At 71.8% G+C, this 57,671-nt stretch carries 44 protein-coding genes and 1 pseudogene (1 of these 45 cut by a window edge); 25 read left to right on the plus strand and 20 right to left on the minus strand.

Features of this window, described 5'->3' with window-relative positions; genetic code table 11:
* Window positions 1–754, minus strand: a 754-nt coding sequence (locus ACZ63J_RS38760; RefSeq protein WP_465439847.1) for a hypothetical protein, incomplete at its 3' end; no start/stop codon positions are given.
* Window positions 755–765: 11 nt separating this feature from the next.
* Window positions 766–1,461, minus strand: a complete 696-nt coding sequence (locus ACZ63J_RS38765) for an RNA polymerase sigma factor (RefSeq protein ID WP_465407612.1) — start codon at window positions 1,459–1,461, stop codon at window positions 766–768.
* 193 nt (window positions 1,462–1,654) lie between these two features.
* Between ACZ63J_RS38765 and ACZ63J_RS38770 the strand changes: the two genes are divergently transcribed.
* The 3 genes from ACZ63J_RS38770 (at window position 1,655) to ACZ63J_RS38780 (ending at window position 6,197) form a co-directional block, all read left to right on the plus strand.
* A complete protein-coding gene (locus ACZ63J_RS38770; RefSeq protein WP_465407614.1) occupies window positions 1,655–2,536 on the plus strand; it encodes an alpha/beta fold hydrolase in 882 nt (293 codons plus the stop codon).
* Window positions 2,537–2,637: 101 nt separating this feature from the next.
* Complete coding sequence (locus ACZ63J_RS38775) at window positions 2,638–3,321, plus strand: alpha/beta fold hydrolase (RefSeq protein WP_465407616.1); 684 nt, start codon at window positions 2,638–2,640, stop codon at window positions 3,319–3,321.
* A 122-nt stretch (window positions 3,322–3,443) separates the two neighbouring features.
* Window positions 3,444–6,197, plus strand: coding sequence for a helix-turn-helix transcriptional regulator (locus tag ACZ63J_RS38780; RefSeq protein WP_465407618.1), 2,754 nt, complete (start codon window positions 3,444–3,446; stop codon window positions 6,195–6,197).
* A 10-nt stretch (window positions 6,198–6,207) separates the two neighbouring features.
* Here ACZ63J_RS38780 and ACZ63J_RS38785 read toward each other — a convergent pair whose 3' ends face one another.
* Window positions 6,208–6,630: a tautomerase family protein gene (locus tag ACZ63J_RS38785; RefSeq protein WP_465407620.1), complete on the minus strand. Its 423-nt coding sequence runs from the start codon at window positions 6,628–6,630 to the stop codon at window positions 6,208–6,210.
* A gap of 1,331 nt (window positions 6,631–7,961) precedes the next feature.
* Here ACZ63J_RS38785 and ACZ63J_RS38790 point away from each other — a divergent pair.
* From ACZ63J_RS38790 to ACZ63J_RS38805, 4 genes are read left to right on the plus strand one after another with little or no spacing between them, the layout of a single operon-like run.
* Window positions 7,962–8,312: a VOC family protein gene (locus ACZ63J_RS38790; RefSeq protein ID WP_465407622.1), complete on the plus strand. Its 351-nt coding sequence runs from the start codon at window positions 7,962–7,964 to the stop codon at window positions 8,310–8,312.
* Entirely contained in the window at window positions 8,297–8,947 is a 651-nt protein-coding gene (locus tag ACZ63J_RS38795; RefSeq protein ID WP_465439849.1) for an alpha/beta hydrolase, read from the plus strand. Before ACZ63J_RS38790 ends, ACZ63J_RS38795 begins: the two co-directional genes overlap by 16 nt.
* Window positions 8,944–9,804 (plus strand): alpha/beta fold hydrolase, encoded by an 861-nt coding sequence (locus ACZ63J_RS38800; protein WP_465407625.1) that lies wholly within the window; start codon window positions 8,944–8,946, stop codon window positions 9,802–9,804. Before ACZ63J_RS38795 ends, ACZ63J_RS38800 begins: the two co-directional genes overlap by 4 nt.
* Entirely contained in the window at window positions 9,788–10,687 is a 900-nt protein-coding gene (locus ACZ63J_RS38805) for an MBL fold metallo-hydrolase (protein ID WP_465407627.1), read from the plus strand. The genes ACZ63J_RS38800 and ACZ63J_RS38805 overlap by 17 nt, the downstream gene beginning before the upstream one ends.
* Window positions 10,688–10,797: 110 nt before the next feature.
* Here the strand turns inward: ACZ63J_RS38805 and ACZ63J_RS38810 are convergent, their stop codons facing one another.
* The 4 genes from ACZ63J_RS38810 to ACZ63J_RS38825 form a co-directional block, all read right to left on the minus strand.
* Window positions 10,798–11,091 (minus strand): pyridoxamine 5'-phosphate oxidase family protein, encoded by a 294-nt coding sequence (locus ACZ63J_RS38810; RefSeq protein WP_465407629.1) that lies wholly within the window; start codon window positions 11,089–11,091, stop codon window positions 10,798–10,800.
* A gap of 40 nt (window positions 11,092–11,131) precedes the next feature.
* On the minus strand, window positions 11,132–12,268 hold the full coding sequence (locus ACZ63J_RS38815; protein ID WP_465407631.1) for a glutathione-independent formaldehyde dehydrogenase: 1,137 nt from the start codon (window positions 12,266–12,268) through the stop codon (window positions 11,132–11,134).
* 56 nt (window positions 12,269–12,324) lie between these two features.
* Window positions 12,325–12,534, minus strand: a complete 210-nt coding sequence (locus tag ACZ63J_RS38820) for a DUF2795 domain-containing protein (RefSeq protein WP_465407633.1) — start codon at window positions 12,532–12,534, stop codon at window positions 12,325–12,327.
* Window positions 12,535–12,642: 108 nt separating this feature from the next.
* Window positions 12,643–12,879: a hypothetical protein gene (locus ACZ63J_RS38825; protein ID WP_465439851.1), complete on the minus strand. Its 237-nt coding sequence runs from the start codon at window positions 12,877–12,879 to the stop codon at window positions 12,643–12,645.
* 187 nt (window positions 12,880–13,066) lie between these two features.
* Between ACZ63J_RS38825 and ACZ63J_RS38830 the strand changes: the two genes are divergently transcribed.
* Window positions 13,067–15,052, plus strand: a complete 1,986-nt coding sequence (locus tag ACZ63J_RS38830; protein ID WP_465407637.1) for a SpoIIE family protein phosphatase — start codon at window positions 13,067–13,069, stop codon at window positions 15,050–15,052.
* A gap of 46 nt (window positions 15,053–15,098) precedes the next feature.
* On the opposite strand, the gene ACZ63J_RS38835 is transcribed toward ACZ63J_RS38830, so the two are convergent.
* Together ACZ63J_RS38835 and ACZ63J_RS38840 are read right to left on the minus strand one after the other, a co-directional pair.
* Complete coding sequence (locus ACZ63J_RS38835; protein WP_465407639.1) at window positions 15,099–15,428, minus strand: STAS domain-containing protein; 330 nt, start codon at window positions 15,426–15,428, stop codon at window positions 15,099–15,101.
* Window positions 15,429–15,563: 135 nt separating this feature from the next.
* Window positions 15,564–16,847, minus strand: coding sequence for a helix-turn-helix domain-containing protein (locus ACZ63J_RS38840; RefSeq protein ID WP_465407641.1), 1,284 nt, complete (start codon window positions 16,845–16,847; stop codon window positions 15,564–15,566).
* Window positions 16,848–17,054: 207 nt separating this feature from the next.
* Between ACZ63J_RS38840 and ACZ63J_RS38845 the strand changes: the two genes are divergently transcribed.
* From ACZ63J_RS38845 to ACZ63J_RS38855, 3 genes are all read left to right on the plus strand, one after another.
* Window positions 17,055–17,744: an ATP-binding protein gene (locus ACZ63J_RS38845; RefSeq protein WP_465439853.1), complete on the plus strand. Its 690-nt coding sequence runs from the start codon at window positions 17,055–17,057 to the stop codon at window positions 17,742–17,744.
* Between the two features lie 29 nt (window positions 17,745–17,773).
* On the plus strand, window positions 17,774–18,133 hold the full coding sequence (locus tag ACZ63J_RS38850; protein ID WP_465407645.1) for an STAS domain-containing protein: 360 nt from the start codon (window positions 17,774–17,776) through the stop codon (window positions 18,131–18,133).
* 182 nt (window positions 18,134–18,315) lie between these two features.
* Complete coding sequence (locus ACZ63J_RS38855) at window positions 18,316–18,657, plus strand: STAS domain-containing protein (RefSeq protein ID WP_465407647.1); 342 nt, start codon at window positions 18,316–18,318, stop codon at window positions 18,655–18,657.
* 33 nt (window positions 18,658–18,690) lie between these two features.
* Here ACZ63J_RS38855 and ACZ63J_RS38860 read toward each other — a convergent pair whose 3' ends face one another.
* Window positions 18,691–19,707, minus strand: a complete 1,017-nt coding sequence (locus ACZ63J_RS38860; protein WP_465407648.1) for a YncE family protein — start codon at window positions 19,705–19,707, stop codon at window positions 18,691–18,693.
* Window positions 19,708–19,811: 104 nt separating this feature from the next.
* On the opposite strand from ACZ63J_RS38860, the gene ACZ63J_RS38865 reads away from it, so the two are divergent.
* The 4 genes from ACZ63J_RS38865 to ACZ63J_RS38880 all read left to right on the plus strand — a co-directional run bounded on the left by ACZ63J_RS38865 (window position 19,812) and on the right by ACZ63J_RS38880 (window position 22,186).
* Window positions 19,812–20,156 (plus strand): hypothetical protein, encoded by a 345-nt coding sequence (locus ACZ63J_RS38865; protein ID WP_465407650.1) that lies wholly within the window; start codon window positions 19,812–19,814, stop codon window positions 20,154–20,156.
* Between the two features lie 121 nt (window positions 20,157–20,277).
* The gene (locus ACZ63J_RS38870) at window positions 20,278–21,024 is read left to right on the plus strand and encodes a class I SAM-dependent DNA methyltransferase (protein WP_465407722.1); all 747 of its coding nucleotides are present in this window, start codon (window positions 20,278–20,280) and stop codon (window positions 21,022–21,024) included.
* A gap of 17 nt (window positions 21,025–21,041) precedes the next feature.
* The gene (locus ACZ63J_RS38875) at window positions 21,042–21,446 is read left to right on the plus strand and encodes a hypothetical protein (protein ID WP_465407652.1); all 405 of its coding nucleotides are present in this window, start codon (window positions 21,042–21,044) and stop codon (window positions 21,444–21,446) included.
* Window positions 21,443–22,186, plus strand: a complete 744-nt coding sequence (locus ACZ63J_RS38880; protein WP_465407654.1) for a hypothetical protein — start codon at window positions 21,443–21,445, stop codon at window positions 22,184–22,186. The genes ACZ63J_RS38875 and ACZ63J_RS38880 overlap by 4 nt, the downstream gene beginning before the upstream one ends.
* 276 nt (window positions 22,187–22,462) lie before the next feature.
* Here ACZ63J_RS38880 and ACZ63J_RS38885 read toward each other — a convergent pair whose 3' ends face one another.
* From ACZ63J_RS38885 to ACZ63J_RS38905, 5 genes and pseudogenes are all read right to left on the minus strand, one after another.
* A complete protein-coding gene (locus ACZ63J_RS38885; RefSeq protein ID WP_465407655.1) occupies window positions 22,463–22,978 on the minus strand; it encodes an MBL fold metallo-hydrolase in 516 nt (171 codons plus the stop codon).
* A gap of 19 nt (window positions 22,979–22,997) precedes the next feature.
* A pseudogene (locus ACZ63J_RS38890) lies at window positions 22,998–23,858 on the minus strand (fumarylacetoacetate hydrolase family protein).
* Window positions 23,855–24,232, minus strand: a complete 378-nt coding sequence (locus tag ACZ63J_RS38895; RefSeq protein WP_465407657.1) for a limonene-1,2-epoxide hydrolase family protein — start codon at window positions 24,230–24,232, stop codon at window positions 23,855–23,857. The pseudogene ACZ63J_RS38890 and the gene ACZ63J_RS38895 overlap by 4 nt, the downstream one beginning before the upstream one ends.
* Entirely contained in the window at window positions 24,229–25,518 is a 1,290-nt protein-coding gene (locus ACZ63J_RS38900; RefSeq protein ID WP_465407658.1) for an amidohydrolase family protein, read from the minus strand. Before ACZ63J_RS38900 ends, ACZ63J_RS38895 begins: the two co-directional genes overlap by 4 nt.
* Window positions 25,515–26,693 carry a trans-sulfuration enzyme family protein gene (locus tag ACZ63J_RS38905; protein ID WP_465407660.1) on the minus strand — a complete coding sequence of 393 codons (1,179 nt, stop codon included), beginning with the start codon at window positions 26,691–26,693 and terminating at the stop codon, window positions 25,515–25,517. The genes ACZ63J_RS38900 and ACZ63J_RS38905 overlap by 4 nt, the downstream gene beginning before the upstream one ends.
* Before the next feature lie 121 nt (window positions 26,694–26,814).
* Here ACZ63J_RS38905 and ACZ63J_RS38910 point away from each other — a divergent pair, with 121 nt between their 5' ends.
* The gene (locus ACZ63J_RS38910) at window positions 26,815–27,255 is read left to right on the plus strand and encodes an Lrp/AsnC family transcriptional regulator (protein ID WP_465407662.1); all 441 of its coding nucleotides are present in this window, start codon (window positions 26,815–26,817) and stop codon (window positions 27,253–27,255) included.
* Between the two features lie 379 nt (window positions 27,256–27,634).
* Here ACZ63J_RS38910 and ACZ63J_RS38915 read toward each other — a convergent pair whose 3' ends face one another.
* Window positions 27,635–27,988 carry a hypothetical protein gene (locus ACZ63J_RS38915; RefSeq protein ID WP_465407664.1) on the minus strand — a complete coding sequence of 118 codons (354 nt, stop codon included), beginning with the start codon at window positions 27,986–27,988 and terminating at the stop codon, window positions 27,635–27,637.
* Window positions 27,989–28,262: 274 nt separating this feature from the next.
* Between ACZ63J_RS38915 and ACZ63J_RS38920 the strand changes: the two genes are divergently transcribed.
* Both ACZ63J_RS38920 and ACZ63J_RS38925 read left to right on the plus strand, forming a co-directional pair.
* Window positions 28,263–30,980 carry an nSTAND1 domain-containing NTPase gene (locus tag ACZ63J_RS38920; RefSeq protein ID WP_465407665.1) on the plus strand — a complete coding sequence of 906 codons (2,718 nt, stop codon included), beginning with the start codon at window positions 28,263–28,265 and terminating at the stop codon, window positions 30,978–30,980.
* A gap of 489 nt (window positions 30,981–31,469) precedes the next feature.
* Window positions 31,470–33,167 (plus strand): M14 family zinc carboxypeptidase, encoded by a 1,698-nt coding sequence (locus ACZ63J_RS38925; protein ID WP_465407666.1) that lies wholly within the window; start codon window positions 31,470–31,472, stop codon window positions 33,165–33,167.
* A 415-nt stretch (window positions 33,168–33,582) separates the two neighbouring features.
* Here the strand turns inward: ACZ63J_RS38925 and ACZ63J_RS38930 are convergent, their stop codons facing one another.
* The 3 genes from ACZ63J_RS38930 to ACZ63J_RS38940 form a co-directional block, all read right to left on the minus strand.
* Complete coding sequence (locus tag ACZ63J_RS38930; protein ID WP_465407667.1) at window positions 33,583–34,359, minus strand: hypothetical protein; 777 nt, start codon at window positions 34,357–34,359, stop codon at window positions 33,583–33,585.
* A gap of 68 nt (window positions 34,360–34,427) precedes the next feature.
* A complete protein-coding gene (locus tag ACZ63J_RS38935) occupies window positions 34,428–37,811 on the minus strand; it encodes a protein kinase domain-containing protein (RefSeq protein WP_465407668.1) in 3,384 nt (1,127 codons plus the stop codon).
* A gap of 5 nt (window positions 37,812–37,816) precedes the next feature.
* The gene (locus tag ACZ63J_RS38940; RefSeq protein WP_465407670.1) at window positions 37,817–38,572 is read right to left on the minus strand and encodes an FHA domain-containing protein; all 756 of its coding nucleotides are present in this window, start codon (window positions 38,570–38,572) and stop codon (window positions 37,817–37,819) included.
* Between the two features lie 63 nt (window positions 38,573–38,635).
* Between ACZ63J_RS38940 and ACZ63J_RS38945 the strand changes: the two genes are divergently transcribed.
* The gene (locus ACZ63J_RS38945; RefSeq protein WP_465407672.1) at window positions 38,636–40,438 is read left to right on the plus strand and encodes a YncE family protein; all 1,803 of its coding nucleotides are present in this window, start codon (window positions 38,636–38,638) and stop codon (window positions 40,436–40,438) included.
* A gap of 24 nt (window positions 40,439–40,462) precedes the next feature.
* Window positions 40,463–41,488, plus strand: a complete 1,026-nt coding sequence (locus ACZ63J_RS38950; RefSeq protein WP_465407673.1) for a hypothetical protein — start codon at window positions 40,463–40,465, stop codon at window positions 41,486–41,488.
* Window positions 41,489–41,811: 323 nt separating this feature from the next.
* On the opposite strand, the gene ACZ63J_RS38955 is transcribed toward ACZ63J_RS38950, so the two are convergent.
* Window positions 41,812–42,786 carry an ArsR/SmtB family transcription factor gene (locus ACZ63J_RS38955; RefSeq protein ID WP_465407675.1) on the minus strand — a complete coding sequence of 325 codons (975 nt, stop codon included), beginning with the start codon at window positions 42,784–42,786 and terminating at the stop codon, window positions 41,812–41,814.
* A gap of 274 nt (window positions 42,787–43,060) precedes the next feature.
* Between ACZ63J_RS38955 and ACZ63J_RS38960 the strand changes: the two genes are divergently transcribed.
* The 5 genes from ACZ63J_RS38960 to ACZ63J_RS38980 all read left to right on the plus strand — a co-directional run.
* Entirely contained in the window at window positions 43,061–44,059 is a 999-nt protein-coding gene (locus ACZ63J_RS38960; protein ID WP_465407676.1) for a hypothetical protein, read from the plus strand.
* A 145-nt stretch (window positions 44,060–44,204) separates the two neighbouring features.
* A complete protein-coding gene (locus tag ACZ63J_RS38965; RefSeq protein ID WP_465407678.1) occupies window positions 44,205–47,840 on the plus strand; it encodes an nSTAND1 domain-containing NTPase in 3,636 nt (1,211 codons plus the stop codon).
* Window positions 47,841–48,230: 390 nt separating this feature from the next.
* Window positions 48,231–57,119 (plus strand): RHS repeat-associated core domain-containing protein, encoded by an 8,889-nt coding sequence (locus tag ACZ63J_RS38970; RefSeq protein ID WP_465407680.1) that lies wholly within the window; start codon window positions 48,231–48,233, stop codon window positions 57,117–57,119.
* Window positions 57,103–57,573 carry an SMI1/KNR4 family protein gene (locus tag ACZ63J_RS38975; RefSeq protein WP_465407682.1) on the plus strand — a complete coding sequence of 157 codons (471 nt, stop codon included), beginning with the start codon at window positions 57,103–57,105 and terminating at the stop codon, window positions 57,571–57,573. The genes ACZ63J_RS38970 and ACZ63J_RS38975 overlap by 17 nt, the downstream gene beginning before the upstream one ends.
* A 29-nt stretch (window positions 57,574–57,602) precedes the next feature.
* A protein-coding gene (locus ACZ63J_RS38980) for a ricin-type beta-trefoil lectin domain protein (RefSeq protein ID WP_465407684.1) crosses the window boundary here: on the plus strand, window positions 57,603–57,671 show its 5' end (the start). 4,410 nt of this gene lie beyond the right edge of the window; the window shows 69 of its 4,479 coding nt (coding positions 1–69); its start codon is at window positions 57,603–57,605; its stop codon lies off the right edge, out of view.

The following is a 57,671-nucleotide window of genomic DNA, read 5'->3' on the forward strand; positions in this document are numbered from 1 at the left end:
GAGACAAGACACCTTGTTTTTGTTGGTGTACCAAATCCTGGGGGTGTGCGGTTGCACCGCCCGCGGTGACGAGCGTGGCGGCGGCGCCTTCGTCCCCCCCGCCGCCGTCGTCGGTCGTCGTGTCGTCCACCTGGACGGCGGCCACCACTGCCCGGCGCTGGTCGACGAGGGACTTGAGGAGGGCCACGGTGGTTCCGGTGGTGACGTCGGCTGCGGTGGTCAGGCACAGCAGCACGGTGCGTGCCTGGTCGACGAGCCGGTCCGCCTCCGACGGGAGCCACCACTGCGCGAGCACGACGCCGTCGGCTTCGAAGGACACCGTCAGGGTTCCGTCCGCGAGTGTCGCGGTGAGACCCGGGGGCACGGGGAGCGGGTCGAGGCTGCCGGTTTGCATGCCTGCCCGCAGGTACAGGTCCAGGCTGCCCAGCCGCCAGCCGTCCTCGGTGGCGGCCAGCAGGGCGGCCTCGCACGTCGGGTTGACCATGCAGACCAGCAGGCCCGTTTCGGGAAACGCGAATCCGCCGGATCGCCAGCTCGGCGAAAGCGCGAACCGCGGCAACTGCTCCACCGCTTCCCACCGGGAGGCTTGGCATCCGGCGTGGTGCAGCGTGGCTTCCGCGACCCTGTTGTGCTCGGTGATCACCAGTGCCGGGCGCCGCCATCCCAGGGGCCGGTCGCACGTTTGGCAGTCGACGATCCACAGGTTCGCCGTCAGCTCGGCCAGCAGCTCGTCACCGAGCCGCTCTCTGATCATTTCGTCGACTTTCACCCGTCGTGCTTGGCGAAGCCCCCGAGCCACCGTGCACCACCTCCGGTGCCATCGAAGCACAGAAGCCGACAGCATGTGCTGGTCATGATTCTCGTGGGACGCCGTCGGCGACCTGCTCGAGCCCGGGTCGCCCGGCTCCGCCTGGCTGCGCTGTCGTGCTCGCGGTCGGCGGCGGCGAACAGGGCGGAGGCCAGCTTGGCCCGGCCCTGGTGCAGCTGGCTGCGAACGGTGCCGGCCGGTAGTTCGCACAGCGCGGCGATCTGGCCGTAGCCGGTCACGCCGCTGAAGTACCTCAGGAGGACGACGAGTCGCAGGGGAGGGGAGAGCTCGTCGAGCGCCGTCCAGATCCAGTCACGTGGCGCGTGGGTTTCGGCGTGCTGCCCGGGAACCGGCTGGCCCGGCGGCGGCAGCACGCTCTCGGACAACGGCACCTCGCCGGCACTGTCGCAACTGCATCCGGCAGGTGTTGCGCACGACGGCGCGCAGCCACGCACCCGTCGCGGTGGATCTCGGACGTCGCCGATGCGGCACTGAGCCGTGACGGCGGAATCCTGCAATGCGTCGTCGACGTCGGGGCCGTGCCCCAGGATCGCCAGGGGCTGCGCGCATCGCCGCGTGGTGTCGCTGAAGCAGTATGCCCAGCGCGCGACGTCGCCGGCCCGGGCGCGCCGTGTCAGCTCGCGGTCGTTCACTCGTCGTCCCCTCGGCTCGGGCGGCACGCCGGCAATCGGAACAGCTATTAGCCGGATGCCGTGGCCGCGGAATCCGTCAAACGACCTGGCGCGGGTCGTGGTCACCTCACCTGTTCCGATGAGAGAACCCCGCGCCGTTCGGTGCGAACATGCGCGTATCGGTCGATTTCCCGCCGGGGCTGCGAGGTCGCTCATGCCACCAAGCTCACGAGACGAGGGCGAGGTCGAATCCGGACGGGCCCGCTGGGCGTACACGTGCGCCGGGGCGGGCGGGCGCACGCTCGTCCTCCTGCACGGATGGCCGCAAACCTCGCACGCCTGGCGGCGGGTGGTGCCGCTGCTCGACGGCTTCCGAGTCATCAGCTTCGACCTGCCCGGAGTCGGCCGATCCTCGAACTTCGGCTGCCCGCTCGACAAGGCGTCCATCGCCCAGTCCCTCCGCGGCGCCCTGGCGAAGCTCGGGATCGGCTCGCCCGTGGTCGTCGGCCACGACATCGGCGCCATGGTCGCGTACGCGCTGGCGAGGCGACACCCGGCCACGTTGGCGGGACTAATCGTCCTCGACACGCCGTTGCCGGGTATCGCGGGCTGGGACGACACCATGGCGTCTTCGGCGTACTGGCACGTCAAGTTCCACCAAGACCTCGACGACGGTGTGGGCATCGCCGAGACGCTGGTCTGCGGGCGGCAGGCAGAGTACTTCCGAAGCTACCTCGACCGCTTCGCCGCGCACTCTGAAGCGATTGCCGACGAGGACGTCGCGATCTACGCCCGGGGCTACGACCCGGCCCCGCGGCTCGCCGCCGGGTTCCGGATGTTTCGCGCGTTCCCGGTCGACGTTCTCGCGAACCGGTCGCTCACTGCCCCGATGGCGCCGCCGATCCGGCTGGCCTTCGCGGAGTTCTCCCACGCGACCCTTCTGGAGGAGGTCGCCGACGGCATCCGCCGGACCGGCGCACCGGAGGTGAGCACCGCGGTGGTGCCCGACAGCGGCCACTGGGTGGCCGAAGAACAGCCGTTCGCCGTGGCCGGGGCCATCCGCGCGTTCGCGCGTTCGCTGCCCGGGCCCGCCTGAGCGCGCGACGGCATCACCTGAACAGGTGAGGGACCTCGCCGTCGGGGCGGGCAATGCTGGAAGTGCCCCGCAGTCGATCGGATCCGCGAAGGAGAGAACTCATGTCCGACAAGCCCGGCATCGTGTTCGCCCACGGCCTGTGGGCCGATGGCTCGTGCTTCGCCAAGCTCATTCCGTCGCTCCAGGCCGAAGGCCACGAGGTCTTCGCTTCGCAGCACGGGCTCGACTCGCTCGAAGGTGACGTCGCCTGTGTCACGCGCGCGATCAACCACGTCGCCGGCCCGGTCGTGCTCGTCGGCCACTCCTACGGCGGCACCTTGATCACCAAAGCGGGCGTGCACGACCGGGTGGGCGCCTTGGTCTACATCTGCGCGCTCTCCCCGGACGACGACGAGACTTCCCAGCAACAGCAGGACAAGTTCGACCGCACGCCGGTGTTCGAGCACATCGAGGTCGTCGACGGCCGCATCTACCTCAAGGAGTCGGGTATCGGCCACTTCTGCGGCGACCTGCCGGCGGCCGAGCAGCAGCTCGTGCTGGCGACCGGCGCCGTGCCGGTCCCCGATCTGTTCGACCAGCAGGTGCCCGGCACCGCCTGGCGCACCAAGCCGAGCTGGGCGATCGTGGGCAACCAGGACCGGACGGTGAACCCGGAGCTGGAGCGGGCGGGCGCCGATCGGATGGGCGCGAAGACCTTCGCCCTCGACAGCAGCCACGTCCCGATGCTCTCGCAGCCGGGAGCCGTCCTTGACGTCATCCGCGAGGCCGCGAAGACGCTCGAGTAGCGTGCCGGAGCCGGCGCCATTCGGGTCGACTCCGCCGCCACGACCGGTCCTCGCGTGAGAGCATCAGTGCCGTCATGACGGCTGGCATGGCCGGTGGAGTGCCCAGGCAGAAGGTGGTTCGCGTGCATCCGGTACCGCTGCGCGGCCGAAGCGAGCCCGCGGCGCACGTCCTGGCCGCGGTACGCAGTGCGTGCCGCTACGGAGCGGGCAGCCTCTTCGTGGTGAGCGGGCCGCCTGGCATCGGCAAGACGGCCTTTCTCGGCGAGATGCACCGTCAGGCGGCCCGCATGCGAGCCGCCGTGGCCTCGGGCGGCTGCGATCCGATGGGACAGGTCAGCCCCGGCGCGCCGGTGATCTCCCTGCTGCGCGCCGGGCCGAGGCCGCTGGTCGCGGCCGACGAGTACGAACGGGTCCTCGAGCTGGCCGACCGGCCGCTTCTGCTGGCCGAACGGATCGCGGCCGGCTTCGAGCACGCCGCGGCCGAGGGGCCTCTGCTCGTTTCGCTGGACGACTGGCAGTGGGCGGACCAGGTCAGCCGGTTCCTCGTCCGGACGCTGCTCGGCCGGTTGATCGGGCTGCCCGTCGTGTGGCTGTTCGCCAGCCGCGAGGACGACGCGCTGAACGAACTGCCGATCGCGGCCGAGCCGACCCTCGTCGAGCACATCCGGCTGCCGCCCCTCACGCTCTCCGACTTGGCTGCCGTCGCCCAGGACCGGCTCGGGCGCGTTCCGGACGAGCGCACACGGGAGTACCTGGCCGCTTCCGCCGGCAATCCGCTGCTGGCCGCGCAACTCCTCGACGACGTGGTGCGTGCGGAGGCGCTGGGACAGCGCGACACGGTCGCATTGCGCTTCGGCGCCGCCATCGCCCGGCGCTTCGCCGAGCTGAGTCCCGAGGCACGCGACCTCGTGGGCTTGGTGGCGGTGGCCGGGAGGCCCCTGACCCTGCAGCAGGCCGCCGAACTGCTCCCGGACCGGGCAGGACCGGGCCGGGGCGCCGAGAGCGAAGCCTGCGGCTGCGGGCTGGTCCTGGCCGAAGGCGCGACCCTCGCACCGCCTCACGACCTCGTCCGCGAGGCGATCCTCGCGGCGATGCCGGGCCAGGACGTGCGCGCCCTGCACCGGCAGTTCGCCGAGTACCACCTGAAACCGGACGGCGACCTCCTGGCCGCCGCGGCCCACGCCCGCCGGGCCGCGACGACTGGCGACGTCACCAGCGCGGTGATCCTCAGCTCCGCGGCCGAACGCCTGAGTGCCGTCAGCCCCGAGGACGCGGGTGACCTGGCCACGCTCGCTTTCCGGACGGTCCGCCCCGACCAGGATCAGTGGCTGGGGGTGGGGCGCCGCTGCCTGGCGGTGCTGTGCCGAACACAGCGGGCGAGCGAGGCGCTCGAAGTGGCCGACCTGATGCTGGCCCGCATCGACGAGCGCGACGTCGCCGGAGAGCTGGAGGCCCAGGCCGCCCAGGCGATGTGGCTCAGCGGAAACCTCGGCTCGCTGGTCTCGCGCGTCGAGCGGGTCATCGCCGTCGACGACTCGCTCGCTCCCACCGTTGACGCGCGGCTGCGCGCTGCCCGGGCGCTGGCCTACAGCCGATTGCTGCCCGGCGGGGCCGCCGCACGGGAAGCCTCGGACGCACTCGAGCGCGGCCGCGCCAGCGGTGATCCCGAAGCGGTGGCCATCGCCCTGCACGCGTGCGGCGAAGCGGCTCGCAACGAGGGCCGTCACGAAGACGCGCTCCGCTGCTTCCGCGAGCTCCGCCTGCTGACCGGGCCCCGGTACCTGGCCGAAGAGATCACCACACTCCAGTTCCTCGACCGCTACGACCACGCCGAGACCCTGCTCGACGAGGTTCGGTCGGGCAGTGGCGGCATGACCAAGCAGGTGCTGCCGGCGCTGCACTGCGCGCAGATCTGGCAGGACTTCAACCTCGGCCGCGCCGACGACGCCGAAACGGGCGCCCGCGCGCTGCTGGAGCTCGGCCGGCAGCTGGGCAGCAATCTGCACGCCCTGGACGCGTTGATCGTGCAGATGTGCGTGGCGTTGTTCCGTGGCGACACCCGGATCGCCGCCACCCGCCTGGAAACCGCCGAACGCCTGGGTGGGGCCGACAGCGAGGTGTGCCGCCCGGGCCTGTCCGTGGTGCGCGGCTGGCTCGCCGCGAGCCAGGGCGACCTCGGCTCCGCGCTCGAGCACCTCGGGCCGGTAGCCTCCGGAGCCGCGCACGCGAGCAGCTACTGGCCGTTGTGGCCGTGCTGGATGGCCCTGTTCTTCGAGCTGGGCACCGAGGCCGGAGACGCGGACTTCGCCGAAACCATCGTCCAGGTGGCCGAGCTGGCCGCCTCGCGCAACCCCGGTGTCCCCAGCTTCGAAGGCCTCGCCCTCAACCTCCGAGGGCGCAGCAAACGCGACCTGCTCATGATCACCGAGGCCGCGCAGGTGCTCACCTACAGCCCACGTCCGCTGCTGCGTGCGTACGGAGCGAACTGCCTTGGCCGAGCCCTGCTCGCGCACGGTGACCGCGAAGCGGGACTGCGCCAGCTCGACCTCGCGTGGGACGGCTATCACGGCGTCGACGCCCGGGTGTACCGCGACGACGTGCGGCGTGTCATGCGTGAGGCCGGTGTCCACCGGTCCAAGTGGACAGCCGCGACCCGGCGGCCCGACACCGGCTGGGCCGCTTTGACCAATGCGGAACGACGCGTGGCGGAGCTGATCGCCGACGGGTACACCAACAAGTCCGCCGCCGCGAAACTGGGAGTGTCGATCAACACCGTCGGGTCGCACCTGCGTCAGGTGTTCGGCAAGCTCGGGATCCAGTCGCGGGTACAGCTGGCCAACGCGCTGCGCGCCGAGAGCGCCGGGGCCGGCCGGTAGGCGGCGAACCTCAGGACTTGCCGAGCAGGGTGCGAACGTGGGCGACGATCTCGTCGTTGGTGAAGGAGTGCCCGGCGATGCCCCAGCCGCCCGGCACCGCCTCGGTCAGCAGCACCCACGTCCGGTCGGCGAGGCCGGGATCGCCCGCCGCGGCGGCGACCTGCGCGGTGAGGTCCTTGACCAGCCCCAGCTGCTGCTCGCGGTCGAGCGCGCCGGCGTTGGTGACGACCTGGACCCGGACGTGCCGCGTGGTCCCACCGGCGGTGGCGTGGCTGCCGGCGGGCAGTTCGTGCACGAACCCGGCGGTGTTGTCGAGGAAGAAGGGGATGTTCGGGACCTTCTCCCAGCGCATGACGGTCTCGGCGACCCGCTGGGCGAGCCGTTCCTTGTCGGCGATGAGACCTTCGGGAACGTAGACGTCGATCATCGGCATGGCGGGTTCTCCTTCTGGGTCGGTGTTTGAAGATCGGTGGCGCGGGCGCACCGGGTGATGCCGCACGCCGCGGCGGGTCAACGGCTCGGCCGCACACCATGGCCTCGGCTGCCGTGTCGAGGTCGGACGCCTCGATCAGGTGGTACGCGCCCACGGCACGATGCCGCCACCGGCCAGGACGGCCTGGCCGAACTCCTCGCCGAAGACGACGTGGTCCTTTCTCAGCGTTTCCCGAACTTCGGGTGGGCGGCGAACTGTGCGTCATCGGTGTGGATGAGCAGCATGTACCTCGCCATTCGGGGGTCCTCGCTTCCAGGTGGTCCAGGTTCCGCCGCCCGCAGCGTGCCCGCTCCGGCACGGCCGCCGATACCACGTGTTCAGGTGATGTCCCCGGCGATCGGCCCGGACGGCAGACCGTCGGCCCCGAGGGCGTGGCCATCGAGCCGGGGAGGGAAGTCGCGATGCGCGAGCGCGATGCCGGCTACGCCTCGGCGCCGAACCTCCGCATCCCCGCGGCCGACGGCGTCGAGTACGCCTACCGCTGCAGCATCTCGACCGGTTCCCCGACGCTGAGGTGATGCCGCCGGCCGCCCACCGGGACCTGGGCTTCGACCGGGGAGCGATCTTCGTGTCGCTGATCTACTGCCAGCGGCTCGACTACCACCTGGCCCGGTTCGACGACACCGAAGCCGGACCCGTCACGCCCGACGACGAGTTGACGCGACAGTGGATCTGTTGTCCCCGTCGGTGTTCGTGGGTCGCGAGGTGCGCGACCCGCGGCCTTGGAAGTCCGGCTGGCTGCGCACGCTCGCCCACCTGGGGCTGCCGGGCCGGAGACCGGAAATTCACCGAAGGGGTGCTCACGCTCGCCGATGTGCCGCGCGGAATCCGGCTGTCTCCGGCGTGGCCGGCGCCGCGTTGCCGGAACGCGGTGCCGAAGTCCTCGCCGGCGGTCCCCGGCCGATGCTGCGTGCGGGAGCGTACGAGGACCTCGGCGCCGTGCTGATGCGCCGAGTGCCGTCGCGAAAGCGCGGAACTGCTCGACCGCGCCTGGGAGATCTACCACGACGCCGGCGCCACCTGGCCGTTGGAGGCGCTGCAGGACACCAGGCGGGCCTGCGCCGTGCGCGGTGACTCGCGGTGGAACCGGCTGGGCCGCGCTGACGCAGGCCGAGCGCAGGGCGAGGCCGCTGTCGGGGAGCTGGGCGTTTCTGTGAACACGATCGGGACGCACGTTTGGTGCGGTGTTCGGCGAGCTCGGCGTGCGGTCGCGGGTGCCTCACCTGTTTGTGTGGTGTCCCCGTCGCGGCGGCCGTGGTCTGCTTCGCGCCATGACGAGCCGCCTTCGGGGCATCACCGCGGACTGCATCAGCGTGCCGCCGGTCGCCCGGTTCCGGGCGAGCACTGTCGGCGGCGAGGTCGTCGGGGAAGACCGCGTCGCCCTGAGCACGGACGCGCTGCGGCCGGCGTTCTGTTCGACGCCGCAGGGCAAGTACAACCGCAACCGGCTGCGGTTCGACCTGATCACGCCCGACTTCGAGGTCGAGGCCGCACGTCTGCTGTCACTCGGCGCGCTGAGGCCGGCCGACGACGGCCTGCGGACGACCTTCGCCGACGTCGAGGGCAACGAGTTCGACCTGACCCCTCTGAGGGAAGGGGACGCCGGGTGGCGACGCAGCTGATCGTCCTGCCCGGTGGCGGGTACGAAGACCACGCCGCACACGAGGCCGAGCCGATCGTCGAGTGGCTCAGCGGCTTCGGCCTGGGCGCGAGCGTATTCCGCTATCCGCTGAACGTCCGGCATCCGGCGCCACTGGACGCCCTGCGCGCCGAGATCCGCCGCCAGCGCGCCGACGGCGCGGAGCGCATCGGGCTCGTCGGGTTCTCGGCGGGCGGGCACCTGGCCGGGCTGGCCGCGCTCGCACCCGGCGCCACGCCTGAGGAATCCGTCCAGTTCGCCCTGCTCGGCTACGCCATCACGTCGATGGAGACGGAGACCTACCGGCCGTCCCGCCTGATCCTGCTGGGCGAGGACGCGAGCCCGCAACTGCGGCGGTCGACGTCACTGGACGCCTTGGTCACACCCGGGGCGCCGCCGTTCTTCCTCTGGCACGCCGCGGAAGACCCGTACGTCCTTCCCGAGCACACCTACCGGCTCGCCACGGCCTTGGCGGCCGCCGACATTCCCCACGAGGTGCACGTGTTCGCGCACGGCCCGCACAGCCTCGGGCTCGCCCGCGGTGCCGGCGAGGCCGCGACCTGGACTGCGCACGCGCGGACGTGGCTCCACGAACAGGCAAAAGAGGTGATCCGATGAGCTACACCGAGGCAGCGACCGAGAAAGTCACTGCCGCCAACGGCATCGAGTACGCCCACCGCGAGGTCGGCGACGGCGGAGTGCCACTGGTCCTGCTGATCCACTTCCGCGGCAACCTCGACAACTGGGACCCGGCCCTGGTGGACGCCCTGGCCGGCGGCCGGCGTGTCATCGCGTTCGACAACGCCGGCGTCGGCGCGTCGAGCGGCAGCACCCCCGCCACGGCCGCGCAGATGGCGCAGGACGCCATCGCCTTCGTCGAGGCGTTGGACCTCGAGCTGGTCGACGTGCTGGGTTTCTCGCTGGGATCCTTTGTCGCCCAGGAGATCGCGCTGATCCGGCCGGCGCTCGTCCGGCGGATCGTCCTCGCTTCGGCCGCACCGCGGGGCGCGCCCGGCATGCACGGCTGGGCGACGTGGGTCATCGACGCGGTGGGCGGGCGTGAACTGAACCCGGGCGGGGTCCTCGATGTCTTCTACACCGGTTCCGCCGAGAGCCGGGGCGCGGGCGAAAAGGCGTTGAACCGCATGTTTTCCCGCGCGGACCCGGACACCCCGACGACGTGGCAGACGCGACAGGCGCAGTACGACGCCGTCTGTGCGTGGGGCATCCCCGACTACTCTCGGCTGGAACGGGTCACCGCGATCGAAGTTCCGGTGTTCGTCGCCAACGGCGACAGCGACCCGATGATCCTCCCGCGTTATTCGCATCTGCTCACGGGACTGATCCCGCGGGCCGAACTCAAGATCTACCGCGACGCGGCACATGGCTTCCTGTTCCAGCACCACCAGGAGTTCGCCGCAGATGTGACGCGATTCCTCGACCAGGACGGAGCAACCCATGTCGCTCAGCTGTGACGTGTTCGTGTCCGACCCCCTGCCGATGGCCGTCCCCGGGCTACTGCCCAACGGCGAATCGTACTTCTTCCAGCCCTCGGCGAGCACCCTGATCGAGGGACAGGCCGACGCCGTGCTCGTCGACCCGCCGATGGGCGCCGACCAGGCGAGGGCGGTGGGGGACTGGGTCGAAGCGAAGGGCAAACGGCTGACACACGTCTTCGCGACCCACGGCCACGGCGACCATTGGTTCACCTCCGGGCTGCTCGCCGAGCGCTTCGGCGCCCAGGTGGTGGCCTCCGCCGGCACGATCCCGCAGATGCACGGCAGCGTGGCCGCCCGCGAGGTGCTCTGGGACCGGCTGTGGCCGGGCCTGATCCCGCCCGCCTCGGTCACCGCCGTGCCGGCTGAGCACATCACGCTCGAGGGGCACGACCTCGGCATCATCGAGGTGGGGCACGCCGACAGCGACGACTGCGCCGTGCTGCACGTGCCCGACCTCGGCCTCGTGGTGGCTGGAGACGTGCTCTACAACGGCGTGCACCTGTACCTCGGCGAAGCGCTCGGCGATGGTCTCGATGCGTGGCGCAAGGCGATCGACGCCGTCGCTGTGCTGACGCCGAGCCGGATCGTCGCGGGCCACCAGGACAAGAGTCTCGACGACAACGCGGCCCGGATCGTCGCCGAGACCCGTCAGTACCTCGACGACGCCGAGGCCGAACTGGCGACCAACGACACCCCGGCCGCGTTCTTCACCGCGATGCTGAAGCGCCATCCGGGCTACCGCTTCGGTACGACCATGGTGTGGGTCGGCGCGCGTTCGCTCTACCTCGCCCGCGCCGGCGGTGACCCCGTGCAGAACATCGTCGCCGCATGGACGGCACCCGGGTCGGACCCGGCATGACCGATCTGCTCGACCTGGTGCTCGAAGCGCGGCGGACTCCGCGGCCGGAAGGAGGCGAAAACCCTGCACGTCAATCGCTCCTGGTTACCGTTCGGCGCGTGTTTCGGTCATCAGTCGGCGACGCCGTTGCTCTGGTCGATGAAGGTCTGCCGCTCCGGGGTCACCCGCAGGATGACGCGTTCGGACTTGATCTGCTCGGGCGGGTAGTCCTCGCCGGTGTACTTGCGGGCGAGCTCGTCGACTTGGCGGCGGGCCCGCTCGCCGTCTTCCACGTGGACCCAGATCATCTGCGTCTGCAGCCGTCCGCTGGGCAGCACCGTGGTGACGGCGGCGAAGTTCTTGCCGGTGGCGAGTTCTTCGGTCTCCGGCATCAGTTTCGGGCCGTCCGAGGTACGAGCAGGCACGGCAACTCCTCACGATCGTGTTTCGGCGAAAGAGAATCGGTCACGGGCGCAGCAGGACCTTGGTCCAACCGTCGTCGCGGCGGTCGAACTTCTCGTAGCCTTCGGCGGCCTGCTCCAGCGTCAGCTCGTGCGACACCAGGAACGACGGGTTGGCCTTCCCGGTGATGATCAGGTCGCGCAGCTGCCGGTTGTAGCGCTTGACCGGCGCCTGCCCGGTGCCCATGTGCTGGCCCTTCATGAAGAAGCTGCCGTAGTTCCAGCCGATCCGGCCCTCCTTCGCCGGGGCGGTCGCCGCACCCGGGTCTTCGGGCAGGTAGACGCCGACCACGCCGATCCCGCCGGTCGAGCGGACGACCTTGACCAGGTTGTCCAGCACCAGCTCCGGGTGTTCTTCGCCCGAGTGGTCGTGCGCCTGGTAGCCGACCGCTTCGACGCCGCAGTCGACGCCCGCGCCGCCGGTGGCCGCGAGGATCTGCTCGACCGGGTCGGCTTCGGACAGGTCGATCGGGACGGTGCCGATCTTCTCGGCCATCGCGAGCCGGTCGTGTTCCTTGTCCACGACGTAGACCTCGGACGCGCCGCGGATCACCGCGCTGTGCGCAGCCAGCAGCCCGACCGGTCCCGCGCCGAACACCGCGACCCGGTCACCGGGCTGCATGCCGGCCAGTTCGGTGCCGTGCCAGCCGGTGGGGAAGATGTCCGACAGCATCGTGAAGTCGTTTTCGTGCTCGGTGCCGGCCGGCAGGTCGAGCAGGTTGAAGTCCGCGTACGGCACGCGCAGGTACTCCGCCTGGCCGCCGTCGTAGGGCCCCATGTTCGCGTAACCGTAGGCCGCGCCGTCCATTCCCTCGATCGGGTTCACCCGTTCGCAGAACGACGTCCAGCCGGCGCCGCAGTTGCGGCAGGTGCCGCAGGCGATGTTGAACGGCACCGACACCCGGTCGCCGACCTTGATCCGCGTCACGCCGGCCCCGACCTCGGCGACGATGCCCATGTTCTCGTGCCCGAGGATCTTGCCCTCTTCGACGTTGGTGCGACCTTCGTACATGTGCAGGTCGGAGCCGCAGATGTTCGTCGTCGTGATGCGCACGACCGCATCGGTCGGCTGCTCGATCTTCGGGTCCGGGACCTCGCGGACTTCGACTTCGCGCGGGCCCTGGTAGACCACTGCCTTCATACCGGTCCTCCTTCTCGGGTTCCGATCGGCTACCCGGGAAGGAGGCGGATACACGTTCAAGCGCCGCCGCGCCGCTGCGGGTGCGGGTCGACGTCGGCGCCGAGCAGCACACGGACGGCGTCGGGGTCGGCGTATTCCTGCTCGGGCAGCTTCCCGAGGTGGCCGAGGACGTCCTCGCCCGCTCCTCGGGCAGCGGCACTGCGAAGCAGTTCTCGCCTGCCGCACGGGTATTCGACCTCGGTCAGGTAGTCGCGGACGTCGTGCACGGTTCGCTCCTTCCGTTGTCGGGCTTCCGCTTGGGTTACCCGGGGGCGAACGGTCCACACGAGCATCCGGCCGCTTGGGCCTCCCCCGGCCGCTGAACTGGGCATTGTTCAGGGATTCGGCTCCTGAGACCACTGCAGCGCGGCGTGCCACGCGGCGATCAGCGCTTCGTCGTCGCGATAGCTGGGCGCGGTGCCGGTGGGCAGCCACACGCACTCGGTCACCTGGCCGCGGTCGACCCGCGTCAGGGCGACCCCAGCGTAAGACAGCTCCTCGTGGCCGTTCTCGGTCGGAAACTCGACCGCTCGGGTGCACACCTGTACGCGCACGTGTCGGCTACCCGCCATCGAACCCCCCATGATCGTGCTGTCGTGCGCCGGCCATGGTCCGTAACACCAAAGGCCCGCTGAGGGTGAGTTCAGACCCCCGAGCCAGGGGAGGCCGTGGCGTCGAGCTCGGCACGCCGGAGTGAGGTGTGGAGGGCGCGCTGACGTGGTAATACGGAAGTCCGGCCCACGTCCCCGCGGGAGAAGCATGAGTTCCGGCCCGAAGGAAAACCACGACGTCTCGGCGCAGGTCGGCGAGGCCGCCGTGGTGCAGCGGGTCTTCGACGCGCTGCACCTGCTCGTGGTGGCGACCGAGGGCCCGGACCACCGGATCGTGGCGGCGACCGGGGCGTACCGCGCGTTCACCGGACGGTCGGACATGATCGGAACCCCACTGCGCGAGGTGTTCCCCGAAGCGCTCGGGCAGCAGGTCTTCCCGATCTTCGACCAGGTCGTCGAGACCGGGGAACCGGTGTTCCTGCGGGACTTCCGGGCCTGGATGGAGCGGCCGGGCACCGGCGAGCGGCTGGAGTTCGTCGCCGATGCCGCGATCCATCCCCGGCGCGATCCGGCGGGCCGCGTCGTCGGAACCACGGCGGAGGTCACGAACGTGACCGGGCAGCGGGCGGACCGGCGGGCCGCTCAGCAGCGCGTGGACGACGCCGAACGGCGTTACGAGCGTGCCCAGGACCTGATCGACGCGCTGCAGCGCGAGCTGCTTCCCGACGGGCTGCCGGTGCTGCCCCGGGTGCAGATCGCGGCCAGCTACCTGCTGGCCGACAGCGACACCGCGGCGGGTGGCGACTGGTTCGACGCGCTGCCGCTGCCGGACGGCCGGGTGGCGCTGGTCGTCGGGGACGTGGTCGGGCACGGGGTCGCGGCGTCGGCCACGATGGGCCAGCTGCGGATCGTCCTGCACGAGCGGCTCGCGGTCACCGCGGACATCGCCGCCGCGCTGGCCGCCGTCGACGCCGCCGCGGACCGGATCCGGGGCGCCCGGGCGGCCACCGTGTGCGTGGTGCTGCTCGATCCGGCCACCGGCGTCTTCGAGTACTGCACGGCCGGACACCCACCGCCCTTGGTGGTGACCGAGGCCGGCGAGGCTCGCTACCTGGCACCGACGGGCGCGGGCCCGGTCGGGGTCGGCGGCGCGTTCACCCCGCAGTCGGTGGCGACCGGCCGGATCACCGAAGGCGAGCTGGTGCTGCTCTACACCGACGGAATCGTCGAACGGCCCGGTCGTGAACTGGCGAAGAGCACGGTGGAACTGGCCCAGGCCGCCGGTGACATCGCCGCCGGCCGCGCCCTGCCCGGGGACACCGATTCGCCGGCCGAGCGGCTGTGCACCCAGACCCTCGAGCTGCTCACCCGCGTCACCGGCCACAGCGACGACATCACCCTGCTGGCCGGCCGGTTGACCGAAGCGCCGGCGCCGTTGAGCGTCGAGCTGCCCGCTGACACCGCTGCGCTGAGTGGGCTGCACGAGCGGGTCGAGGGGTGGCTGAGCGGCGCGAGGATCGCCGGCCGGGACGCCGACGTGCTGAGGCACGCCGTGATCGAGCTGGCCACCAACGCGATGGAACACGCCTACCTCGACTCGGGTGGAACCTTCACCGTGACCGCCAACCTGACCGAGCAAGGGCAAGTGGTGGTCCGGGTCGCCGACCGGGGACGCTGGCGGGAGCCACGGCCGTCGCCGGATCGGGGGCTGGGGTTGCGGGTCACCGCCGAACTGGCGGAGCACCTGCGGATCGAGCACGACGACCACGGGACCACGGTCACGGTGTCGCACCGCGTCCACCGGCCGGCCCGGCTGCTGACGGCGAAGGACGTCACCTGGGCCGCTCCGCCCCGCACTCCGGAGTGGAGCGGACCCATGCTGGTGCTCGACCAGCCCTGGGCGCCCGGTCCCCGCATCCGCGTGGACGGCCCGGTGGACGCGGCGGGCGTGGCCGAGTTCGACCGGGCGGTGCGCACTGCCGGCTCCGCCGGCGCGCGGTCGCTGACCGTGGACCTGACCGGGGTCACCCACCTGGCCAGCGCGGCGGTCTCGGCCCTGCACCGGCTGCGCGCATCGCATGGGGAGAACGGCACCGAGCTGCGGCTGCTGGCGCCGGCGGGCACACCCGCGAGCATGATCCTCTCCCTGGTGCGGCTGGACCACCACGTGGTGGACCCGGACGAAACCGGCTAGCGCCGGTCCACATCGGACGGACACTTCGGTGGAAGCAGCAGGCGAATCACGGACGGAGCGCACCGCCGAGGTCGTCGAAGGTCTCGAGCTCCTCGTCGAGACCGGCGATTTCGACCACCCGCCGTACGAACGTCCCCGGGGCGGCCACGAGACGAACTGTGCCACCCACATCGGCACAGGCGTCGGCCGCCGCGGCGAGCATGTGCGCGCCGGCGGCGGAGAAGAACCCCACCTCGGACAGGTCGAGCACGATCAGCCTCGAGGGCCTCAGCGCGGTGAGAGCGGACAGCAGTTCGATGGTCGCGCGGGCCCGGTTCTCGCAGTCGACGACACCGCCGAGGTGCAGGACCAGCGCGTCGTCGACGGTGGATCGCACGATCGTGACCTTGCTCGTGGGGCCAGCCTCCATGCGACAGCCCTTCAGGGGGCGAGTGACGTCCTTCAACTACACCCGCGCCCACGCCGAAGGGCTAGCAGCCCGAACGAAGCCGAGGACCGGAAAACGAAACCCTCAGGAGTCGCGCAGCGTCTGGGAGGGCAGCTCGCCGTAGGCGGCCTGGTAGCGGGCGGCGAACACGCTCGCCCGGCCGAAACCCCATCGCGCCGCGATCTCCGTGACGGTGTCCTCGCCCGCGACGCCGTCCCGCAGGTCGGTGCGCGCGCCGTCGAGACGGACCTGGCGCAGGTAGGCCGTCGGCGTCACGCCGAGGTGACGGCGGAACGCCAGCTGCGCGGCGCGCACGGTCACGTGCGCGGCCCGGGCGATGTCGGCGACACCGATGTCCTGGTCGGCGTGGGCGTCGACGAAGGCGATCGCCCGCCGCAGCGTGCGCGGGTGCGCGTCGTGCCGGTCTCCTGCCGTGGGGTCGACCAGCGCGGTGTTGGGGAAGGTGGCCAGCGCGGTCGCCGTCAGCAGCCGCGCCGCGTTCGCCACGACCAGCGGGTGGGCCAGCATTTCGGGATTGGCCGCCAAGCCGTCGAGCATCAGGTTCACTGTCGAAACCCAGAATCGGGAAGCGGGTTCGGCCACGGTGTCGCCGGCGGTGAACCGGAACGCTCCCGCTCCCGGCTGGGGCCGCATCAGGTGCTCGATCGCCGCCGGTTCGATCACCGCCAGCACGACGCTGGTGTGCTCGATCGTGGCGGTGTGGGGCTCGTCGGGCCCGGCCGAGAAGAACAGGTCTCCGGCGGTGTAGCGCTGCTCGGGGCCCGTCCGGGCCTGGGTGAGGTGGCCGGCCTCGAGGTGGGCGAAGCAGTACTGGCCGATTTCGTCGACCTCGGCGTCGAACACCATCCGCAGATCTACCCGGTCGAGCCGGACCGGCCCCAGGTCCGTCGAGGCGAGGCGCATCCCGTGCTGCTCGCCGTGGGTCCGCAGGCGCATCGTCCCGTAGCTGGCGTTGAGGATCTCGTGGGCGGCGCCGGTGTCGGCGACGTCGAGCACCGCCGGCACGACGGCTCGTTCGACCGGCGGTTGCGCCAGGGCCTGCGCCAGCGTCACGGCTCGAGGCACGGTGCGCAGCGGATCGGCGGCGTCCACGACGGCCCGCACGACGGCGCCGGTGGGCTGGGGGAGCAGCAGCACGCAGTCCCCGGAGCGTTGGGCGAAAGTGACCAAGGTGCGCGCCGCGCGGACCGGCAGGAGCTCGATGTCGCGCAGGTCGAGCACGATCCGCTCGGGCCGTCGGCCGTCGGCTGCGGTCACCAGCGCGGCGAGGAGCTCGGCGGAGGACGTCATGCCGATCGCGGGCACCGAGAGGATCAAGGTCTGGTCGGTCCACAACGGTGTGACCATCGGTTTCACCTCCCTGCTCACTCCAGGGTCCTCGACGGCGGCACGGCTGTCCATCGCGGGGCGCTGTGAAACGCGGGATCTGGCTTGACTTCGCCCGGTGGGCTAGCGTCGTCGGCACGGAGGCCGAGGGACGGAGGCGAAGTGCCGACAGGCGTCGTTCTGGAGCTGACCAGCCGCCCGAAAAGCGCGGTGGTGACCGTCGCCGGGGTGCTCGATCTCGCCGCTTACGGCTTTGTCCGCGACGGCTTGCTGCGGATCGCCGCCGACGATCCGCCCCGGCTGGTCGCCGACGTCGACGCGTTGGTGATGGACCAACTGGCGCCGGCGACGGTTTTCCCGTTGGTGGCGAAGCGCATCAACGGCTGGCCCGGCATCCCGTTCGCCGTCGTCACCCGGCAGGGACCGCACTTGAGCGCCTTCCGGCGCCACGGGATCGAGCGGTTCGTCGCGGTGCATTCCAGCGTGGCCGACGCCGAGGGCACTTCGGTCCGTTCGGGCCGGCTCACGGCGCGGCAGGTGTTCTCACGTGGTGACAACGCGGTCTCGCTCGCGCGTGCGTTCGTGCGGGACCGCGCCGAGCGGTGGGATGTCGCGAACCTGATCGACCCCGGCACGCTGGTCGTGGGCGAGCTGGTGCGCAACGCGCTGCAGCACACGGCGTCCGACCCCGAGGTCCGTCTGTCACTGAGTGGGCGGCTGTTCTCGGTGGGCGTCGCCGACGACTGCGCTCGGCCCGCGGTGATGGTCGAGCGGGCCGACGCGCGTGAGCCCGGTCTGGGCTTGCGAATCGTCGCCGACGCTGCCCGGACGTGGGGCTGCGGCCGCCGCTGGTCCGGCGGCAAGATCGTCTGGGCGGTTCTCGCCGGCGGGAGGGAGAATGGCGGTACCGGGCCCTGACGAGCCGGCCGCGCCGAGGAGGAGATCACGTGGACGACCCGAATCCGGCGGTCGAGGTCGCCACAACCGTGATCGGCGAGGCGCTGGTCCTGCGGCCGGCCGGCGAGATCGGCCGGTACGGCAGCAGCGCGGCGGACCTGACTGGGGCCATCGCGGCGGCGCACCCGCCGCCCGCGCTGGTGGTGCTGGACCTGTCCGTACTCGACTTGCTGAGCGCTGCGGGTGCGCGTGCGCTCGCCCACGTGCTGGTCGCGTGTGCCGAACGGGGACTCACGGTCCGCTTCGTCGCCGTCCGCGGCGGCATCGTGCGGCGTGTCCTCGGCATTGCCGGGCTGGACGACCAGGCAGCCGTCTTCGACGAGCTCGAGCCGGCGTTGCGCCCAGGCTGAACCGGCGTGACTGCCCGGCAAACGAAGCCGAACGCCCCGATGGTGCGTTTTGACGGCTATCGGTGACGCTCGGGCGCGGCTAGCGTGCGAAGTCCGCCGCGCGGGTCAGCCGTGCCCTTCGGAACCGGAAGAGGTTCCCAGTGCCCCCTTCCCCGTCTGCCAGTGAGCTGCAAGATGGTGGCGTGCTGGTCGTCTCGATCAAAGGCGAGATCGACGCGCTGACGGCCCGTTCCCTGCAGAAGGCGTTGTGGCAGGAACTGCCGGCGGCGACGGTGGTCGACTTGACGGGCGTCACGTTCTTGGGCGCGGCCGGGCTGCGGGTCCTCGACCACGTAGCGGATCACGCTCATCGGAAGCAGCTGCGGCTCGGGTTCGTCGTGGCGGGCCCGCTCGTCGAGCACATGCTGTGGATGGTCGACCTGCATCCGCGGGTGCCGGCGTACCGGACCTTGACCGTCGCGCTCCGGGACATCCTTTCCGCGCCACCGGTTTCCGAGCGGACCCGGCACCTGCACGGGTGCTGAACCGCCGATCCCCCGAGGACGGTGCCCGTGGGTTCAGCCGGTCGTCGCCGGGATGATTTCGACGGTGCCGTCGAGGGTTCCGGTGACGTAACGGGTTCCGGTGGCCGGGTCGACGGCGACGGTGTTGGGCTGCCGGACGGTCGGAATGGTCGCGAACACCCGCGGCGCCGGTCCGCCGAGGCTGATGCCGACGAGCTGGTTCCTCGCCGTCAGCGTCACCCACAGCTGGTCGCGCTGCGGGTCGTAGGTCACGCCGTAGGGTGTGCCGGGCAGCTCGAGCTTCCCCAGTGCGTGTGCGGGGGCCGCGGGGTCGAAGGTCAGGACGGCGCCGCCGCGGGTGTCGATCACCACGAAATGCCCACGGCGGTCGGCGATCACGTGGGTGGGGCCGGTGCCGGCCGGCAGCCGGGCCACGCGAGTCAGGCCGGCTGCGTCGTAGATGCTCAGGTCGTTCTGGCGGACGTCGACGAGCCCGACGAGGTTGCCGACCGCCGCGAGCCCGGCCGGTTGCGTGACGTCGGTGAAGGTGTGCACCAGCCTGCCGTCCTGGGTGACCGCGACGCTGCGGCCGTTCTCGTTGGCCGCGAACACCCGGCCGTTCGCCGCGCGGGTCGCGTCGTGCGGCGACATGCCGGTCGTGACCTCGCCGGTGATCCGGCCGTCCGGCAATGCGACGCTCACCAGCCGGTCGGAGGTCTCGTCGGGCACGAGGACCGGCCCACCGGGCGCCGCCAGCTGCAGGTGGCGTAGATGCCCGGGCAGCGCCACCGTGGCCGTGACCCGGCCAGTGACGGAGTCGAGCAGGGCGAGCCGGTCAGGGTTCCGGACGCCGACCGCGACCCGGTGGGTGACGGCGTCGGCGACGATGCCCTCCGGCTCGGCGCCTACCGGCACCACCGTGCCCGCCGGAGCGGCCGTCAGCGGGGGTGACGCCGCGGGCTCGGCTGCCGGCGGCAGCTGGGCCGGCGTGGGTGGTGCGCCGGGCGTCGGAGAGGTACTGCAGGCCGTGGCCAGCAAAGTGACCGCGAGCAGTGTGCGTCGTCGTAGCATGCCGATTCACGCTAGCCGTTTCGCGGTCACTCGATCGCGAAGCGTAAGAACACCGTAAGCGGGTATTCAGGTGGTTCGGGTGGGCAATTCGAAGGAGTGGGGCCATGAGTGCCCTCGACGTACGAGTACCGGTACAGTCGGCACGCTGGCTGAAAATGCGGGTCCTGGCCGAAGACCGGACCATCACCGTCGCTCTGAAGGGATGGCTGACTCGCGCCGGCATGGCCGGGCTGGTGGCCGAGCTTGCCGAAGCATGCGAACTGTGCAGCGGTTGGGTGCTCCTGGACGTCACTGCGTGTCGAGCCGACGGCGACACGATTGTCATCGCTGTCCGGGAGGCCGTGGTGCGGGCTGAGCGCACTCGGTGCGATATCCGGGTGATCACCACTGACATCGACACGGCGTTAACCTTGGACCGCGCGAAAATTTCGCGGACCCTAAGGTCCTGAACAAACCGGGAACGGGTGCAGGCCGGACCCGTCCCGGGGCCGAATCCCCGATATGGGAGATGACGGCGAATTCCCGCGGGGCGCGAATTTCGACACGGCACTGCTCGGCGCGACCACGATCATGCAGCTGGACGATCACCGGATCGTCCCACTGCCGGCCCACCGGTGGCAGCATGCCGCCGGTCAGGACGACCGGTGGTTGCTCGATCGGTGCCGGGGAACGACTTTCGACCTCGGCTGCGGCCCCGGACGGTTGATCGTGGCCTTGCGCGAGCGGGGAGTCCCGGCGCTGGGCGTCGACACCTCGGCGATCGCGCTGGCCGGCTGCCGTCAGCGCGGCGCGCCGGCGATCCGCGGCGACGTGCTCGGCCCGCTGCCCGCGGAAGGCCGGTGGTCCACGGTGCTTCTCGCGGACGGCAACATCGGTATCGGCGGCGACCCGGTCCGGCTGCTGCGGCGGGCTCACGACTTGCTGAACCCCCACGGCGTCCTGCTGGTCGAAACCGCCGCCGACCACCAGGAGCAGTGGTGTGGCCAGGCCCGGCTCCGCGACCGGGACGGCGGTCGCACGGGTGCCTGGTTTCCGTGGGCGACGCTCGGGCTCGACGTGCTGTCCACGTTCGCGGCGCTCGCCGGGCTGCGGGTGGGCGAGACCTACCGCGGCCCCGCGCGGTCGTTCGCGTGGCTTCACCCCGGTCCGGAGCGTCGGGGTTGGGATCGTCCGGCCGGGGTATCCGCCTCGCGGACGCCGGGTGGTTCGGCGCCGGAGGGAAGGAACCACCGATGGCAGCCGTCGCGGAGACCCGGTCCGTCCGCCGCATTTTTCGACGCGACGTCGGCCCGCGACGTCCCCCCGCCGTCGAGCTGACCGAAGACGACCGTGCGGTGGCTCTGGTGTGCCGGGTCTTCGCCGGGGCCCAGGTGTCGCGCCGCCGCGCGCTGCGCATCTGCCGCCTGCTCCGCGCGGAAGATCTGCTGCCGACCGGAGCTTTGAGCCGGGCGGCTCGCCGGAAGCTGGTCACCGCGCTGCACACGGCGTTGTCCTCGTACGTCGAGGCGAAGCGTCTGCGGTCCTCGCTCGCCGACGCGGTGCTGCTCGACGAGCTGGCCGCCCTGCCCGGACCGCAGCGCCAGGTCGTGCACGCGGTCCACGACCGTCGGCTGTGCCTCGATGACGCCGCCACCCAGCTCGGGCTCAGCCCCTCTGCTGCGGCCGGCCTGCTGCGCGAGGCCTTGCGGACGTTGGCCAGTACGCGCGACGGGCCCGGGTTGGCCGCGGCGAGGCGATGAGCTGGGTCGCCGAGGGGCTTCTGCAGGCCGGTTACCGGGAACTGGCGGCTCAGTCGAACCAGCTGATCAACACCGGTTCCATGTCGCTCGACACCATCAATCCGAAACTGGTGGTGGCCGCTGAATACTGCCTGCCGGCAGCCACGCTGGCCGGACACGCGCCGGCCTGGCTGCGCACAGTCGATGTGTTGCTCGACCTGGGGCGGTACGAGTCAGCCGAGCGGCGCCTGAGCCAGGCGCAGGAGCGCGCCGGGATCTTCAGCGAAATCCACTCCGCCATCATCCTGGCCTATCGGCACGGAGACAACACGCGGACAGTGGTATTCCTGGTGGAAGACCAGGTGAGCCGGTCGATCACCGGCGCCGTCGTGCGTACGGCGAGGGCGCTGTTCAAGTACGAGAAGCTCGAAGAGGCCGAACGGCTTTTGATGCGTGGCCGCGATGCGGGAGACCTGGCTTCGCGGGTCGCGCTCGCGGACTACTTCGTCAGGTCCTGTCAGTTCACGAAAGCACTTGACGAGTACTTCGTCGCTCTGGTCCACGGATGTGATGTCGTCGAGAAGATCACGCGGGTCATGCGGCAGGATCGGAACGAGCCTCTGCTGAGAGAGTTCCGTCAATACGGCCTCACGCCGCAGGGCAAGCTCGCCGACGCGTGGCTCCCGGTGCCGCCCATTACGGAGAGCAGCGTCATCGCTCGACGGCTCCGCGCAGAAATGCCAGAGAGGCCAAGCGAGTGAGCACTTGGCGCTCGCAGCAGCTTCCTTTGGTTCGACCAAGACGCTTGGCCGAACTCACTTTGGCGGGTCCGCACTGCCGCTTCGCGGCCGCAATCCGCAGAAGGCGAGTGCCTCGCTGTAGGGGTTCTTGGGCCAGGCTCTCCTGCGTCGGTCAGCCCACGCCTTCAGTGATGAAGGACTCCAGCCGGGACCGCACAGTTGATCACATGCCGTGATTGATTTCCGTGATGTCCGCGCGGTCGAATCGGAGGTCGGCCATCCACTCGAACCGGCTGATCACCTGGTCGGCTCCTGGCTGACGAGCCGGACCCGGTCGCCGCGTTCGCGGGTGGTGACGAGGCCGCGGTGGATGTGGCCGGCGAGGTGGCCGTCACCCTCGACGAAGTGGTGCCAGTCGCCGGCGCCGAACCAGATGGTGGCTCGGGTGAACGTCGGGTCGGCGTTGGTGTCGAAGAGCCAGCCGCAGTGGTCGGAGTGCAGGTGGGTGCAGACGACGTCGGTGATGTCGGCGGGCGCGACGCCGAGGGCGCGCAGTCCGAGCGGGAGCTGGCCGCCGACGAGCAGCCGGCGCGGGCCGGCCTCGTCCAGAGCTGGGCCGAGGCCGGCGTCGACGAGGACGGTGCGGTCGCCGGTGCGGATGAGGAAGCAGCCGATGGGCAGCCAGGCCATGCCGTCGCGCGGGAGGAAGAGGTGTTCGTGGCCTTCGGGCCGGACGTGGTCGCCGAAGTAGGCGGGTGACGCGCGGAAGGTCCCGTCGGTGAGAGGGTGGATGGTGATGTCGCCGACGCGCATGCGGGCCTTTCGCGGGGTTTCAGGGTTCTTTCCGGACGGTGTTGCGGAGGGTGCCGAGGCCGGTGATCGTGCACTCGACGACGTCGCCCGGGGCCAGGAAGCGTGGCCACGCCGGCGGGGGTGCCGGTGGAGATGATGTCGCCAGGTCGGAGGGTGATCTCGGCGGAGATGGTCGCGATGAGCTCCGGGATGTCGAAGATCAGGTCGCGACCGGTGCCTGCTGACGGTGTTCGCCGTTGACGGTGGCGCAGACCTGCAGGCGGCTCGGGTCGCCGACCTCGTCGGCGGTGACCGCCCACGGGCCCATCGGGGTGAAGGTGTCCAAGGACTTGGCCAGCAGCCATTGCTGGTGGATCCGCTGCAGGTCCCGGGCGGTGACGTCGTTGACGATCGTGTAGCCCCAGACGTGGCCGAAGGCCTGTTCGCGGGTGATGTGCCGGCCGCCGCGGCCGAGGATGACGGCCAGCTCGGCTTCGTAGTCCAGTTCGGCGGTGAGGCCGAGGTGGGGGTCGATGTCCTCGCCCGGTCCGAGCACCGACGACGGGAGTTTCGAGAAGACGACCGGTGCCGCCGGGAGGTCTTCCGAGCGTTCGGGGGTGTCGTAGCCGGAGCGGCCGAACTCCCGGACGTGGTCGCGGTAGTTCTTGCCGATCGCGAAGAGGGGCCGGCGAGGGTGCGGGATCGGCGCGAGCAGCCGAGGTGACCGCGGCGTCGGCAGGCCGGTGGCCGCGGCGATGACGGGGCCGACCCGATCCCAGCCGTCGATGACCTCCAGCAGCGTGCGGTCGCCGACCACCGGACGCAGGTCGTGCGTCCGGCCGTCGTCGCCGACCCGGCCGAGGCCCGTGCGCCCGGCGTCGGCGAACGTCACCAGCTTCATCGTTCTTCACCCGTTGCGGTGGTCAGCGTCGCCAGGTCGAAGTAGTCCCGCCAGGCGGCGATCCGGTCGCCCGCGAGCTCGAAGACTCCGGTCACGGGCAGCAGTACCGCCGTGCCGTCCTTGCGGTGCAGCACGTCGGTGCGTTCGTTCATCACCACGGTGCCCCGGGCGAGTTGCCGGTGCACGATGAAGTCGATGCCGACGTGGGTTTCGCAGAGGTCGGCGATGAACGCTTCGATGGCGGCCCGGCCGTGGACCGGTTTCACGGGAATGTTGTGATAGATGGCGTCCTCGGTGAAGTAGCTGGCCAGTTCGGCGGGGTCCGGCAAGCTCCACCGGGCGCAGAACTCGGTCACCAACCGGTCGGGCGTCACGAGACCGCCCCAGGACGCCAGGTTCCGTCGAGGGCGATGCCCGCGGCCGCGGCGATACGGTCGCGCGACTCCAGCAGCCGGGCTCGCAAGGTGGGCAGGTCGACGCCGGTCAGCTCGCCGTCGCGTTTGACCACGCGGCCCGCGACCAGGACCGTCTCGACCAGGCCTGGGTGCCCGGCGGCGACGATCGTCCCGGCCGGGTTGCCGAACGGGAACACCGTCAGGTCGTCGGCACGCAGCAGGATGACGTCGGCGTCCTTGCCCGGGCTCAGGCTGCCGGTCCGGTCGCCCAGCCCGCACGCCCGTGCACCGTCCACAGTGGAGAACTCGAGCAGGTCACGCGCGTTCAGGGTGCCGTCCAGGCCGCGCTGGACGGCGAAGGCGGTCCGCATGGTCGAGAACATGTCCCCGCCGGCGGACGGGCAGTCGTCGGCCGACAGCGTCGGGCGCAGGCCCGCGGCCAGTGCCCGGCCGGTTTCCGGCCAGCCGAACCCCATCTTCAGCTCGACGTCCGGGCTGACCGACACCGAGCAGCCGGCGCCGGCGAGCATCCGCAGCTCGTCGTCGCCGAGCCCGTTGGCGTGCACGAACGTCGTGGTGTCGCGCAGCAGGCCGTGCTCGTGCAGCTCGGCGACCGGGCGTTCGCCGTCCAGGCCGGCGACGTGCATGCTGGTGCGCAGCCCGAGCTCGGCCGCCAGCTTCAGCTCCCCGGCGATCTGCTCCACCGGGGTCTCGCCGGGCGCCCGCAGGCCCAGCGCCATGGTGAGGGCGCCGGGCAGTCCCTTGTGGACTCGGCGGACTTCGGCGTCGATCGGTTCCGGGGTGCGGTATCCGGCGCCGAAGCAGAAGATCGAGCGGCCCGGCGCGTCCCGCAGCGCGGCGACGGCGGCGTCGGTGTGCTCGGGGGTCCGCGCGGCGTGGAACCAGTCCAGCATCGTGGTCACCCCGGAATGCAGGGCCTCCAGCCGGCCGAGCAGGTTGCCGAGGTAGACGTCTTCGGGCCGGTAGTGCGGCTTCACCGTGCCGTGCATGCCGGCGACGTACTCGGGGAACGTCCAGTCCGCGCCGACACCGCGGAACGCGGTCTGCCAGGTGTGCCGGTGGGTGTCGACGAAGCCGGGCATGACGACGCGGTCGGTCGCGTCGATCACCTCGGCGCCCGGGGCGTCGATCCGTTCGGCGACGCGCTCGATGACGCCGTCGTCGATCAGCACGTCGCCGCGCTCGAGGTCGCCGACCGCCGGGTCCATGCTGAGGACGGCGCCGCCGGAAATCAGGGTCTTCATGAGGTCTCCTTCAGGTGGTCCGCGGCGGCGAGGACGTCGGCGACGAGGTCCGCGGTGTCTTCGATCCCGGCGGCCAGCCGGACCAGGCCGAGCGGGACGCCGGAGGCGGAGATCTGCTCGTCGCTGAGCATTCCTCGCCACATCGCGGCCGGGTGCACGGCCAGGGATTCGACGCCGCCGAGGCTGGCCGAGCGCCGGGAGTGGCTCAGCCGGCCCAGGAACGCGTCGGCGGCCGCGAACCCGCCGTCCAGCTCGACGGCGAGCACCCCGCCGAACCCGCTCATCTGCTTACCCGCCAGCGCGTGCTGCGGGTGGCTCGCCAGGCCGGGGTAGTGCACCCGCGTCACCGCGGGGTGGCCGGCCAGCGCTTCGGCGATCGCCTGGCCGTTGTCGTTGTGCCGCGGGACGCGCAAGGGCAGGGTGCGCAGGCCGCGCAGGAGCAGCCAGGCGTCGAACGGCCCGAGCACGGCGCCGGTGAGCACACCGGTGTCCCAGATCCGGTCGAGGATCTCCGCCGGTCCACACAGGACACCGGCGGACACGTCGGTGTGACCGTTGAGGTACTTGGTCGCGCTGTGCCAGACCACGTCGACGCCGAAGTCCGCGGGCCGCTGGTTGAGCGGGGTCGCGAAGGTGTTGTCCGCCAGCGTGAGTACGTCGTGCGCGCGAGCCAGCGCGGTGACCGCGGCCAGGTCGGTGATCTGCAGCAGCGGGTTGCTCGGTGACTCGAGCAGGATCAGCCGGGTCTTCGGGGTCAGCGCCCGCTCGAACGCCGCCGGGTTGGTCTGGTCGACCAGGGTGGTCGTCACGCCGAGGCGGGGCAGGAGGTTCAGCAGCACCGACGAGGTGCCGCCGTAGGTCGACTGCTGGCCGATCACGTGGTCGCCGGCCGACACCAGGGCCAGGACGGCGGTCGTGAGCGCGGCCATCCCGGACGCGGTGACCATCGCGGCCTCGGTGTGCTCCAGTTCCGCGACCACGGCAGCGACCTGGGCGTGGTTCGGGTTGCCGTAGCGGGTGTAGAAGCCGTGCCCGCGTGGCTCGACGGCGGCCCGCGCGAACGACTCGGCGTCGTCGGCTTCGAACGCCGCGGTCTGGAAGATGGGCCGCGCCACGGCACGGCCGGGGTGGATGTCGCGGTCGGCGTGAACGACCGTCGTGCTGCTTCCTGCCATGACTCCAGCGTGGCGCAGCGGATAGCGGGAAAGGCCGGTCAGAGGCAACTTTGGCAGCAAGTAGCGCTGGTTCCTGATGCGATCGATGTGCTAGTAGGACTCGATGCGCAATAATCTGCTCATGGATGAGGTGGACCGATCGATCTTGGCCGTGCTCGAAGAGGACGGCCGGATCAGCAACGCCGACCTCGCCGCGCGGGTCGGTCTCTCGCCGTCACCGTGCCTGCGGCGCGTGCGCCGGCTGGAGGAGACCGGCGTCATCCGCGGCTACCGCGCGCTGGTCGACCCCGTTGCGGTTCGCCGGGGCCTGCGGGTGTTCGCCGGCGTGCGGCTGGTGCGTCATGCCCGCGCGGACGTCGCCGCGTTCGAACGCGCGGTCGTCAAGCTGCCCGAGGTGGTACACACCCACCATGTGACCGGGAACTACGACTACCTGCTGCAGGTCGAGGTCGCCGACCTGCCCGCCTATGAGGACTTCCACGCCCACCGCCTGGCCGGCCTGCCCGGTGTCGCCGCGGTGACCAGCTACGTCACCATGAAGACGCTGTCGGCGAACAACTGATCGCAGGCTCACACACCGAGGGGTTGCGTCACTGGCCCGTGAGCGCGCACCGGTCAACGCCGGTTGCAGGCGGGCGAACGTGGCCGAGCGAATATCGCGCGATCGAATACGTGCACTGCACCAGCAGTGCGAGCGAAGTTGTGTCTGCCACGAGGGGATGGTCAGCCTCACGACACATTTCGATCCGAGACGGACGGCGGCTTCGTCGCTGGTGGCGATGTCCAGACCCGTGGCGCCGGCGGTGGCCACGACCGGACGGTTGTCGGCCCAAGTTGATCAGTCCGCGGCGAACCGCGCCGAGGCTTGGCGATGACTCATCAGCACGGCCCGCCGGGCCTGATGCTGCGCCTGGCGGGCCGGTCCCTGTGACTGTTGCGGATCAGGTGTGGCGGTAGCTCCGGAACTGGCAATGTTGGAACGTCGGGTAACAAAGCTTGCTTTTGGTGGTGTCGCTCGTGGGCGACAGCACTTGAGGTGCCTGATAGCGGCCATCATCCCGGGTGGTGCTGCAGTTGTAGCCGGCGTAGATGATCTGGCCTTGGCCGGTGTCGTTGTCGACGCGCTGGAACGGAGCACCGCGGTCGACGTTGATGCACGGGCCCGGGCTGGGCGAGAAATAGTAGTAAGTGATGCCATTGCCCCAGATCATCTGCGTCGCTTCCGCTGATTGGCTGCCGGCGTTCGCGGGTCCGGCAGCGGTGACGACACTGATCGCCGCCGCTGCGATGGCCATACCGATCACAGCTATCCTCGATGACGTACGAAACATGGACACTTCTCTCCTTTTGCGATTCGTTCCCAGTAGCCCTGGCTTGGGTGCCGAGCCGGGCCGATGACCGCCAGCCAGTCACGCTGAGTGGCGTCGCCGAGGTCATGTCTAGCCCGGTGAGGTTGTTCTGTGTCGGTCTCTGGACTCCGAACGTCATCGCCCGAACAATGGGCTGCGGGTGGGAGGGGGCAGGCATATGCCGAGGGGGGAGCGTCCGCTGGATCCGGACGGGGACGCGTTGGCGCAGTTCGCCCGGGATTTGCGCGATCTACGGCAGAAGGCCGGCAGTCCGACGTACCGGGAGCTGGCGCGGCGGGCGCACTATGCGGCGGGCACGTTGTCCGATGCCGCGGGCGGGCGCAAGCTACCGACACTCGCGGTGACGCTCGCCTACGTCCGCGCGTGCGATGGCGACGTCACGGAGTGGGAGAAGGCGTGGCACTCCCTCGCCGCGGAACTGGCCGCCGAAAACACCGGACCCGACGAGCAGGGATCGGCCGATGGCGCGCCGTATGTCGGTTTAGGGGCTTTCCAGGTCGAAGACGCTGACCGGTTCTTTGGTCGTGAACGGGTGCTCGATGAACTGGACCGCAAACTCGCCCGGCATCGGTTTCTCGCGGTTTTTGGGCCTTCCGGAGCTGGTAAGTCGTCGCTGTTGCGGGCCGGTTTCGTGCCGCGCCGGGCGGATTCCGCGGTGGTGTTGTTCAGCCCCGGACCCCGTCCGTTCGAAGAATGTGCACTCCGGCTCGCCCCGCTGCTGGGAACCACAGCCGCTCAGGTCGTCGGCGAGCTGAGATCGGCACCGGACACGCTGCGGCTGCTGCTGCGCCAGGCCGGGCCAGACGGCGCCACGGTCGTGGTCGACCAGTTCGAAGAGCTGTTCACCCTGTGCACCGACCCGGCCGAACGCGCCGCCTTCATCGACGCCCTGCTCACCGCCGCCTCGGGTGCGGCCGAGGTCGTCATCGGTGTCCGCGCCGACTTCTACCCCCGCTGCGCCGAGCACCGCGGGCTGGCAGACACCGTCGCCGAGAGCCAGCTGCTGCTCGGCCCCATGACCGCCACCGAACTGCGGGACGCGATCGTCAAGCCCGCCGCCCGTGCCCAGCTCAGCGTCGAGGGCGCCCTGGTGAGCGAACTGGTCGCCGAAGCCCACACCGAACCCGGCATGTTGCCGCTGCTGTCCCATGCATTGCGGGAGACTTGGCGCCGGCGCCGCGGAGCGACACTGGCGTTGTCGGGCTACCACGCCACCGGTGGCATCCGGAGCGCGCTGGCCCAGACCGCAGAAGCCGAATACTCGTCCCTCGGCGAGGCCCAGCAGGTGACCGCGCAGCAACTGTTCCTGAGGCTGATCGACCCTGGCGAGGACCCCGGCCCCACCCGACGCCGCGTCCGCCGCGACGAGCTCGACCAGAGCGCCCCCCACGTCGAAGTCGTTCTCGATCGTCTGGCGGCATCCCGGCTGATCACTTTGGACGCCGGTACCGTCGAACTCACCCACGAGGCTCTGATCGATGCCTGGCCTCGTCTGCAGGGCTGGCTCGCCGAAGACTGTGAAGGCCTGCGGGTCCACCGGCAGCTGACCCGCGGCGCCGAGGAATGGGAGAGGCTCGGCCGGGATCCGGATGCCCTCTATCGCGGTGCACGATTGAACAGCGCTCTGGCATGGCGGGCGGAGAACGACTCCGTCCTGAACGGTGCCGAACGTGCTTTCCTGAACGCCGCAGCAGCCCTCAGGGCACAGGAGGTGCAGCTCGAAGGACGGCGAGCACACCGTCGCCGCCGGGTGATCACCATTTTCGTCACGCTGCTCATGCTGGTCGCAGCCGCCACCACCACCGCCGTGTACGCGCGGCACCAGGCAGCACAGCAAACCGCGCTCGCCACGTCGCAACGGATGGTCTCGCAAGGACGGGGCTTTCTCATGACCGACGCCGCCGAGGCCGCGCGCCTGGGCCTGGCTGCCTACCAGGTCGCGCCCACCGACGAGGCCCGCGACTTGGTGCTCAGCGCCGCCGCAATGCCCGACCGGATCGACTTCTCCGGCATCATCGACGCAATACGAGACGTCGTGCTCAGCAGCGACGGCCGCCTGATCGGCCTCGCGGACGCCGAGGCCGTGCAGCTGTGGGACCTACCCCATTTTCGCAAGCTCGCGACGATCTCCGGTGGCCTCGGCGACCAGCCCGCCATCAGCCTCAGCTCGGATGGCCAATGGCTCACCGTGTCCCGGCCGCACAGTGTGGTTGACCTCTTCGACCTCAGCAACCCAGCAGCTCCAGCACTGAAAGCGACGGTGACCGATGCAATCTCCGCCGGTGTCGCCCCCTCGGGGACAGTCCTGGCCGTGTGGGGATACGAGCACGCGACGCGCTTGCTGGCGATCGACCGCCGCAGCGGCCTGCGCGCGCTCGCTGAACTGCCGACGACGCGCTCGCTCAGCTTCGGCTCCGACGGGCGCACAGCGTTTGTCTACCGGGACGAGCGGCCGATGGCGTCGGTGCAGGTCTGGGAGTACGACAGCACTCAAGCAGCAGCTCGGAAGATCGCTACGTGGGCCGCGATCGGCGACGTGATACTGGGTTCGTCCCATGGTCTCACGGTCAGCATCGATACACGCGGGGACGAGAAGCTGCGCTTGTGGGACACCAGCAACATCTCCGAGCCACATGAGCTTCCCCCGCCACCGCTGCCCCCGGGCGCCTTCCAACGCGCCATCTTCACCTCCGACGGCCGAACTCTCGCGGTGACCGACCGCAGCGCGACGATCCGGGCCATCGACCTGACCGACGTGCGACACCCGCGTCTCGCGGCAACCCTCACCGGACACACCTCCCTCATCCGGGCCATGACCTTCCTCCACGACGGTCGCCTGCTCAGCGCCGGGCTGGACGCCACCGCGCGCCCATGGGACCTGGACTTCGACGCCGTAACGGCTCATCTTCCTCCGTGACCGCGTGCCACCCACGAGAAGGCATGCGAACTGCTTCAGGAGTTTCGCGAACGGGTCGAAACCGAACTGGCCGCCCACCTCGGCTGTCGGCCGGCGCCGGCCGACAGCCGGTGGCAAGTGAAGCTCTCGGGGCTGAACCGGCTTCTCGAGCGCGTCGACCAGGCGCTGGCCCAGCAGCTGTGGTTGAAAGACGAAGCGGTCCGCAACGAACGTGATGCATGACCACCGGGCGAGCTGGTGCAACGAACGTTGTGGCGGGATCCTGTCCCGGTGGGCTTGGACGAGCGAGCCGGGCGACGCCAGGTGCGCACGACCGCTTCGCGCTGACGGGCCCGCCCCGTCAGAGAATGCCCGGCCCGCCGCCACGTGGTGGCAGGCGAGCCCGCTGCCCGATCGGCCGCCCGAAAGCAGCCCCCTTTCGCTCCTGTTACCGGTTTCGCCGCGCCCTAACGTCGGCGGGACCACAGAGGGAGGAAGAGGGGGAGCACCATGCCGGACACCGAAACCGGGCGGTACTTCGTGACGGTGCGGGTCGGCGAACCTGGGGCACTGCGGCTGCTCGCGCAGCGCGGGCTCGACCTGTTCGCGAGCAGCGCGCGCGAAACCGCCGGAGGCGCCGCCGTCGACGGCTATCTGACCGAGCCGGAGATCGCCGCGCTGCGCGCCGACGGACACGACGTCGAGGTCCACCCACCGGTGGCCACCCCGCGGCTGCAGCTCGCGCCGGACCACCGGAGTTCGCTCGCCGCCGGGCCCGCCGCAGTTCCGGTCGGGTATTCGCAGTCCTACCAGCTCATGAGCGAGGTGCACGACCTCGGCCTCGCGCTGCCCGGGATCGCGTCGCTGCTGGAGCTGCCGGAGCGCACGGCGGGCGGCACCCAGGTCCTCGGCTTGCGGGTGCGCGCGGGAAGCACGGCGAACCGGCCGGGCGTGCTGATCCTCGGCGGCGTGCACGCCCGGGAGCTGGCGCCCTCGGAGGTGCTGGAAAACTGGATGTTCCGGATCATGTACTCGCTCTCGGCGCAGATGCCCGTGTCCTACCGGAACTCGGAGTACTCCTACAGCACGATCAACATGCTGGCCAACGGCTTGGACATCTTCGTCGTGCCGCTGGTCAACCCGGACGGCCGCGACTACGTGACGGCGGCCGAGAGCCAGCGGATGTGGCGCAAGAACCGCTCGGTGATCCCGGGTTCGGCTGCGCGGGGTGTCGACCTGAACCGCAACTACGACTTCCTGTTCGACAGCGGGATCGGCACGAGCGCGGATCCGGCGTCGGAGGTCTACCGCGGCCCGTACCCGTTCTCCGAGCCGGAAACCCGCAACATCCGGTGGCTGCTGGACACCTTCCCGCACATCACCGCGATCGTCGACCTGCACTCCTACAGCAACCTGGTCCTGTACCCGTGGGGCGACGACGACAACCAGAGCACCGATCCCGCGCAGAACTTCCGCGTCCCGAACGCCGACCGCGGCGTGCCGAACGACGGCCGCTACGCCGAGTACATGCCGGCGGCGGACCAGTCGTGGTTCGTCCGCGCCGCGAACCGGGTGCGTGACGCGACGGCGAAGGCGCGCGGCGAGGTGTACACGGTGCAGCAGAGTGTTGGGCTGTACCCGACGACGGGGACGGTGGACGACTATTCGTTCTCGCGTCACTTCCTGAACCCGGCCCGGCAGAACGTCCGGCTGCTGTGCGTCGAGGCGGGGCGGCCGCCGGTGAACGGCGACGTGGTGGGTGCGTTCCAGCCACCGTACGACGAGGTGATGCGGATGCGTGACGACCTCGGGCCGGCGCTGATCGAGTTCCTGCTGGAGGTCTACTGCCCGTCCGGCTCGGATGCGCAGTTGCTGCAGTCGGCGCAGGCGGTTCTGGAGCGGCACCTCCCGGAGGAGGGGGACGCCCGCGAGCTGCATGCCGGGCTGGTCGGCTTCGGACCGGGCATCCTGGCGGCGCTGGGGGAGAACCCCCGCGCCCGCGCGACGGCGACGGTGGCGCTGAAGAGGCTGATCGCGCTCGCGGCCGAGGATCCCGACCCGGTGCTGGACGAGGACGTCGCCGGCAAGCTGGCCGGGGCGGCGGCTGCGGTGGCCGAGGTGGTTCCGGAGGCCAAGGACCTGCTGGAGGCGTTCGCGGCGGCGGTGGTGAAGGCGGCGGGCTCACCGCTCAGCGTGGCGTTGCGGTAGTCACGGCCGGCGGCGTGGTCCGGAGGGCGTGCGCTCCGGGCCGCTCCGGTGGACGCCCGGGCCCGCGGGTTCGCCGGGTACGTCAGCTTGTCGACGGTGTCCGGAGGCGCCCGTTGGCCGGGAAGGCCGGCGATGCGGCCGGCAGCAGGTCGTGCAGGACGTAGCGCAGTTCGCGGTGATGGCGTCGCGCAGCGCCGCACCGTCCACGCGCTCCAGCCGGCCGGCGAGGTGGTCGGGGCGTCGGTGATCGTCGCGTCCGGCGCCCAGCGTTTCAGGGCGGGGACCACGTTCGTCGACGTAGCCGAGTGAGAACATGATTCCGCGCTGGACGAAGCGCGTCGCAATCCGGAGTGGCAGGTATCGATCTCGAGAATGACGAAGACTCGGAGCCGGACGTTCAGGCCCGGCCGGCGGGTCAGAGGTAGTCGCGCATCGCGGTGACCTCGACCACCAGCATCTCCGCGTCCTGCAAGGGATCGGCCCACTCGGCCGCCCTCGCCGACGGGCGCGGCAGGCCGCGGTTCGGGTCCACTTTGAACTCCAGCGCTTCGGCCGCCGTCTTGATCGCGCGGAGGCGTTCTTCGAGCAGCGCGACATCGCGTTCGGCGTCGGCCGTGGCGCGGCGGGCCTCGGCGCGGGCCGCCGCGTCGACGCCCAGCCGCTTGTCTTCGGCCTGTTCGGCTTTCGCCGTCTCGATCCGCAAAGCGCGGCGTACCCCGCCCCAGACGATGTGTTCGAGCCGCCGGTCGATGTCGAACGCGCCGGTGCGCCAGGCGACCGATTTCGCGATGCGCTCGGCCAGCGCGCAGAGACGCATGGCTTGCTCTTGTCCACTTGCGACGGTGACGTCGGGGTCGTCCGGGTTCTGCTTGCGGTACCGCGCCGTCGCGTCGCCGAGGGTGATCGCCGTTTCGGCGCCCGCCAGCACGAGACCGGCGCCGGCGCCGAGGACGATCCACAGGACCACCGACCAGAACCCGCCGTCGGCGAAGAGAATCGGGAACGCGATCGCGGGCGCCAGGAAGAGCGCGAACGCGAGCATCGCGAAGAAGTCGTCGTGGCGGTGCATGACGGCTCCGCCGGGGGTCAGGCTGTGGCCGCCCGCCAGCAGGCGTGGATCGAACACCCGGTAACCGGAGTCCGTGCGGATCAGGGTGGGCAATGCGGTGACCTGTGCGTCGGGTGCGTCCATGACTCCTCCTTCCGTGCCGGACATCGGGACCCTAACCGCGTCGGGCCGGGAGCCCGCCCGAAACGGACTCATCGCGCACGGCGGAGCCGGTCTTCGACGCCGGCGCGGCGCAGCCGGCCGAATCCCGCGTGCGCCAGCCGTTCGCAGAGCCGGCCGACGTCCGCGGAGTCCGGGTGTTCGCGCAGGAACTGCTCGAGGTAGGGCTCGGCCTGGAGGTCCCAGTCGGCGGCCGGCCGGGCTTCGAGCTGCCAGTCGATCTCCCAGAGCGTCACGACCGAGCCGCTCGCGACCGCGACGTGCCGCCCGTCCGGCGTCACGCGCATCCCTGGCACGTGCCGGTCCTCGGAGCGCTCGGCGTGCACGATCGTCATCTTGTCGAGGTCGGCCACCAGCAGGGACCCGGCGGCCGTCGCGACGACCACGAACCTGCTGTCCGCCACGACATCGAGGGCCACCGGGTGATCCTCGACCTCGCCGGTGGGGATGGTGCCCAGGTGAGCGCCGTCGGCGAGTCGCCAGACACCGATCCCGGCCTCCGCGGTGACCACGAGCCGGGTGTGATCCGGGGTCACCCGGAAACGAGCGGGAAACCAGCCGTGGTCGGCGACATCCCGCACGGGCCGGGCGGTTTCGAGGTCCCAGATCCGGGTCGACGTCCGGAGGTCGCCTGGTGCGCTGGTCCACCCACAGGACACGAACCGGGTACCGGTCACGGCGAGTCCGGTGACACCGCCCGGATGGGCGTCCTCGATCCGGCGCACGAGCGATCCGCCGGTGACGTCGAAGATCTTGATGCTGCCGCTCCGGTCGCCCAGCACGAGCGTCGAGCCGTCGTGGGTGATCGCCCAGCACTCGATCCGGTGATCGTTCGGGCCCAGCCGGGCCCGCCGCGTGCCGGCGGGGAGTTCGAGCACGTCGGCCCATCGGACGTCCGGGTTGGTGACGAGCGCGCCGTCCGGGGTGAACGTCACGGCGGAGTGGCCGTGCGCGTCGGTCTCGATCGCCTGGTGCGGTTCGCCGCTGGGCAGGCCCCAGAGGTGGATCGTGCCGTAGTCGCCGACCGACGCGAGCAGGTCGCCCCGCGGGCTGATGGCGACGTCTTCGATGTCTCCCCGGTGGCCGCGCAGTGTGCGTACCGGCCGCATCGAGGCCACGCCGGTGCGGATGCCGCGGCGGAGCATCCGCTGCCACGCACTCGCGACCCGCGGTGTCTGGTTGTGCCCGGTCGTGGCCCGCGCGGTTTCGAGCAGGCGCAACGCCTCCGGGTAGCGCTCGGCGTCCAGGGCGGTTTCGGCCGCGTCGACCAGACGCGTGACCTCGGCGTCCAGCGCGCTCAGCTCGGCGTGGCCGCGGGTGCGGGCCAGCGTGAACTCGGCCGGGACCGGCGGCTGGTGCCGGAGTACGTGCACCGGGCGTTGCCCGCGGACGTGGGCGATCGTGTGGTCGTCGACGAACCCGGCAGCGGCGTCGGGTCCGCAGGGCGAGGTGCGCACGCACTTTCCCGAGTCGAGCTCCCAGATCCGCAGTGTCCCGCCGCCGACGGCCAGCACGTACCGCTCGTCCGGGCTCAGGTCGAGTTCCCCGGCCGACTCCCCGGTCACGGTCAGCACGCGTTCGCATCGCCCGGTCGTGACGTCCCAGACGCGCACGGTGCCGTCGTAGCCGGCCGAGACCAGCCGGTGTCCGTCGGCGGTGGCGCACAGCGCGGACACGGTGTTGGCGTGGCCGGTCAACCGCGCGAGGAACCGGCGCGCCGCCAGGTCGTACACGTACACGACGTCCGTGATGGCCGCTGCGACGACGTCGCGGCCGAGGTAGGCCACGGGTCTTCCTCCGGCGCGCATCTGCCCGAGCGGCGTCGGCGTGTACCAGGCGTCCGGTAGCTCGAACGACCGCATGACCCGGCCGGAGCCGAGTTTCCGTTCCTCGACCCGGCCGTCACGGTCGGTGAGCACGGCCCGGTCGCCACGCGGGGACAACGCCACGAGGGAAACGGGTCTGCTGTCGGGAGCGCGCAGCTGCCGGCGTTTGCGGCGGCGCAGGTCGTAGGCCACGACGGCGCCGTCGGCGTCCGAGGCGACGACCGTGCGGCCGTCGCGGGTGCACGTCACTTCCATGACCGGGGCTTCGCCGATGGGGAAGGCCGCGACCCAGTTCCGCGCCCGGACCGACCAGACCCGCACGGTCCGGGCCTCGTCGACGGCGAAGAGCAGGTCCCGTGCTCCGATCGGCCCGTGCCACCTCAGGTACACCCCCGGATCGACCTGAGGCTGGTCTTCCGACTCCGAGTCCGGCCCGCCGCGTTCCCGGTGCACACGCGTCAGCAGGTCGCTGTCTTCGCCGACGCGTTCGAGGTCCCGCACGAGCGCGTCGTCGGTCAGCTCGCCGGCGCGCCAGCGCAGCAGCCCCTCGTTGTGGACCACCTGCGGGTGGTCGGGATCGGTGGCGCGGGCCTGGGCGAGCAGCTCCCGGGCCCGCGGCTCGTCGCCGAGGTCGAGGTAGGACAGGGCCCGGTTGTTCAGCTCGCTGGCGAGCAGCTCGGCGGAGCGGGGCAGCGGCCGGGGATGCGGGCGGCCGGTCGTCCGCTCGTAGGCCGCCAGCAGCGGGGTCGCCAGCTCCACCATCGACGGCCGTTCGCCCGGGTCGCCACGCAGGCACGACGCCAGCACGAGCGCGACGTCCGCGGGCACGCCGGGGGCGTCACCATGCGGCCGGCCCGTGACGATGTCGGCCAGCGCCGTGCTCGCCACCGGCCCGACATACCAGGTGATCTCGCCCAGCAGCATCTCCAGCACGCTGACCGCGAGGCTCCACACGTCGCTGCGCCGCCCGACGCGGCGGCCGGAAAACTGCTCCGGGGAAGCGTAGGCCGGGGTCAGCCCGCCGACCGTGACCGCCAGCGTCGCCTCCCGCTGCTCCCGAGGCACCCGGACCGGCCCGTCGATCCGCTGCGCGCGGGCCAGGCCGAAGTCGGTGACCTTCGCGACGCCGCCGGCGGTGAGCAGGATGTTCCCCGGCTTCACGTCCTGGTGGACCATCCCGCGTTCGTGGGCGTGCGCGAGGCCGTGCGCGGCCTGGATCGCGATGTCCAGGATCCGGCCCAGCACCTCGGCGCGCGACCCCGCGTACAGCGTGCGGTCGAGGATCCGGTCGCGGACGGTGCCGCCGTCGAGGTACTCGACGAAGACCCGCGGCAGGCCGTCGATCACCCGGACGTAGTGGCATTCGCACAGGTGCGGGTGCAGGCCGAGGGACACCCAGGTCTCCGCCTCGCGGACGAACGCCGCCCGTGCGGCGTCGGTGAGCCGTTCGGGCAGCAGCGACTTGACCGCCAGGTCGGTGTGCCACGTCAGGTGCGTGACGCGGTGCACGACGCCCATGCCCCCGCGCCCGAGGACCTCGCGGACGGCGTAGGTGCCCGCGACGACGTCTCCGACGTCCCACTGCGCCATGCCGCTCAGCCGTCGTCCGGCTCGACGAGCGCGAGGTCGCGCGGGCCGATCGCGTTGGCGCCGAGCAGCACCGCGATCAGGTTGTGCTTGAGCAGCTCGCTCGGCGCCTCGGGGGTGACCAGCCCGGAGTGGCCGGTCGCCGAGAGGCGCAGCCGCAGGGCGTTCACCCGGTGCTCGATGACCTTGGCGGTGAACCCGCGGTCCGGGGCGGCGGCCGCCAGAACCTCTTCCGCGGCCCGCCAGGCGCGCGGCCGCGCGTAGGGCTCGTTGCGCAGGTACGGCTCGCCGATGGCGGCGATGACGAGCCGTTCGTCCGGGTCGAGGGTGATCTCGCCGGGGGTGAGGGTGATCGCCGCCGGGTCCGCCCGGAACCAGCCGTCCGGGCCCGCGACGGCGATCTCCACGACGTGGACGCGGTCCGAGGACCCGTCGACGACCAAGCTGGTGTACCCGGGCTGCAGGGCCACGGGATCGCCGTCGTGCCAGAGCCGCTGCCCGGTGCCGAGCCGCACTTCGCGCCGGCCGACGCGCCGGGCCGACCACCGCCCGCCCGCGCAGTGCAGCACCACGTGGCGGCGGCTCACCGCGCGGTCGCCCGCGCCGACGACGACGTGCACTTCGGCGGTGTTGCGGCCGACGAGGATCTCCCGGCCCTCCGCGGGCCCGACGGAGTAGGTGCTCTCGAGCGAGGTGAGCGCGATCGTGCCGGCGACAACGCCGCTCCGGGGTGGTTGCGTTTCCCAGTGGTGCACGATGACCATGGTTCCAGATTTCGGCCGGGAGCCCTCCCGGAGCGGCGGGGGAGACTGGCGAGGGAATTCGTCGTGCGAGGGGAGGCCGGCGTGGTCGACCGCGAGGGTGAGCTGCGGTTCCTGCTGGACCGGGTCGAGGACGAGCGTGCCCGTGGCCGCTCGAACCGGCGCCGTGGGGCCGGGAGGCTGGCGGGCTGGGCTCTCGCCGCCGCGGTTCCCCTGATCGCGATCACCGGCCTGGCCGACCCGGCCGTCATGGCGGCGCAGCCGTTCTGGACGGGTGCGGGGGTCGCGGTGGTGCTCGCTGTGGGCCAGGGGCTCGCCGACGTGCTGTTCGGCCGGCTGCGGGACCACGAGGAGGACGTCCGGCAGCTGCGGCTGGCGATCCGCCTGCACCGCAACCACGAACTGGCGGACTGGGAGGCCGACGGCGCCCGCGAGCGGCAGCGGCAGCTCGACGACCTCGACGACGCCCGCGACGACCGCCGCCGCGCCAAACGGCAGCTGACCGGCGCGGTCACCGCCGCCGTCGCGACCGGGAGTGCGTTGGCCGCGACCTTCGGCGTGCTCGGCGCGTCCTGGCCGGCGACGTGGGGCATGCGGCTGCTGGTCGTCGGCCTGACCTGCGGCGCGCTGATCGCCGTCGAAGTGGCGGCCGTGGTCACGACGAGGCGGCTTGCCGTCACGAAAACCAACCTCGTCCGGGCCCGGCGACGGCACCGCGACACGGCGTTGTACGAGGCGCTCCCCGCGCCGGGCACCGAGCCCGTCCACCTCGCGCCGATCAAGCCGGGCGGCTGGCCGTACGCCGTGGTCCCGGTGGCCATGGTGGGGCTCTTCGCGGCTCTCGCCTTCGCGCCCGGGCCCGATGTTCCCGTCGAACCGCTGCCCGCGGCCCAAGCCGTCTCGCCGGCGCCGACGCAGCTGGCCGGGCGGAAGGTCGGGGCCCCGGTGGACTGGGCGTCGGGAGTGGCCGTCACGCCGGACGGCAAACGCGTGTACGTGGGCAACTCCGGGCCCGCCGATCACCCCGACGCCGACGTCGCCGTGGTCGACCTGGGCACCGGGACGGTGACCGCGACCCTCCCGGTGGCACCGCGCCCGATGGCGCTGGCCCTCACCCGGGACGGCCGCCGCCTCGTCGTGGCGAGCACCGGCCCGGACAAGGCGCCGGCCGGGGCGCTGACCATCCTCGATCCGGTGGCGGCCAGGGTGCTCGCGACGGTCCGGCTCGCCGGGTCCCCGCTCGACGTCGCGGTGTCGGCCGACGGGCGCACGGCGTGGAGCGTGATCTCCGGCCCGAGCGAGTACGACAACGGCGCTCTGGTCGCGGTGGACATGGAGAAAGGCGTTGTCACGGCGACGATCCCGGTCGGGGTCAACCCGGACGGGATCGCCCTCGACGGCGATCGCGCGTATGTGGCCAACTTCGGGGAGAACACGGTGTCGGTTGTCGACACCGCCCGCCGCACGGTCGTGTCCACTGTGGATACCGGCGCGGGTCCGGGGAATCTGGTGGCCGATCCGGTGCGGCACACGGTGTGGGTGGCCGACCAGACCGAGCCCGACCCGCGCAGCGCGTTGACGACGATCGACACGGTCACCTTGAAGACCACGCCGGTCGACCTCGGCCCGCCGCCGCCCGGCGCCGGCGGGGCGACCGCGCTCGCCCTCACCCCGGACGGCCGCCGCCTGATCGTCAGCCGGTCCAGCCCGGCGATGGACCCGCTGCCGCTGCTGTACGTCGTCGACCCGGCGACCCGGCGCAGCACCGGGGTGATCACGATGCCGTACTCGTACCGCATCGCGGCGGCACCCGACAGCCATCACGCGATCACCGCCTCGGGCGATCTGTGGCTGCTCGACTTACCGTGACGTACCGGCCTGGAAGGAAAGACGATGCGGTCGAACCGGACCTCGGACGACGACCTGCGCGGGTACGCCGACGCCCGCGACGCCGCGCGCCGGGCCGCCGGCCTGGTGGGCACCTGGGTGGACCGGGGCACCTGGCGGGAGGTGATCACCGCGATGGACCGCGCCGACACCGACCTCGCCCGGTGTGACGACGCCTGGCTGCAGCTGCGTGCCGGGTACCTGGAGATGATGGCCGCGAACGCGAGCGGGTCCCGGCTCCGGCTGGAGCGCTGGGGCGAGTCGATCGCCGCGGCCTGCCGGTACCAGGGACCGGGCAGCGACACCGTGATCCGTATGCGGACGGCGTCGAAGGAGATCGCGCGGAACTCGGCGAAAGGGGAGTCGCGGCGGCTGGAGAAGGCCATCCGCCGGCGCCACGACGTGCGGACCGGACCCGACACCGACGGAGCCCGGTTCGCGTTCGCGAGTGTGCGGCTGGCCATGAAGTATCGCGAGCTGTTCATGGCCGACCAGGTCGCCGACGTGCTGGCCGAGGCGGTCGCGGCGGTGCCCGACGACGCCAAGCCGCTGGTGGCCCGCGATGCCGCGCAACGGTGCGCGGACGTCGGTCAGGTCGAAGCCGGCCGGGACCTCTACGAGATCTACTACGCCGCGGCGTCGCAAGAGGTGGCCGAGCGCGAGGACTTCGCCGCGCAGTGGGAAGGCGCCGCGATGCGGCATCGGATGGCGGAGTTCCACCTGATGAACGGCGAGGCCGCGCGCGCCGAGCCGCTGGTGCGCGCGGCGCTGGAGGCGCTGCCCGCCTTTCGCGACGACGCGCGCACTCGCCAGGAGGCGATGGCGTGGAGCTCGGTCCAGGACCAGTGCCGGTGCCTGCTGCCGGACTGCCTGCTCGTGCAGGGGCGCAGGAGCGAGGCAAGTACCGCCTACCAGGCTGCGTTCGCCGGTTACGCCGTGATCGCGCGCCCGACCACCGATGATCGCCGGGTTGCGTCGTTGCTGCACAACGCCGTGGTCTATACGAGTCAGGAATGGCCGAGCGCGGCGTGACTCAGCCCGCTCGCCGGTAGGCCGCAAGCCGGATCCGCAGGTCGCTCACCACGGACGATTCGATCGAGACGGTGTAGACAGGTCGATAGTCGGCGTCGCCGGTCTCGCGGCGCACGGCCCAGTCACGTAGACGAAGCCGTAATCATGGTGGTGCGCTGTCCGGTGGTACCGCCTGGTCCTGATCGGCGGGCATGAGGCGGTCTCCGGGGAGGAAGCCGTCGCAGGACAGTGGTTTCGGCGATGCCCGACCGCGGTCCGGCTGGTGTTCCGCCGGTGTCACGCACACCCCCACGACGTGCGTGACACCGGCGGAACGATCTCCGTCACCTGCTGGTGCGCCTCTGGCTGAGCAGGTCCGCGCCGAGCGCGGTCAGCCGGTGCACCACCGCGGACCCCGCTCGTTCGGTGGTGATCAGCCCCGCCGAACGGAGGATCGTCGCGTGGTAGCTCGCCGCCGAGGCCGTGGTGCCCAGCCGGCGGCTCAGCTCCGTCGTCGTGCAGCCGCCCGCCAGCGAGCGCAGGGCGGTCGCCCGGGTGGTGCCGAGCAGATCGGCCAGCGCGACCGGATCCGCCGGTTCGCCTGCGGCCGGCTTCTCCGGCGCGCGCATCGCCGGAAACACCAGCACCGGGGGCAGCGTGGGGTCGGCCAAGACCGTCGGGACGTCCCGGCAGAAGTACGCGGGCACCAGGCGCAGCCCGCGCCCGTGCAGGTCGAGCTCGCCGGACACGTGGTCGCCGGCCAGCTCCAGCACGTGGTCCCGCCAGGTCAGAGCCGGGTGCAGTGAGCCGAGGAGGCTGTCGGTGCCCTGCGTCACCAGGACTCGCGTCCGCGCCGCGACTTCGTCGTCGACCACCTTCTCGATCTGCTGCCGGTGCGGGGCCAGCGCCTGGCGGTGGTACTCGGCGAGGCCGGTGGCGAGGTCGGCCAGCTCGTGCCGGTCGCCGGCTGCCAGCAGGCGGGCCCACGGCGGCGGCGTTTGCCGGCCGCTCAGGTGGGCTAGCTCGGCCGCCAGGCGCCGGGCTGGTGTGCGGCGGAGGGCCTCGAGCCCGGGCGTCAGCCCGTCCTCGGCTTCGCCGGGGGTGAGGAAGTCGGGGGAGTAGCCGCGAGGCGGGGCCAGCCGGGCGAGCGCCCGGACCTTGGTGCCGGTCGCGACGCCGGCCCGCCAGCGGGCGAGGTGCGGGTCGGGCCGGTCGGCCTGCAGCGCGTGCAGGCTCAGCAGGACTTCCCACAGCGGATCCGGTCGGGGAGCCAAGGTCACGCGGGTGAGGTCCGCGATGGAGAAGCGGATGCGCAGCATGGCACCTTTCCGGGAGATCGGGAGGGAGCCGGCGGGCGTGGTCGGTAGCCGGCGCGGCGGGCGGCTCGATCATGTGCGGCACCACGGCGGATGGGAAGGGCCCGGGGGTTGCCTCTTCGTCGATGAGCCCGGGAAACAGCCCCTGGCCAGCGGACGGGCGGTGGTTCCGCCGTCGCCGTCCGGAGGCCTGCCAGGACCGGCCCGCACCGCAACCGTTGTGACGTCCGTTGAAAGGAGTACCGGCGCGGGGCCGCGGTCCGGCACGCTGCACGCCGTGAAGCGCATTCTTTGCCTGTTGCTCGGCACCCTGCTCGTAACCTGCGCGGCACCCGCCACCGCGACCGCGGCCACGCTCGTCACCACGGGCCGCGGCGGGTCGAACTACGACTTCTACCGGCTGGACCACGACGAGGGCGGGTGCGACCGGGAGCCGTACGGCGTGATCAAGAGCTACGACCTGGCCCCGGCCACGATCGCCGCCCAGCTGAGGCAGATGTACGCCGCCGGGCAGCGGCGGCTGCGGCTGGGCCTGTTCCACCGGCACGGCCAGGAGTCCGGCACGGTGATGGATTCGAGCGGCGGGAACCTGTCCGCCACGAACCGCCGGAACCTGGCCGACCTGCTGGCCGCGGTCAAGGCCGCCGGGTTCGAGGAGATCGAGCTGGGGTTCTTCCCGATCGGCGCCGCCGACCCGCACGGCTGGACGGCGTGGGACGAGCCGCAGTACCAGGAGAACCGACAGCTCATCGGCAACGTCCGCGCCATCGTCGCGCGGTCCGGTCTCCCGTACCGGCTGGACCTGCTCAACGAGGGCATGCCGATGAGTGACCAGCCGCTGCTCCTGCAGTACACGCACCGTTTGTGGGCCGACTACACCGCCGCCTACGGCAAGGGCGACACCGTGGGCTTCTCGATGACGGTGTGGGTCGCGGGGCGCGCCCGGCAGATCCCGGACGTCTACGGCGGTGACGTGCCGAACCTTTTCGACATCCACCTCTACGGTGACGACTGGAACGGCGACGAGTACCGCCAATTCGTCGACGCGCACGCGGAACTGGCGAGCCACGGTTACCACCAGGGCTGGATCATCGGCGAGGCGTACTTCGACGACGACACCGCCGCGGCCGGCATCGCCCGGGCGATCGCGGACACCGGCCAGGTGGTGTTCTACCTGACCCAGTGGCAGCTGAGCCGCCAGGACGCATGTCACGACAAGACCGTGGACGTCGCCCCGCCGGTGGATTTCGGCCACTACTCCGCAGCGGGTTTCTGACGCCGGCGGTCCCCGCCGGTGACTTTCCCACCCGGCTCCGCAGCTCCGCTAGCCTGGGCGAGGCCACCGAGGACGGTGGCCTCGCCGGGACGGGGCCGGCGGTGAAGAGGCGGTCGCCGACGGCGAGGGTGGGATCCGGGCAACTGTGGCTGAGCAGGACTTTCGGACCTCCGCCCGGGCGTCGTTCGGGCGTGAACTGCGCCGGATCCGCACGACGCGGGGCCTGTCGCTGGCGAGGCTGGCGGAGGTCACGCACTACAGCAAGGGCTACCTGAGCAAGATCGAGACGGGAGCGAAGCGGGCGTCGGCCGAGCTGGCCCGGCGCCTCGACGACGTCCTGGACGCCGGCGGGCACCTCGTCCGGGTCCTGGCCGCCGGACAGCCCCCGGTGGTCGCCGACGTCTGCCCGTACCGCGGGCTGGCCGCGTTCGAGGAGACCGATGCCCGGTGGTTCTTCGGCCGGGAGGAGACGACCGAGGAGATCCTGCGGACGGCCGCCGGCGCGCTCGGCAACGGCCGCCCGGTCGTCCTGGTCGGGCCTTCGGGCGTCGGCAAGTCATCACTGGTGCACGCGGCGCTGCTGCCCGCGCTCGCCCGGGACGCCCTGCCCGGCTCGGCGGGCTGGCCGGTGCTGACCATGACCCCGACGGCGGACCCGGGCGCCGAGCTCGCCCGCCGCGCCGGACTCGTGCCCGCCACCGCGGCCGAACGGATCGTGGTCGTCGTCGATCAGTTCGAAGAGCTGTTCACGCTGTGCGCGGACGAGGCCGAGCGAGCCGCGTTCGTCCGCGTGCTCGGCGGGATCGCGGCGACCGGCCGGGCACTCGTCGTACTGGCCATCCGCGCGGACTTCTACGACCGCTGCCTGAACCACCCGGATCTGCTCGAAGCGTTGCGCACCAACCAGGTCACGGTCGGCCCGATGACCGGGGCGCAGCTGCGGGCCGCGATCTCGCGGCCGGCCGAGCTGGCCGGGCTGACACTGGAACCGGGTCTCGTCGACGTGCTGCTCGCCGAGGTCGGGCGAGGTGCGCTGCCGCTGCTCTCGCACGCCTTGCTGACCACCTGGCAGGAACGCGAGGGCGCCACCCTGACCGTGGCGGGTTACCGCCGGACCGGCGGCATCGGCAACGCGGTCGCCGAGACGGCGGAACGCGCCTACGCGGCGCTGCCCAGAGAAGCCGGGGACGCGGCGCGCGCGTTGCTGCTGCACCTGGTGCGCGTCGGTGATCAGGAGCAGGACGCACGCCGTCCGGCCGACCGGGCGATGCTGCGCCGGCAGCTACCCGACCCGGACGAGGTCCAGACCGCCGTGGAGGCGCTCGCCGCCGCCCGCCTGCTCACCGTCGACGCGGAGACGGTGACCATCGCGCACGAAGCCTTGCTGCACGCGTGGCCGCGGCTGCACGACTGGATCGAGTCCGACCGGTCGGGACTGCGGCTGCACCAGCAGCTGCGGGAGGCCGCCGAAGCGTGGGACCGCGAACTGCGCGACCCGAGCCTGCTCTACCGCGGACCTCGGCTGGAGCTCGCGTCGGGCTGGGCCGCCGGGCACCGCGGCCGGCTCGGCGAAGTGGAGCGCGCCTTCCTGGCCGCCGCGCGCGCCCAGGAGGCCGCCGGCCGGATGGCCGCCCGGCGGCGGACCCGGCGGCTGCGGCGGCTGGTCGCCGGGCTCACGGCGATGAGCTTGCTCGCGGTCATCGCCACGGTCGTCGCCGTCGAGCAGAGCGGCGCCGCGACCCGCCAGCGCGACCTCGCGATCTCCCGGGCGGTCGCCGGGGAGGCGAACGACCTGCGTCCCACCGACCCGGCACTCGCGACGCGGCTGAGCCTGGCCGCCTACCGGATCGCCGACACCCCGGAAGCGCGCAGCGCCGTGCTCGCGTCCTCCGGTTCCACCCCGGTCCGGCAGCAGCCGGCCGCCCACCGGTACACCCTCACCCGGATCGACGCGACCCCCGACGGACGTACCGTTGTCACCTCCGGTGACGAAGGCACGGTCCGGATCTGGTCGGTGACCCCGGCGGACGCGCTGGCCCCGGTCGCGATCATTCCGGGGCCGGCCATGACCGCGACGTTCGCCCTCGCCGGTTCCCTGCTGGCGACCACCGGGGAGGCCGGCAGCACCCGGCTGTGGCGGCTGGGTCCGAACCCGGTACCCGTGGGCGAGGTTCCGCACGGACCGCCGGTCGAAGCCGCCGCGTTCGGTGACGGCGGGAAACTGCTGGCCCTGGGCCTCGCCGACGGCGGTATCGCGCTGTGGGACACCACCGACCCGGCGAAGCCGGCCGCGCTCGGAACGCTGGCCGGGCACACCGGCAAGGTGGTCAGCCTCGCCTTCGCGCCGCACGCGCGGCTGCTGCTCAGCGGCGCGGAGGACTTCACCGCCCGGCTGTGGGACCTGACCGGTCCGGCCCGCACCGGGGTGGTCCTGGATCGCAAGCGTGCGGCGGTCCGGTCGGTCGCGTTCGCCCCGGACGGCCACGCCGTCATCGGCAGCGACGACCTCACCGCTGACCTGTGGGCACCGGACGGCCCGGCACGGCTGATCCGCGTCGGTCCGCTCGACCAGCACACGGCCACCGTGCACCATTTCACGTTCAGCGCGGACAGCCGGAGCATCGCCGCGGTCGGCGACGACCAGACCGTGCGGCTGTGGAACACCGACGGCACCGCGATCACCACGCTGCACCAGCCCGGACCCGCACGCGGCGCCGCGTTCGCCGACGGCGGGCGCCTGCTGGTCACCGGCGACGACACGGGCAACCTCTGGCTCTGGCGCCTGCCGGCGCGGATGTTCTCCCGCGCTGCCGGAATCGACTCCCTCGCGTACCGCCCGGGCACCGACACCCTGGCGATGGGCGAGGAGGACGGGACGGTGGAGCTGCGTTCCGGCGACACGTTCACCCGGCTCCGCGCGGGTGACCAGCCGGTCCGCGCGATCGAGTTCAGCCGCGACGGAGCTCTGCTCGCCACCGCGGGGGAGGACGGGACCGTCCGGCTCTGGAACGCGGCCGGACCGGCGCCGCTGGCGACCTTCAAGCCCGGCGACACCCAGCTCGAGGCGCTCGCGCTGGATCCGGCGGCACACGTGCTCGCCGTCGGCGGCGACAGCCGGGTGATCACCCTCTGGTCGATCGCCGACCCGCGGGCGCCGGTGTTGCTGAGCCGGCTGACCGGACACGGGAACACCGTGCGGGGGCTCGCGTTCTCCCCGGACGGGCGGACGCTCGCCAGCGGGGGCGACGACTACGCCGTCCGGCTGTGGGACGTGCGCGACCCGGCCCACCCCGGCCAGGGAGAGAAGCTGTCCTGGCAGGCCAACGCGGTCAACACCGTGGCCTTCTCGCCCGACGGGCGGATGCTGGCGACCGGCGGGGACGACCACACCGCCCGGGTGTGGGACCTCACCGGTCGGGAGCCGGCCTACTTCTCCATCCTGACCCAGGCCGGTTCCGTGCAGAAGGCCGCCTTCAGCCCGGACGGCCACCAGCTCGCGACCGTCGCCGAGGACCACACCGCGCGGTTGTGGGACCTCGCCGATCCCCGGCACCCGACACCCACGGCGACGTTCACCGGTGACACCGACACCGTCGGCGCACTCGCCTTCGATCCCGGCGGGGGATGGCTGGCCACCGGCAGCGCCGACCGCTCCGTGCGGTTCTGGCAGACCCGCCCGGCCGAGGCCGCCGCCCGGATCTGCGAGCTCTCCGGGCCGGCCTTGTCAGCCCAGGAGTGGGACCAGTACGTCGGCGCCGCGCCCTACCGCACGCTCTGCTGACACCCACCTCTGTCCATAAAGGACGAAATGCTCCGACGGCCTTTCGACGTGGGTAGAAAGGCTTGGGAGAGCGCCGCCGCACCCGTTAGCGTCGGCCGCGCCGGTCCCCTGTCCGGGGGACCGGCGCGCGCATTCGCTTAGGGGGCAGCGGTGTTCGGAGCGAGACGTGCCGCGTGGAAGCACGCGGGCCGGGTCTGCTTGGTCCTTCTCCTGGTCGCCGCGGTGACCTTCCCCGGCTCGGTTCCGCCACGAGGCGGGCCGCTGCCCGCCGGCGCCTCGGCCGACGGGCCGGTGCAGCAAAGCGGGTCCGCCGGTGGACCGCTCGGCACCGGCGATCCACGCGGGGCGCTCGACGCCGCACCGCGGAGCCGGCCCCGGCCGCCGGGTGCCGTGCCCGACGCCGCCGCCGTGCTGCCGGTCCGCGTCCAGCCGTCGGGGCCGGCACGTGCCACCCCGGCGGTCTCCCAGCGGTTCGACGGTCCCGCCCTCGATCCGAAGGTGGCCGAGCTGCCGCAGGAGCGCACGGCGACCACCGAGACCTTCCGCAACCCCGATGGCAGCCGAACGCTGCGGATCCACACCGGACCGAGCAACGTCCGCGGCGCGGACGGCGCCTGGCACCCGATCGACCCCACCCTCGTCGCCGCCGGCTCCCGGCTGCGGCCGCGCACCCCCGGCGCCGACGTCGACTTCGCGGCCACCGCCGACGACCCGGCCCTCGCCCGCCTGACCTACGCCCCCGGCCGCGTGCTCGCCTACGGGCTGGACGGCGCCGCCGCCGTCCGCGGGCGCGCCGAGGGCGGGCAAGTGAGCTACGACGGCGTCCTGCCCGGCGTCGGCCTTCGCCTCCGTGCCAGCGCGACCGGCTTGGACGAGCAGCTCGTGCTCGCGGGTCCCGCCGCACCCGCGTCCTACACCTACACCCTCCGGCTCACCGGCCTCACTCCCCGCCTGACCGCGGCCGGCTCGGTGGAGCTCACCGACCCGGCGGGAAGGGTGACCGGCCTGCTCCCGGCGGGCACGATGTGGGACTCCGCGGCGACCCCGGCCCGGTCCGCCGGAGTCCATTTCGGGCTCGAGCCGCGCGGTCCCGGCGTCTGGACCCTGCGGATGGACGCCGATCCGGCCTGGGTGCACGACCCGGCCCGGGTGTACCCGGTCGTCGTCGACCCGGCCGCGCAGCCCGCCGTCGATGCCGAAGACACCTACGTCGCCGCCACCTCCCCGGGCAACCACTCCGGTGCGCCCGGCATCTACGCAGGCAAGGTCGACGGGGTGTCCTCGGGCCTGACCGGGCTCACCCGCTCGTACCTGCCGCTCAAGGGCGCCGCCGGCGTGCTGGCGGGGAAGTACGTCATCGGCGGCACGCTCAACCTCAAGAACATCGATGCCACCGACCGGAACAGCCACCCGCTGAACGTCTACGAGGTCGCCCAGCCGTGGTCCGGCACCGGCATCGCGTGGCCCGGCGCCGCCGTGGGCAGGCTGCTGGGCAGTGGATCCTTCCCGGGGTGCGGTCACGGCTGCCCGACTCCGACCTTCGGCCAGATCAAGCTCGACGCCGACGCGCTCACCGACTGGACCCACGGCCAGGCGCTCGCCAACGGCATCAGCGTGCGCGCGGCCGACGAAGCGGGCGGTTACGGCTACGAGTTCGAGTCCGCGAGCAACCCGGTGACGAACCCCGACCAGCGCCCGTTCCTGGACGTTCGCTACGCCGACTACGGCGCTGCATACACGGTGCAGAGCCTGACGCTGCCGAACGCCAAGGACGCCGGCTCGATGACCGTGCAGGTCGTCAACCGTGGTGCCAAGCCGTTCGACGGCAGCACCCACTTCGGCTACACGATCTTGCAGAACGGCACGGTCGTGGCGTCCCGCAACGACATCGCGCTGCCGGCCGTCGTCCCACCGGGCGGCTCGACGGTGCTCCAGAACGTGCCGATCCCGGCCCTCACGCCCGGCCGCTACGAGCTCGACCTCACGATGTGGGGCCCGGACGGCGACTTTTCCGTCGGGGACGGCGTGCCCGTCGGCAAGGCCGACCTCGACGTGGGCGACGTCGCACCGAGCAGCAACTACCAGCAGCCCGCGAGCGGGTCGGCGGTCGAGACGCTCACGCCGACCCTCTACGCCCAGGGCGTCGACTACGACGACTGGCCCGGCAAGGGGCTGAAGTACCTGTTCCGCCTGTGCGACAACCCGTCCCTTGTGGACAGCCAGACCTTCGCCTGCCAGGAGTCCGGCTGGGGCGGGCCCTCCTGGGCGCCGAGACCGTCGAGCCTCTACTGGAGCAAGACGTACTACTGGGGCGTCAAGGTCGACGACACGGTGAAGCGGACGCCGTGCTGGGTCGGCCCCGACTACCAGCCGGAGCCGGACCCGGCGAACCCGAAGTGCGTGATCATCGCCGATTCGCCACACGCGATGCGCTTCGCCACCCGCGTGCCGCAACCGGAGATCACCTCGCACCTGGCGGGCAGTCCCGCCACGACCGAGGCACCCGGCATCGACCCGCAGATCGGCAACTACGCCACCGACGAGACCGACGCGTCCCTGCCCAGCGCGGGCCCGGACCTGACCATCGGCCGCACGTACAACAGTCTGGATCCCCGGCAGGACACGGCGTTCGGCCTCGGCTGGGCGTCCCGGGTGGACATGAAGCTCGAGGACGACGGCGCCGGCGGCAGGGTGCTCACCTACCCCAGCGGACGGCAGTTGCGGTTCGGCCGCAACCCCAACGACACCTACGCCTCCCCGGCGGGGGAGAGCACCCAGCTCGTGCACACCAACGACGGCACGACCTCGTTCACCCTGCGGGACAACTCCGGTACCCGGTGGCTGTTCGACGGGGCGCTGCGGCTGTCGGCGATCGTCGACCCGGCCGGGCTCCGGCAGGTGCTGGGCTACCTGTCCGGCGGCGATCACCACGTCGGCACGATCACCAACGCGCTCACCCCGACCGGCCCGTACCGCGAACTGACCCTGACCTGGACCGGCGAGCACGTCACGGCCGTGGCCGAACCGGCGCCCGGGCCGGGACAGCCGGCGCCGACCTGGACCTACGGCTACGACGGTGACCGGCTGACGTCGGCTTGCGCACCCGGCCCGGCGCCGAACTGCACGACCTACGGCTACACCGCCGGGTCGCACTACCGCAGCTCGGTCACCGACGACAACCCCGTGGCGTACTGGCGGTTCGACGAGCAGCCGAACGCCACCGCGCTCGTCAGCGCCGTCGCCCGCCACCCGGGCGGCGAGGCCGCGACGCCGCACGGAGTGTTCACCGGCGCGCACCCCGGTCCGCTGCACGGAACGAGCGACGGTGCCGCGGCCTTCGACGGAACCGGGTACATCACGCTGCCCGGCGGGCTGACGACCGCGACTATGTCGCCTTCGGCCGAACTGTGGTTCCGCACCACGGGCAGCGGCACGCTGCTCGCCCTGCAGAACAAGGACTTCGCGCCCGGTGCGGGGGTGACGGACAAGACGCTGTCAGCCACCCCGGTGCTCTACGTCGGCACCGACGGCCGGCTCTACGGCGGCTACCCGGTCCAGCAGGCCGGCGGTGACAAGCAGATCGTCAGCCCGGCAGCGGTCAACGACGGTATCTGGCACCACGCCGTGCTGTCCGCCGCCGTCGGCTCGCAGACGCTGTACCTCGACGGCGACGCCGTCGGCGGCATCGACGGCCTGATCGACCAGAAGCAGCTCGGCGCGGCCGTGCTCGGAGCCGGCTGGGCGCACGGTTTCCCGAGCACGAACGACGGCGACTTCTACCTCGCCGGCGGCAGCGTCGACGAAGCCGCGATCTACGCGCACACCCTCGGCGCGCTGGCCGTCGCCGAGCACCACGCCGCCGGCATGACGCCGGCCAGCGAGCTCACGTCGGTCACCGAACCGCAGGACGGCCGCAAGCACGCCACGCTCACCTACGACGACCTCACCGAACGCGTGACCGGACTGGTCGACCACAACGGGCTGGCATGGACGCTCGACCCGCTGACGACCGACGCCACCCAGGACACGACCGACCCGGCGCACCCGCGCTGGAGCAACGCCGTGCGCACCGCCCAGCTGCACGGCCCGTCCGGCTACGGCGACTGGACCTACACCTTCGACGCGGACGCGGGCGGCCGGCTGACTTCCCGCGCACACGGCAAAGACCACCCGCAGCGCTTCGAATACAACGCCGCCGGGTTCGTCTCGGCCACCGTGGACGAGGACGGCGACCGCTTCGAGCAGACCACCGACACGCACGGCAACGTGCTGAGCAAGACCAGCTGCCGGCAGCGGGACCCGATGAACCCGGCTGCCTGCAAGACCGCTGACACCAGCTACTACACCTACCTGACGCCACCGGACGCGCTGGACCCGCGCGGGGACAAGCTCGCCTCGGCCGCCGACGCGCGTTCCTCCGGGCCGGACGACGCGACCTTCCGCACGACCTACACCTACGACAGCGCGGGGCGGTCCACCGGGAGCACCGGGCCGGTGCCCGCCGGGCAAGCCACCGCCCCGGTCACGACGGAGTCCTACACGCTGGGCACCGAGGCCGCGGTCGGCGGCGGCACCGTCCCCGCCGGGCTCCCGCTGCGGCGCACCGGACCCCGCCCGGACGCCGTCACGACCTACCAGTACTACCGCAACGGCGACCTCGCCGAGACCGACGATCCGGCCGGGCTGCGCACCCGCCAGACCTACGATCCGCTCGGCCGGACGCTGACGACGACCACGCTCAACGCGAGCGGCGTCGCCTTCGGCACGACCACCTTCACCTACACCGCGCGTTCGCAGCCGGCCACCAGCACCGGCCCGGCGGTGACCAACCCCGTCACCGGCAAAACCCACGCCCAGGTCACGACCTACGGCTACGACGGCAACGGCAACGTCACCAGCACCACCCTGTCGGACACCCTCCCGCTGAGTTCCGGCGGCGACCGCCCGCGCCTCACCACGATGACCTACGACGCCCACGACCGGCTGGCGAGCCGCACCGACGCCGGCCAGGGCGTGGTCAAGTACACCTACTCGGACAACGCCCTCACCACGTTCACCACCGACGCCCGCGGGTTCGTCTGGACCAGCCTCGCCGACGGACAGGGGCGGCTGCTGACCACCGCGGTCGCCGGCGCCGGCGTCGACCCGCAGGACTCGCACGCGACGTCCCTGGTCACCGAACAGCGCGGGTACAGCCCGGCCGGGCGGCTGACCACCCGCGTCGACGCCATGGGCCGCAAGACCGAGTACGGCTACTGGGACGACGGCCTGCCGCAGCGCACGACCGTGAAGGACGTACAAGGACCCAGCGTCCCGGCACACGACGTCACAACCGACGAGATCGACTACGACCCGGCCGGGCACCCCACGGCCGAGACCGCCGCGGGCGGCGCGCGCACCACGACCACCTACGACCCGGCTGGCCTCCCGCAGCTGGTCACCTTCGACCCGGACGGACTCGACCGGACCACCGCCTACACGCGCGAACCGGACGGACAAGTGACCACGGTGCGGCGCAGCGGATCCGCGGCGCCCGACCAGCCGGCGTCGACCACCTACGGCTACGACACCGCGGGGCGGGTGGTCCGGCAGACCGACCAGGCCACCGCGAACTCGACCGTGGAGGAAAGCTACGACCTCGACGAGCGCGGCCTGCCGCGGCACCAGACCGACCGGCGGCAGCTGGTGACGGGCTACACCTACGACGCCACCGGCGCCCTTTCGAGCACTACCCGGCCCGCGGTCACCCTGTGGGCGGGCGGCAAGGCAACACCGGGCTTCCAGGGCCTGATCACGCTGGGCCGCAACGCCTTCGGCGAAGTGACCCAGACGAGAGATCCGGCCGGCGGGGTCACCGCGACCGGCCGCGACGACCTCGGCGAAGCGGTCACGAGCACGCTCCCGCCCTACACCCCGCCCGGTGGTGGCGCTCCGATCGTGGCGACCACCACCACCGACTACGACAAGGCGGGCAACGCCATTCGCGTCACCGACCCGCTGAACCGGCAGACGGTCACCACCTACGACCCCTTCGGCAGGCCGCTCACGATCACCGCACCGCCGGTCGGCGACGCACCGAGCACCACCACCCGCGGCTACGACCGGATGGGGGAGACGACCAGCGTCACCACCCCGGGCGGCGCGCGCCAGGAGTACACCTACGACCAGTTGGGCCGGCAGATCACCGCCACACAGGTGGACCGCTCGCCGGGCGGCACGCTCTACTACACGGCCGGCACCACCTACGACGACGCGGGCAACGCCCGCACCGTGACCACGCCGATGGGCGAGGTCACCAGCACCGAGTTCGACGCCGCGGGCGAGCCGGTGCGGGTCACCGACCCGACGCTGCGCACCACGACCTACACCCACGACGACGCCGGACGGTTGCTGTCCACCACCGACCCGGGCGGGCTGACCACGACCACCGGGTACGACCGGGCCGGCCGGAGCGTCGCGCTGAGCCAGTCGGCGAACGGGAAGACGCTGCGCACCAGCACCTTCGTCCCGGACGGCGACGGCAACGTCACCGACACGACCAGCGCCGAGGGCCGGCACACCACGATCGGCTACGACGCGCTGAACCGCCCGGTGACCCGGACCGAGCGAGTCGACGACAAGCACTCGATCACCACCTCGTCGGGATACGACGCACTCGACAACCTTTCCCACGCCGTGGACGGCGACGGGCACGCCACCGACTACACGAGCAACCCGTGGGGCTTGCCGGAGTCGACGGTCGAGCCGGCCACCACCGCTCACCCGGATCTCGCCGGGCGCACCTGGACCACCACCTACGACGCGGCGGGCCAGGCCGTCACGGCGACCGAGCCGGGCGGGATCGTGCGCACCCGCACGTTCGACGCGCAGGGCAGGCTGGCCCTCGAGACCGGAACGGGCGCCGAGACGGCCACCGCGGACCGCAAACTCGGCTACGACGCGGACGGGCGGCCCAGCTCGGAAAGCGGGCCGCAGGGCGAGACCACCTACCACTACGACGACCGCGGCAACCTGCTCTCCTACACCGGGCCGGCGACCGCGGGCAGTTACACCTACAACGGCGACAACGAGCTGACCGCCCGCACCGACGCGGCGGGTGCCACCGGTTTCACCTACGACACCGCCGGTCGATTGTCCACTGTGGATGATCCGGTGACCGGGCGGGTGCTGACCTACGGCTACGACGCCGCGGGCCGGGTCGGCGCGGTCTCCGACGACCACACCGGCCAGTACACCCGGCGCACCATCGGCTACGACGACCTGGGACGGGTGGCCTCGGACCGGATTACCGTGGTGCCCGAACCCGGGGTGCCCGCGACGACCAAGTTCGGCCGGACCTATGGCTATGACCTCGACGACCACCTGAGCAGCCGCACCGACGTCGCCGGCACCACGTCGGCGGTGAACGCCTATGCCTACGACGGGGCCGGACGGCTGTCCGGCTGGACCGCCCCGTCGGGCGCCGTCACGACGTACGGCTGGGACGACGCGGGCAACCGCACCAGCGCGGGAGCGCAGACGTTCACCTACGACGAGCGCAACCGGCTGCTCTCCGGCGGTGGCTCGACGCACACCTATACCGCCCGGGGCACGGAATCCTCGACGACCGCGGGCGGCCGGACCACGACGGCGACCTCGGACGCCTTCGACCGCCAGGTCGGCCACGGCCAGGCGAGCTACGGCTACGACAGCTTCGACCGGATGGTCGCGCGCAACAACTCCGCCTACTCCTACGACGGGTTGTCAGGTGAACTGGTCAGCGGCGGTGGCCGGGTCGTGGACCGGCTGCCGGACGGGACCCCGCTTTCGGACAAGGCAATGGACTCCACGGCTCCGGGCAAGGCGTTGTTCGCCGACCGGCACGGCGACGTCGTCGCCCGATACCTCGGCGCGGTCGTCGACGGGCAGACGACCTACGACCCGTTCGGCGCGGTCACCGCGACGAACGGCGAGAAGTCCGCGCTCGGCTACCAGGGCGACTGGACCGACCCGGACACCGGGCAGGTCGACATGGCCGCGCGCTGGTACTCGCCGGCGGACGGCCGGTTCGCCGCCCGCGACAGCGTGGACGTCCCGGCAGCGCCGTCGTGGGCGGCGAACAAGTACGCCTACGCCGACGCCGACCCGGCGAGCCGCAACGACCCGACCGGCCACAGCACCACCGGGTGCCTCCTGCGAGGGGCCAGGGACGTCAGAACCGGTTTCGTCATCGGCGAGGCCATCGACCCGGCAGGCGGCGGTATCCCGGGCGGCATCGGCATGGGTGTCGGGACGTTCGTGGCCTGTGAGATCGAGGAGGAGCTCGAACAGAACCAGGGCACCTTCCAACCCATGCCCGCCCCGCTCATCGGCGGCCGGAAGGCGAACTGGAGCTTCCTGCACGGCGGCGGCTCCGCGGAAGACCCCGGGATCCCCAAGGGCAACTGCAAGTACTTCGTCGGCGGCTGCCGTCCTGGCAAGGGGCCCGACAGCCCGGGTGGCCCGCCGAACGGGCCGCGGCCCGCGCCGCCGATGCCGCCGCCTCCGCCACCGCCACCGCACTGGCTGGTGGATCTGCAGCGGATCATCGCCCGCCCGACGCCGGGGTCCACCACGGACCCGCGGCCGCCGAAGACGGACGCGGAGAACGCGCAGACGCAGATCTTCGATCCGGGCCCCGGCATCACCAACAAGATCACCGATCGCACGTTCGCCGACCCGTCGGAGGACCTGGCCGCCGCGGCGGCCGAGCAGGTCCAGGACTACGAACAGTGGTGGCGGTCGCGGGCCGCCAACCCGGTGCCGCCCGGGCAGGACGAAGAGGACGAGGACGGCTGCCGGCAGGACGTCGTGTACGGCGATCTCGACCCGGCGGGCCGGGCCACCGGTGTGGACGCGCACCTGTGCCCGGGCCAGACCACGCCGGCGCCGCGCCTGGACTGGACGTTCGACCCGCCGGGGTGGCCCTCGAGCAATCCCCTGGACGGCAACACCTACCGCTACGCACGGGGGCACCTGCTCAGCCGCGAACTCGGTGGCACCCAGCACCCGAACAATGTCGTGACGCTGTACCACGCGAGTGTGAACAACTCGACGATGAAGTCCTTCGAGAACATGGTCGCCCGCGACGTCTACGTGCAGCGGCAGGTTGTGGACTACCAGGTGATTCCGATCTACGGCGACGCCGGCGGGAAACCGGTGGCCATCAACCTGCGCGAGGAGGTCGGGCCCGGGTTCTGCATCGCCATCCTCATCGAAAACGACAAGGCCGGAGCAGTACACAATGGATACGGTTGCTGAGCTGGCCGGGCTGCTCGGCCCGGCACTCGTCCCGCCGCCGGTGGACTGGGAGGCGACCGAGCGCGCGCTCGGCACCGTGCTGCCCGCCGACTACCGGGAGTGGGCCGGCCGGTACCCGGCCACCGAGCTGGACCGGCGGCTGCTGTTGGCCCACCCGGCGTCGGCCGAACCCGGCACCAACCTGGTCGCGCTGCAGGACCGGGTGCTGGTGGCCCGTGGGGCGGACCGCCCGGCCGGGCTGCTCGCCTGGGGCGTCGACGAAGACGGCTTCGAGTACTTCTGGCGCACCGGGGGCGAGCCCGGCTCGTGGTCGGTCGTCGTCATCGACGGGATCGAGGAGGCCACGTTCCCGTTGGGGTTTGCGGGTTTCCTCACGGCGTGGCTGACCGGCCGGCTGCGTCACAGGATGCTGCTACCCAGTCACGGCAAACCCCTCGTCGACTTCCTCTCCTGACCGGTTTCGCACGAAGAAATGGGAAGCGCATGAAACTCTGGAGACGGGCGGCTCTCGTGGCCGCCGTGCTGGCGATCGGGACGGCGGGCGCGGCCGTT

It is taken from the genome of Amycolatopsis sp. NPDC104863, from assembly GCF_055582965.1.

Bases quoted from the DNA above. Each gene is read 5' to 3' on its own strand.
- ACZ63J_RS38770 (WP_465407614.1), top strand. From the start codon at position 1,655: ATGCCACCAAGCTCACGAGACGAGGGCGAGGTCGAATCCGGACGGGCC.
- ACZ63J_RS38775 (WP_465407616.1), top strand. From the start codon at position 2,638: ATGTCCGACAAGCCCGGCATCGTGTTCGCCCACGGCCTGTGGGCCGAT.
- ACZ63J_RS38785 (WP_465407620.1), bottom strand. From the start codon at position 6,630: ATGCCGATGATCGACGTCTACGTTCCCGAAGGTCTCATCGCCGACAAG.
- ACZ63J_RS38790 (WP_465407622.1), top strand. From the start codon at position 7,962: ATGACGAGCCGCCTTCGGGGCATCACCGCGGACTGCATCAGCGTGCCG.
- ACZ63J_RS38800 (WP_465407625.1), top strand. From the start codon at position 8,944: ATGAGCTACACCGAGGCAGCGACCGAGAAAGTCACTGCCGCCAACGGC.
- ACZ63J_RS38805 (WP_465407627.1), top strand. From the start codon at position 9,788: ATGTCGCTCAGCTGTGACGTGTTCGTGTCCGACCCCCTGCCGATGGCC.
- ACZ63J_RS38815 (WP_465407631.1), bottom strand. From the start codon at position 12,268: ATGAAGGCAGTGGTCTACCAGGGCCCGCGCGAAGTCGAAGTCCGCGAG.
- ACZ63J_RS38825 (WP_465439851.1), bottom strand. From the start codon at position 12,879: ATGGCGGGTAGCCGACACGTGCGCGTACAGGTGTGCACCCGAGCGGTC.
- ACZ63J_RS38830 (WP_465407637.1), top strand. From the start codon at position 13,067: ATGAGTTCCGGCCCGAAGGAAAACCACGACGTCTCGGCGCAGGTCGGC.
- ACZ63J_RS38840 (WP_465407641.1), bottom strand. From the start codon at position 16,847: ATGGTCACACCGTTGTGGACCGACCAGACCTTGATCCTCTCGGTGCCC.
- ACZ63J_RS38860 (WP_465407648.1), bottom strand. From the start codon at position 19,707: ATGCTACGACGACGCACACTGCTCGCGGTCACTTTGCTGGCCACGGCC.
- ACZ63J_RS38865 (WP_465407650.1), top strand. From the start codon at position 19,812: ATGAGTGCCCTCGACGTACGAGTACCGGTACAGTCGGCACGCTGGCTG.
- ACZ63J_RS38870 (WP_465407722.1), top strand. From the start codon at position 20,278: ATGCAGCTGGACGATCACCGGATCGTCCCACTGCCGGCCCACCGGTGG.
- ACZ63J_RS38880 (WP_465407654.1), top strand. From the start codon at position 21,443: ATGAGCTGGGTCGCCGAGGGGCTTCTGCAGGCCGGTTACCGGGAACTG.
- ACZ63J_RS38885 (WP_465407655.1), bottom strand. From the start codon at position 22,978: ATGCGCGTCGGCGACATCACCATCCACCCTCTCACCGACGGGACCTTC.
- ACZ63J_RS38900 (WP_465407658.1), bottom strand. From the start codon at position 25,518: ATGAAGACCCTGATTTCCGGCGGCGCCGTCCTCAGCATGGACCCGGCG.
- ACZ63J_RS38905 (WP_465407660.1), bottom strand. From the start codon at position 26,693: ATGGCAGGAAGCAGCACGACGGTCGTTCACGCCGACCGCGACATCCAC.
- ACZ63J_RS38910 (WP_465407662.1), top strand. From the start codon at position 26,815: ATGGATGAGGTGGACCGATCGATCTTGGCCGTGCTCGAAGAGGACGGC.
- ACZ63J_RS38915 (WP_465407664.1), bottom strand. From the start codon at position 27,988: ATGGCCATCGCAGCGGCGGCGATCAGTGTCGTCACCGCTGCCGGACCC.
- ACZ63J_RS38925 (WP_465407666.1), top strand. From the start codon at position 31,470: ATGCCGGACACCGAAACCGGGCGGTACTTCGTGACGGTGCGGGTCGGC.
- ACZ63J_RS38930 (WP_465407667.1), bottom strand. From the start codon at position 34,359: ATGGACGCACCCGACGCACAGGTCACCGCATTGCCCACCCTGATCCGC.
- ACZ63J_RS38935 (WP_465407668.1), bottom strand. From the start codon at position 37,811: ATGGCGCAGTGGGACGTCGGAGACGTCGTCGCGGGCACCTACGCCGTC.
- ACZ63J_RS38940 (WP_465407670.1), bottom strand. From the start codon at position 38,572: ATGGTCATCGTGCACCACTGGGAAACGCAACCACCCCGGAGCGGCGTT.
- ACZ63J_RS38950 (WP_465407673.1), top strand. From the start codon at position 40,463: ATGCGGTCGAACCGGACCTCGGACGACGACCTGCGCGGGTACGCCGAC.
- ACZ63J_RS38955 (WP_465407675.1), bottom strand. From the start codon at position 42,786: ATGCTGCGCATCCGCTTCTCCATCGCGGACCTCACCCGCGTGACCTTG.
- ACZ63J_RS38975 (WP_465407682.1), top strand. From the start codon at position 57,103: ATGGATACGGTTGCTGAGCTGGCCGGGCTGCTCGGCCCGGCACTCGTC.